45 protein-coding genes, 1 pseudogene and 1 riboswitch (1 of these 47 cut by a window edge) are annotated in these 45,165 nt (G+C 37.4%); of the genes and pseudogenes, 25 read left to right on the plus strand and 21 right to left on the minus strand.

The features are described 5' to 3' along the window. On the plus strand, positions 1-276 hold the 3' end of the coding sequence (hisA, locus tag VB691_RS04325; RefSeq protein WP_323290238.1) for a 1-(5-phosphoribosyl)-5-[(5-phosphoribosylamino)methylideneamino]imidazole-4-carboxamide isomerase. 498 nt of this gene lie to the left of the window's left edge; 276 of the gene's 774 nt are visible here — the last part of the coding sequence; its start codon lies off the left edge, out of view; the stop codon is at positions 274-276. A gap of 12 nt (positions 277-288) precedes the next feature. On the opposite strand, the gene VB691_RS04330 is transcribed toward hisA, so the two are convergent. Next, entirely contained in the window at positions 289-834 is a 546-nt protein-coding gene (locus VB691_RS04330) for a Uma2 family endonuclease (RefSeq protein ID WP_323290239.1), read from the minus strand. Positions 835-1,195: 361 nt separating this feature from the next. Here VB691_RS04330 and VB691_RS04335 point away from each other — a divergent pair, with 361 nt between their 5' ends. Genes VB691_RS04335 through VB691_RS04345 form a run of 3 tightly spaced genes read left to right on the plus strand, consistent with a single transcriptional unit; the run spans position 1,196 to position 2,664 of the window. Then, positions 1,196-1,960 carry a hypothetical protein gene (locus VB691_RS04335; protein ID WP_323290240.1) on the plus strand — a complete coding sequence of 255 codons (765 nt, stop codon included), beginning with the start codon at positions 1,196-1,198 and terminating at the stop codon, positions 1,958-1,960. A 48-nt stretch (positions 1,961-2,008) separates the two neighbouring features. Continuing rightward, a complete protein-coding gene (locus tag VB691_RS04340) occupies positions 2,009-2,287 on the plus strand; it encodes a DUF433 domain-containing protein (RefSeq protein WP_323290241.1) in 279 nt (92 codons plus the stop codon). A gap of 11 nt (positions 2,288-2,298) precedes the next feature. Next, positions 2,299-2,664 (plus strand): DUF5615 family PIN-like protein, encoded by a 366-nt coding sequence (locus tag VB691_RS04345; RefSeq protein ID WP_323290242.1) that lies wholly within the window; start codon positions 2,299-2,301, stop codon positions 2,662-2,664. 23 nt (positions 2,665-2,687) lie between these two features. Here the strand turns inward: VB691_RS04345 and VB691_RS04350 are convergent, their stop codons facing one another. After that, positions 2,688-2,873: a hypothetical protein gene (locus VB691_RS04350; protein ID WP_323290243.1), complete on the minus strand. Its 186-nt coding sequence runs from the start codon at positions 2,871-2,873 to the stop codon at positions 2,688-2,690. A 97-nt stretch (positions 2,874-2,970) separates the two neighbouring features. On the opposite strand from VB691_RS04350, the gene ribBA reads away from it, so the two are divergent. Further along, complete coding sequence (gene ribBA / locus VB691_RS04355) at positions 2,971-4,644, plus strand: bifunctional 3,4-dihydroxy-2-butanone-4-phosphate synthase/GTP cyclohydrolase II (RefSeq protein ID WP_323290244.1); 1,674 nt, start codon at positions 2,971-2,973, stop codon at positions 4,642-4,644. 90 nt (positions 4,645-4,734) lie between these two features. Here the strand turns inward: ribBA and VB691_RS04360 are convergent, their stop codons facing one another. After that, positions 4,735-6,387, minus strand: a complete 1,653-nt coding sequence (locus VB691_RS04360; protein ID WP_323290245.1) for a hypothetical protein — start codon at positions 6,385-6,387, stop codon at positions 4,735-4,737. Between the two features lie 274 nt (positions 6,388-6,661). On the opposite strand from VB691_RS04360, the gene VB691_RS04365 reads away from it, so the two are divergent. Next, positions 6,662-6,859, plus strand: a complete 198-nt coding sequence (locus VB691_RS04365) for a hypothetical protein (protein ID WP_323290246.1) — start codon at positions 6,662-6,664, stop codon at positions 6,857-6,859. Between the two features lie 46 nt (positions 6,860-6,905). On the opposite strand, the gene VB691_RS04370 is transcribed toward VB691_RS04365, so the two are convergent. Both VB691_RS04370 and VB691_RS04375 read right to left on the minus strand, forming a co-directional pair. After that, complete coding sequence (locus VB691_RS04370) at positions 6,906-8,642, minus strand: mechanosensitive ion channel family protein (protein WP_323290247.1); 1,737 nt, start codon at positions 8,640-8,642, stop codon at positions 6,906-6,908. A gap of 159 nt (positions 8,643-8,801) precedes the next feature. Beyond that, positions 8,802-9,305, minus strand: coding sequence for a formylmethanofuran dehydrogenase subunit E family protein (locus tag VB691_RS04375; RefSeq protein WP_323290248.1), 504 nt, complete (start codon positions 9,303-9,305; stop codon positions 8,802-8,804). 205 nt (positions 9,306-9,510) lie between these two features. Here VB691_RS04375 and cbiM point away from each other — a divergent pair, with 205 nt between their 5' ends. The 5 genes from cbiM (at position 9,511) to fabF (ending at position 13,188) form a co-directional block, all read left to right on the plus strand. Continuing rightward, positions 9,511-10,227, plus strand: coding sequence for a cobalt transporter CbiM (gene cbiM, locus VB691_RS04380; protein ID WP_323290249.1), 717 nt, complete (start codon positions 9,511-9,513; stop codon positions 10,225-10,227). Positions 10,228-10,233: 6 nt separating this feature from the next. Next, positions 10,234-10,599 (plus strand): PDGLE domain-containing protein, encoded by a 366-nt coding sequence (locus VB691_RS04385; protein ID WP_323290250.1) that lies wholly within the window; start codon positions 10,234-10,236, stop codon positions 10,597-10,599. A 34-nt stretch (positions 10,600-10,633) separates the two neighbouring features. Then, a complete protein-coding gene (gene cbiQ / locus VB691_RS04390; protein ID WP_323290251.1) occupies positions 10,634-11,407 on the plus strand; it encodes a cobalt ECF transporter T component CbiQ in 774 nt (257 codons plus the stop codon). Between the two features lie 192 nt (positions 11,408-11,599). Next, positions 11,600-11,839 (plus strand): acyl carrier protein, encoded by a 240-nt coding sequence (acpP, locus tag VB691_RS04395; RefSeq protein WP_323290252.1) that lies wholly within the window; start codon positions 11,600-11,602, stop codon positions 11,837-11,839. Positions 11,840-11,937: 98 nt separating this feature from the next. Next, on the plus strand, positions 11,938-13,188 hold the full coding sequence (fabF, locus tag VB691_RS04400; protein ID WP_323290253.1) for a beta-ketoacyl-ACP synthase II: 1,251 nt from the start codon (positions 11,938-11,940) through the stop codon (positions 13,186-13,188). Between the two features lie 66 nt (positions 13,189-13,254). Here fabF and VB691_RS04405 read toward each other — a convergent pair whose 3' ends face one another. Then, positions 13,255-13,623 carry a hypothetical protein gene (locus VB691_RS04405; RefSeq protein ID WP_323290254.1) on the minus strand — a complete coding sequence of 123 codons (369 nt, stop codon included), beginning with the start codon at positions 13,621-13,623 and terminating at the stop codon, positions 13,255-13,257. Between the two features lie 171 nt (positions 13,624-13,794). Between VB691_RS04405 and VB691_RS04410 the strand changes: the two genes are divergently transcribed. Further along, positions 13,795-13,980 carry a hypothetical protein gene (locus tag VB691_RS04410; protein ID WP_323290255.1) on the plus strand — a complete coding sequence of 62 codons (186 nt, stop codon included), beginning with the start codon at positions 13,795-13,797 and terminating at the stop codon, positions 13,978-13,980. A gap of 66 nt (positions 13,981-14,046) precedes the next feature. Here VB691_RS04410 and VB691_RS04415 read toward each other — a convergent pair whose 3' ends face one another. Continuing rightward, positions 14,047-14,997 (minus strand): homogentisate phytyltransferase, encoded by a 951-nt coding sequence (locus tag VB691_RS04415; protein WP_323290256.1) that lies wholly within the window; start codon positions 14,995-14,997, stop codon positions 14,047-14,049. Positions 14,998-15,103: 106 nt separating this feature from the next. Here VB691_RS04415 and fmt point away from each other — a divergent pair, with 106 nt between their 5' ends. Continuing rightward, positions 15,104-16,108, plus strand: a complete 1,005-nt coding sequence (gene fmt / locus VB691_RS04420) for a methionyl-tRNA formyltransferase (protein WP_323290257.1) — start codon at positions 15,104-15,106, stop codon at positions 16,106-16,108. On the opposite strand, the gene VB691_RS04425 is transcribed toward fmt, so the two are convergent. Continuing rightward, complete coding sequence (locus VB691_RS04425) at positions 16,105-16,461, minus strand: DUF6464 family protein (RefSeq protein ID WP_323290258.1); 357 nt, start codon at positions 16,459-16,461, stop codon at positions 16,105-16,107. The two genes, fmt and VB691_RS04425, sit on opposite strands and share 4 nt — an antisense overlap. 111 nt (positions 16,462-16,572) lie before the next feature. Beyond that, positions 16,573-16,723: riboswitch (cobalamin riboswitch) on the plus strand. A gap of 43 nt (positions 16,724-16,766) precedes the next feature. Between VB691_RS04425 and VB691_RS04430 the strand changes: the two genes are divergently transcribed. Continuing rightward, positions 16,767-17,435 carry a HupE/UreJ family protein gene (locus VB691_RS04430; RefSeq protein ID WP_323290259.1) on the plus strand — a complete coding sequence of 223 codons (669 nt, stop codon included), beginning with the start codon at positions 16,767-16,769 and terminating at the stop codon, positions 17,433-17,435. A gap of 54 nt (positions 17,436-17,489) precedes the next feature. Here the strand turns inward: VB691_RS04430 and VB691_RS04435 are convergent, their stop codons facing one another. Continuing rightward, positions 17,490-18,341: a papain-like cysteine protease family protein gene (locus tag VB691_RS04435; RefSeq protein ID WP_323290260.1), complete on the minus strand. Its 852-nt coding sequence runs from the start codon at positions 18,339-18,341 to the stop codon at positions 17,490-17,492. A gap of 145 nt (positions 18,342-18,486) precedes the next feature. Between VB691_RS04435 and VB691_RS04440 the strand changes: the two are divergent. After that, positions 18,487-18,746, plus strand: a pseudogene (locus VB691_RS04440) (redoxin domain-containing protein). Positions 18,747-19,098: 352 nt separating this feature from the next. On the opposite strand, the gene serS reads toward VB691_RS04440, so the two are convergent. The 3 genes from serS to VB691_RS04455 form a co-directional block, all read right to left on the minus strand. Continuing rightward, entirely contained in the window at positions 19,099-20,382 is a 1,284-nt protein-coding gene (gene serS, locus VB691_RS04445) for a serine--tRNA ligase (RefSeq protein WP_323290261.1), read from the minus strand. A 143-nt stretch (positions 20,383-20,525) separates the two neighbouring features. Further along, positions 20,526-21,737, minus strand: coding sequence for a glycosyltransferase (locus tag VB691_RS04450; RefSeq protein ID WP_323290262.1), 1,212 nt, complete (start codon positions 21,735-21,737; stop codon positions 20,526-20,528). A gap of 20 nt (positions 21,738-21,757) precedes the next feature. Beyond that, a complete protein-coding gene (locus VB691_RS04455) occupies positions 21,758-22,510 on the minus strand; it encodes a DUF2993 domain-containing protein (RefSeq protein WP_323290263.1) in 753 nt (250 codons plus the stop codon). A 336-nt stretch (positions 22,511-22,846) separates the two neighbouring features. Between VB691_RS04455 and VB691_RS04460 the strand changes: the two genes are divergently transcribed. After that, positions 22,847-23,296, plus strand: a complete 450-nt coding sequence (locus VB691_RS04460) for a PH domain-containing protein (protein WP_323290264.1) — start codon at positions 22,847-22,849, stop codon at positions 23,294-23,296. Between the two features lie 114 nt (positions 23,297-23,410). Here VB691_RS04460 and VB691_RS04465 read toward each other — a convergent pair whose 3' ends face one another. Continuing rightward, the gene (locus VB691_RS04465; protein ID WP_323290265.1) at positions 23,411-24,757 is read right to left on the minus strand and encodes a Caspase domain-containing protein; all 1,347 of its coding nucleotides are present in this window, start codon (positions 24,755-24,757) and stop codon (positions 23,411-23,413) included. Continuing rightward, complete coding sequence (locus VB691_RS04470; protein WP_323290266.1) at positions 24,754-25,185, minus strand: NUDIX hydrolase; 432 nt, start codon at positions 25,183-25,185, stop codon at positions 24,754-24,756. Before VB691_RS04470 ends, VB691_RS04465 begins: the two co-directional genes overlap by 4 nt. Positions 25,186-25,328: 143 nt before the next feature. Here VB691_RS04470 and VB691_RS04475 point away from each other — a divergent pair, with 143 nt between their 5' ends. Both VB691_RS04475 and VB691_RS04480 read left to right on the plus strand, forming a co-directional pair. Beyond that, positions 25,329-27,755, plus strand: coding sequence for an endonuclease MutS2 (locus VB691_RS04475; RefSeq protein ID WP_323290267.1), 2,427 nt, complete (start codon positions 25,329-25,331; stop codon positions 27,753-27,755). A gap of 13 nt (positions 27,756-27,768) precedes the next feature. Then, entirely contained in the window at positions 27,769-28,755 is a 987-nt protein-coding gene (locus VB691_RS04480) for a hypothetical protein (protein WP_323290268.1), read from the plus strand. Here VB691_RS04480 and VB691_RS04485 read toward each other — a convergent pair. The 3 genes from VB691_RS04485 to VB691_RS04495 form a co-directional block, all read right to left on the minus strand. Further along, positions 28,752-30,836 (minus strand): acylase, encoded by a 2,085-nt coding sequence (locus tag VB691_RS04485; protein WP_323290269.1) that lies wholly within the window; start codon positions 30,834-30,836, stop codon positions 28,752-28,754. The genes VB691_RS04480 and VB691_RS04485 overlap by 4 nt on opposite strands. 85 nt (positions 30,837-30,921) lie before the next feature. Then, positions 30,922-31,722, minus strand: a complete 801-nt coding sequence (locus VB691_RS04490) for a YwqG family protein (RefSeq protein ID WP_323290270.1) — start codon at positions 31,720-31,722, stop codon at positions 30,922-30,924. 80 nt (positions 31,723-31,802) lie between these two features. After that, a complete protein-coding gene (locus VB691_RS04495; RefSeq protein ID WP_323290271.1) occupies positions 31,803-34,037 on the minus strand; it encodes an MASE1 domain-containing protein in 2,235 nt (744 codons plus the stop codon). A gap of 195 nt (positions 34,038-34,232) precedes the next feature. On the opposite strand from VB691_RS04495, the gene VB691_RS04500 reads away from it, so the two are divergent. The 6 genes from VB691_RS04500 (at position 34,233) to VB691_RS04525 (ending at position 40,006) form a co-directional block, all read left to right on the plus strand. Further along, a complete protein-coding gene (locus VB691_RS04500) occupies positions 34,233-34,865 on the plus strand; it encodes a response regulator transcription factor (protein ID WP_323290272.1) in 633 nt (210 codons plus the stop codon). 52 nt (positions 34,866-34,917) lie between these two features. Next, on the plus strand, positions 34,918-36,222 hold the full coding sequence (locus VB691_RS04505) for a hypothetical protein (RefSeq protein ID WP_323290273.1): 1,305 nt from the start codon (positions 34,918-34,920) through the stop codon (positions 36,220-36,222). Positions 36,223-36,271: 49 nt separating this feature from the next. Next, entirely contained in the window at positions 36,272-37,342 is a 1,071-nt protein-coding gene (locus tag VB691_RS04510) for a hypothetical protein (RefSeq protein WP_323290274.1), read from the plus strand. A 22-nt stretch (positions 37,343-37,364) separates the two neighbouring features. Next, positions 37,365-38,189 carry a glycosyltransferase family 2 protein gene (locus tag VB691_RS04515; RefSeq protein ID WP_323290275.1) on the plus strand — a complete coding sequence of 275 codons (825 nt, stop codon included), beginning with the start codon at positions 37,365-37,367 and terminating at the stop codon, positions 38,187-38,189. A 190-nt stretch (positions 38,190-38,379) separates the two neighbouring features. Further along, positions 38,380-39,351 (plus strand): glycosyltransferase, encoded by a 972-nt coding sequence (locus VB691_RS04520; RefSeq protein WP_323290276.1) that lies wholly within the window; start codon positions 38,380-38,382, stop codon positions 39,349-39,351. A 19-nt stretch (positions 39,352-39,370) separates the two neighbouring features. Beyond that, positions 39,371-40,006, plus strand: a complete 636-nt coding sequence (locus VB691_RS04525) for a cyclase family protein (protein WP_323290277.1) — start codon at positions 39,371-39,373, stop codon at positions 40,004-40,006. Positions 40,007-40,017: 11 nt separating this feature from the next. Here the strand turns inward: VB691_RS04525 and VB691_RS04530 are convergent, their stop codons facing one another. Genes VB691_RS04530 through VB691_RS04545 form a run of 4 tightly spaced genes read right to left on the minus strand, consistent with a single transcriptional unit; the run spans position 40,018 to position 43,325 of the window. Next, entirely contained in the window at positions 40,018-40,860 is an 843-nt protein-coding gene (locus VB691_RS04530; RefSeq protein WP_323290278.1) for a 6-hydroxymethylpterin diphosphokinase MptE-like protein, read from the minus strand. 38 nt (positions 40,861-40,898) lie between these two features. Further along, a complete protein-coding gene (locus VB691_RS04535; RefSeq protein ID WP_323290279.1) occupies positions 40,899-41,636 on the minus strand; it encodes an SDR family oxidoreductase in 738 nt (245 codons plus the stop codon). After that, positions 41,633-42,592: a phosphoglycerate dehydrogenase gene (locus VB691_RS04540; protein ID WP_323290280.1), complete on the minus strand. Its 960-nt coding sequence runs from the start codon at positions 42,590-42,592 to the stop codon at positions 41,633-41,635. The genes VB691_RS04535 and VB691_RS04540 overlap by 4 nt, the downstream gene beginning before the upstream one ends. 37 nt (positions 42,593-42,629) lie before the next feature. Beyond that, positions 42,630-43,325 (minus strand): cytidylyltransferase domain-containing protein, encoded by a 696-nt coding sequence (locus VB691_RS04545; RefSeq protein ID WP_323290281.1) that lies wholly within the window; start codon positions 43,323-43,325, stop codon positions 42,630-42,632. Positions 43,326-43,423: 98 nt separating this feature from the next. Here VB691_RS04545 and pap point away from each other — a divergent pair, with 98 nt between their 5' ends. Then, complete coding sequence (gene pap, locus VB691_RS04550; RefSeq protein WP_323290282.1) at positions 43,424-44,917, plus strand: polyphosphate:AMP phosphotransferase; 1,494 nt, start codon at positions 43,424-43,426, stop codon at positions 44,915-44,917. The last annotated feature ends 248 nt before the right edge of the window (positions 44,918-45,165 follow it).

Raw genomic sequence — 45,165 nt, forward strand, 5'->3', positions numbered from 1 at the left:
GATATCCACCGGGACGGGACATTACAAGGGCCTAACCGTGAAGCCTTACGAGAATTAGCGAATCATGTTAACATCCCTATCATTGCATCAGGGGGAGTCAGTTCCCTCACTGATGTTTTAGGATTATTAGCATTAGAACCCATTGGCGTGACTGGGGTAATTATTGGTAAAGCTTTATATACTGGGGATGTCAGCTTAACAGAAGCAGTCCGCGCAGTGGGGGCAGGAAGATGGCAAGATGTACCCCCAGACCTCGGCTCATCGGCTTTTGGCTAGGGTTAGATACTGTTAACGCTGCTGAGTCATGGCGATGATGGCTTCCACTGTCAAATCTGGGATATTGTCCAGAGTCGGGAGTCTGTCAGTTCCAGCATAAACCAGTGGGAGTTCTTGGTTTTCCCAAACCCAGATTTGTTGTCGCTGAATATCGATCAGCCAAGCAAGTTGAGTCCCGTTGCTTAAGCAGTGTAGAATTTTATTCTGTAGGTCTAATGTACTTTGAGCGGGGGAGCGAATGTAAATTAACCAGTCGGGTGAACCTTGCAGTGGGCCATCTTCATCGGAGAGGCGATCATTTTTAACTACGGCAATATCAGGGACGGGAGATAAAGGGGGGACAATACACCGCAATTCTTGGATGGCTTCATAAGCGTTGCTTTGACTGTTAATCTTGTTAACTAGGTTGCGCTGGAGACGGGAATGAAAGAGGGTTGGCATCGGTTTCTGTTTGGCTTGCCCTTGGATGAATTCCCAAGCAGGAGAAGTTTCAATGTTGGGTTGCTGGAGAAAAGCATTTAAACTGTCTAAGAGGTTAGTAATAGTAGGAGATTGCATGGTAAGTACACAGAGGTGACATCCTCCTACACTATACCGAAGGTTAGTCTTTAATTAGTACATATAAATCTAGTGCTAGGGTTTTCAGGTTAATTAGTACATATAACCCTAACGCTAGAGTTTTCAGGTTAATTAGTACATATAACCCTAACGCTAGAGTTTTCAGGTTAAATAGTACATATAACCCTAACGCTAGAGTTTTCAGGTTGCTTAAAACCCTTATAATTGAGCCATATTTTCTAACTGTTCCCTTTCCTATACCAATAAAAAACTATTATTAATCTTTTTGTACCAAACGTTCTGTACAACCAGCAACCTACCATGAAAGCATCGGAAGTTATTAACTTATACAACTAAAATCATGAATACAGTACAGTTATTACTCCGTAATGGAGTTAACCCAGAAGCTTTTAAAGTTGCCTTTCAAAACATCATGAGCGAAAATCCTGAAATTAGTTATAATTCTATTCAAGGGTTTGAAAAAAAAGGCAATGATGTATTAGTTACCCTTGAAGTTCCTGAAAATCCCAATAAAGGAAAGATAGAACATCAATTTAATGATGTGTACGAAATGAAATTAGAAGCAGTTAAACAAGCTGCATTATTAGAAGCAGAAAAAACACATAAAGAAGAAATCAAAGCATTGACCAAAGATATTACAGAAATTGCCAAACTTGCCTTAATGAACAAACCAAACTCAACCACTATTATTGATAATAAAGCCATGAATAACAGTTCAGATAGTAGCCAAAACATTACTAATTCTACTTTAACTAATTCTATTGCTAATTTAAAAGAGATTAGCGGACAAGTTACCAACAGTATTAATCAATTATCTGATAATTCTGAGGATGGAAGTGATAGCATAAAACAGCTATTAAGTCAACTAAAAACTGTCATAGAAACGGAAGAAAATCTTGATAATGAAAACAAAGCAGACGCATTAGAAGAAGTCAAAACTATTGTTGATGCTGCTAATAACATTGAAGATAGTAACCTGAAAAAGTTAGCAAAACGGTCTAAAAATGCCCTGATGGGAATTGTTGCCACCTTACCAACTGCCACCAAATTAGTGCAAGAATGTAATCAATTATTACCTGCGATCGCCAAATTATTAGGGTTATAAAAATGTACAATAGAGTTAACAGGTATTTCTACAAAAATGGAGGTAAATATGTCAACAGTAATTAACATTGGTACATTGATAGAAAGTAAGCCCAAAATACATCAAGGTTCCCCTATTATTGCGGGAACTGGGGTGACTGTGAGACGAATAGTTATCTGGTATAAACAAGGTTATAATCCTGAAGAAATTGCTGATGAAATCAATCATCTTTCCTTAGCCCAAGTTTATGCTGCATTAACCTATTATCATGCCAATAAAGAACAAATAGAAGCAGAAATAATGTTAGAAAAATCCGAAGCAGAGCGCATTGAAGATTTAGATAATTAGAGAAAGTAATTATGAGCAAAATTAGTTTATATATGGATGAAGATTCAACAACAAGATCACTTTTTATTGCCTTAAAAAGTCGTGGAATTGATGTAATTACTGCTTTAGATGCTAATTCTTTAGGATTTACAGATGAAGAACAATTGAGAAAAGCGACTTCATTGAATCGTGTTTTGTATAGTTATAATATAAGAGATTTCTATGCTTTACATACTTATTTTTTAGAGCAAGAAATAACTCACGCAGGAATAATTTTAGTTCAACAGCAAAAATATTCAATTGGTGAATTAATGCGAGGAATTTTAAAATTAATTAACTCTAAATCATCTCAAAACATGATAAATAAGATTGAGTTTTTGAGTTCTTGGATCAATTAAATATGATCAAGATTATAAAGTTATTAATATTTTATTTTGTCTTGTTTAATAACCTTTCTTTCAACTCGCTTAGCTTTTTCAAAAAACGCTTCATCTAATGGTGGAATATCCGAATAGTCAAGCTCTTCATCGGGTATAGCTTCGAGTTCTTTTGCTCGTTCTTCACTCATAGGTGGAATTTCGTCAGAATGTCTACTTACAATAGTCATAGTAAAGCCTCTTTTCTTGATGTTCAGGCCCAACACATTTATAAGAATCCGCTACAATTTAGAATAAGATAAGTTCTACTAATTTAACCAATAACTTGTGAACGCCTCACAAACCTTAATGCCTGAATTTGACCCCATTGATGCAGCCTTAGCCGATATTAAAGCCGGCCGCGCTATTATTGTCGTAGATGACGAAAACCGCGAAAATGAAGGCGATCTCATCTGTGCTGCCCAATTTGCCACCCCTAACATGATAAATTTTATGGCAGTAGAGGCCAGGGGCTTGATCTGTTTAGCCATGCAAGGGGAACGGTTAGACGCGCTAGACCTGCCCTTAATGGTCACAAAAAACACCGATAGCAACCAAACCGCATTTACCGTCAGTATTGATGCCTCACCCCATCTAGGAGTCACTACAGGCATCTCCGCAGAAGACCGGGCCCGCACCATTCAAGTTGCCATTAATCCTAACAGCAAACCCGACGATTTAACCCGTCCTGGTCATATTTTCCCGATTCGTGCGAAAGAAGGAGGAGTTCTCAAACGGGCCGGCCATACAGAGGCCGCAGTCGATTTATCTAGGTTAGCAGGTCTTTATCCCGCCGGGGTCATTTGTGAGATCCAAAACTCTGACGGTTCCATGGCCCGACTGCCTGAACTATTTGATTATGCCAAAAAACACGATCTAAAACTAATTAGTATTGCCGATTTAATTAGTTATCGTTTGAAACATGATCGTTTTGTTTATTTAGAAACAGTGTGTCAGTTTCCTAGTCAGTTTGGAACCTTTAAAATATATGCTTATCGCAATGTTTTAGATGAAACGGAACACGTTGCTATAGTAAAAGGTGATCCTGCTGAGTTTAAAGATCATTCTGTTATGGTAAGAATGCACTCCGAATGTTTAACCGGAGATGCGTTAGGATCTTTACGTTGTGATTGTCGAATGCAGCTACAAACAGCACTTAAAATGATAGAAAAAGCAGGTTTAGGTGTTGTGGTTTATTTACGACAAGAAGGCCGAGGAATAGGGTTAGTTAATAAATTAAAAGCTTATTCTTTGCAAGATATGGGACTAGATACAGTAGAAGCAAATGAACGATTAGGGTTTCCCGCAGATTTACGAGACTATGGAATGGGGGCCCAAATGTTGAATGATTTGGGAGTAAAAAAAATTCGCCTTATTACTAATAATCCTCGAAAAATTGCCGGATTAAAAGGTTATGGTTTGGAAGTAGTAGATCGTCTTCCTTTGTTAATTGAATCCAATAATTATAATTCAAGTTACTTGGCAACCAAAGCAGAAAAATTAGGGCATTTACTCCTACAAACCTATTTGATTACTGTAGCCATAGATTGGGACATAAAAACAGGTTCAGTTACAGAACGTTATGCTAATTTAGAACAGGTTCGCCAATTAAGTCGTTCCGCACAATTATTATTACAAGAAGAAACAAGGCCCGTTGCGATCGCTTTATTTGAACAGCCTTCTTTAATTTTTCATTTAGGGTTTGAACAGGCCCAAATGGTGGCTCATAATTGGTATCATCAAGGGAAACATCCTTATGTTCAGGCAATTCTGAATATTTTAGATAATCTTGTTACTTGGCCTAATATTAAACGCTTAGAATTTTTGATTTCTGCGGGAGATGATCCCATGTTAGGGTTACAAGTTAAATTAGATCGTCATAGCTTTCCCTTAATAAAAAACCCCTCTATTTGTACCCTTCCCTGGGAACTGCAAACCATTTATAGTTTTACTCAAACATAGGATATTCGGGAAGGTCAACGGCCGAGAAAAAAAACAGGCTAAAGCCTAATTCTAGAAAAACTAAGGCTACCTTCGTAGCCTGGATTTTGTTTATTTTTTGGTGTTCTTTTTCAAGATAGTTGACCCTAACCCAACCATTCCTAGACCCAATAATGTAACGATTGAAGATGGTTCAGGAGTAGTTCTTGTGACATAAATACCCGCCCAACTTTCCTCCTCATTGCCCATACTAGCAGCGATCGCTAACCATCCATTCCGTAACCCATCTCGTTCAATGGCCAAGGAGGTAATGGGTAAACCTGCGGCCGCAGAATCAAGCAGACTACCATCCATCCCTGTTTCTACCACCGTCATCAAAGGTAAATCACGGCCTAATTGAATATAAATGCCATCTTTTCCCGTCTCCACATCAGGCCCCGTTGTCCCTTTAAATGCTACCTGAGAACCACTTAAAGCGGCAAAAGCAGAAGAACGCCACCGGGCCGCTTCCCCATCTTCCTCATTTTCTGAACCTGGAACCATCCCCGAAAAGTTCCAAAAGAGGAAGGTAGAAAAGTCAACCCCTGTTTGGGCCACTAAACGAGTCCCCATTGTTGCCAAATCAGTTACAAAAATGCCTTGATTGGCCAATACGTCAAAGGCAAATTGACCCCCACCAATACCATTGGGGTTAGTCTCTGATTCTTCTAAACAAAATTGTAGTCGTTCTTGATTTCCCTCGTCAGGACAAGTCACAATCTGGGTGAAGGTTTCTGTTCCCCAGGCCCCCCAAAAAGCGACGGATTTACCATCAAAGGATAATCCTTCTCCAATGGACTTTAAACCATCAAGATCACCAATTAAATCTGATAATCCCCCAATACTGACTAAAGATTGCAAATTGGTGGGGTCATTCAAGGAAGATAAATAAATCCCCCCTAAAGTCGGACTTTCCTCATTATCCACCCCGACAAACACTGCTTGACCATTGGCCGCACTGGGTGGGGCCGTTGAGCCAAATTCTGTCCCAGTACCAGGAATTAGGGTATTACTATCGGCAATAAGTTGCACGGGAGAAAGACCCCCATTTTCAACCACATTACGGAAATATACCCCTGTTTGGGGATTCAAGCTTTCATCTGTCCAATTTCCTTTAAAAACCAGGATGTCCCCATCTGTTACCCCAGGGGCCCCCGGAAACTGGTCAAATTTCGTTCCTGGTGTGGTTCCAGGCACACTAAAAAAATCAAATCCGGCGATCGCCCCTAATTGATTGACCCCTGTGCTTAACGGCCCTGTATCCTGGGTATAAACCCCAGAAGTCCCTAATCTAGTATCATCGGGTAACTGCCAAACGGGATTAGATTGACCTCGTGAGGCAACGCGATCGCTATTTTGGTCAATACGGGGAAAGGCTGGAAATTCCGTAAAGTTGGCCATGGTGTTATTGGGTTGAGGAACTTCCATCCCACGAGTTGCAACGGGGAGAATATTCGCACCAGGACTATTCATATTACGGGTAAAAATACCTGTGGCCGGTTGACCTCCCCCCCCTTGACTGCGGCCCCGAAATACAACCAACCCATTACTATTAACAGAAGGAGGATTATAACTGTTAAAAAGGCGATCAGTATCAGGAACTAAATCACCATTATTCACTACAGTATTAAAGTTAAAACTCCCTGCCTCGGCTGGATTTCCTAATGCGACAAAACCCGTTAAAGCGAGGATACTTACTGGCAAAACATGGACAAACTTGGACATAATCTTTAGCTAGTTGTAAAAGTTTACGAAAAATGTGTTAATCTCCTTAAAGATTTATATTAAAACTAGATAAAAAGTCAAGAATTTAATCTTTTTTTAGAGTCATTTTTTTGCAACAAAAGATTAAACTCATTTTTAGTGACTCATACTAACATATAACAAAAAACCTGATATTGTTGGCGATCGCGGCGGTGGCCCTCCCCTTGGCCGAGGCTCCTCAACAGCGATCGCCTCTGAGGAAGGTAGCGATATCGGTGGTGGCAATGGGTTTGTCTTGAGTGGTTATGATCCCATTAGTGGTATTGATCGGAACCTAACCTATATCGACATCAGTGTTGTTACCGGAGGTGGGGGCAGCGGTGGAGGTAATGGCCGAAAAAATGATAGTCTTAGTGGAACCTCTCTTGATTTTAATGCGATCGCTGCTGAGATTAGCGGTTTGACAGCAACAAACAATGATGTTTTCCTCTAATTCAATTAACTTTTCCTGATGGGGGCGAACGGCTGTTCGCCCCTAACTAATGGTTGGAATGATTTTGATCTTGATTTTGATTTTGGTTCAAAATGTTAGTAATAGGATCGATCTTAAAGCCTGGGGCTGTATAATCTTCCGGTAAGTAATCAGCCGGAATTGTATTATGATTACCGTCTCGCAAAGCAGCATAATGAGGAGACAGAATTTCAATATCTCCCTCTGCACATTTATCTTGAATATTTTGATGCAGTTCTGAATAAATTTCCGCCATTTTTGTTGATTCATTGGTATAGGCATTAATTTCATAACTGATATAAAAATCATTTAAAGCAGTTTGTAAAACAAATGGGGGTGGGTTCTTTAAAATATAATCAGTAGCCTGGGCAGCAGTAATTAAAGTTTGATGAACGTGCCGCCAAGGAATATCATAGCCCAGGGTAATAGTTGTATGCAAAATTAAGGGACGTTGCAAATCTCTAGCTAAGGCACTAAAATTAATAACATTACTATTCATTATCACAGAGTTGGGAATAGTAATCACCACATTTTTAATCGTGCGAATTCTTGTTACTAACAAAGTTTTGTCTAAAATATCCCCAATGGCATCCCCAATTTTTACCCGATCTGAAACTTGAAAGGCACGGGTATAAATCAACACAAACCCTGATACCGTATTTGATACAACTCCCGTAGATCCTAAAGTAAATAAAAGGGCAAGAAAAGCAGAAACTCCTTGAAACGCCGGAGAATTAAAGCCTGGTAAATAAGGGAAGGCAAATACCGCAGCTAAAGCAATAGTTAACCAGGTTAATATTCGATAAGTGGGTTGGGCCCATTCTGCATAAAACCCGTCAAAAGAAATATTTCCTGTTTCTATTTCCCAAAAAATCCATTTTAAAAAACGAAGAGTATAATAAGTCAAATAGATAATGATTGAAACAATAAAAATGTTAGGCAAATAACCGACAAGTGCAGTCGCAACTATATCAATAGCTCTAAGTAAATAATCAAATAGAATACGACCAACTTGCCTGGTTTGGGGGAAAAACCCTAAAACAACAGGAAGAAACGCATAAAGAATAAAGAAAGTCAGAGAAATGCGAATAACTTTAACGATTTTCTTGAAGATTTTGGTTAATCTTTCTGCTGATAAAAGTTCTAAATTTTGTATTCTAATTGAGGGAATTAATGTACCTTGCCAACTATCTAAAAGACCATAAAAATAAGGGAAGATAACATCAAAAACCTTTAATGTCAATAATAATATCAGAAAAGTTACAATCGTAAAAACAATTCCTAAAACCCAATAAAAAGGCTGTCTCTCTCGGCGATATCTTTGAATAGCCTTTTGAATTATTTTTAAGCGGTCTTCGGCTAATTTTTGACGAGATTCATAGGCTGATTTTGCATCATCATCGGTAATAGTAGTTAAAGTTTTTCCTTTATATAAAAGAACAATAACATTGCCTTTATCGTCTAAATCAAAATCATCCTCATTAATTTCTAAGGAATCATCATTAGCAAGTTTATTAAGTCTTTTATTGATAATATCTGCTCGTTCTTCCGCAGAAATAGAACCAGTTGGATTTTGAATCACAAACAGAGTATCATCATCCAAAACAACAGGAAAGTTTTCTGTTTTTTCAGGACTATCTAGACTGTATATTGGGGAAAAAATGTTAGTTGAGAAAACAATAATGAGGGTTGTCAAAAAAATACAAATTCCTTTGACAAGCTGATTTTTTCTGTTCTTATTTTGTTTGATATTTATTGTCTTCATCTAATTTTAGCCCATTTCCCCTTAACTAAGAAAATAAAAAACAGCCTAAATCAATTGTGACTAAGGTTTCAAGATTTGGGTCATTTTTTTAGATTGTTTTTAGAAGATCGGTGTTAAGCTAGTTAGAAATTTAAGTTATTTAGATAAGATTCAGACAATTTAGTCAATTTTCACAGAAAAAAGGTCATCAGCAGGGGCATTCATTACCGCATCATAGCGTTCTCTTTCTGTTAAATTCTCATTCCAAGTATCTAACTGTGAGCGAGTGGATAAGGGTAAGATATATTGTAGCGATCGCCCAGTCTTTTTGTTTTTAATAATAGCGACCCCAAAGGTCTTAATATTAACCGTAGATGGTACAACTTTTAACGAATTTTGACCAGGGGTTGCTCCTGTAGCAATCATCAAACCATCAGCGACACAGGGACAAGGCGTAAACTGGCCATCTTGATAGATAACAGTCAATTCACCTGGTTTTGCCTCTAATTTTTCCATCGCATCAAGTCCGATACGAATACCCATGGCCACATAGGAACCAAAACCCCCATGAATACGCCTTCCTAATTGTACCCACTCATCAGGGGTTTCAGATTGGACAAGATTGGGAAAACTTACTAAGGAAAAACTGACTAAAATTAGGGTAAGGAATAATCTGAAAAACATTTAAAGATTGCTCAAACTTTAAAGATAATTTTGTCCTTCAATCATAGCAATTTTTAGCAAAATCTCCCTTTACCCACAGATTTTTAAGACCAGGTTAACTCCCCCTAAATCTAAAGATGTTGTAAAAATCCCCCCTAAGAGCATTGAAAGATCTTACAAAGGTAAGGCAAGATTAAAAATAGAGAGACTTCTAACCTTGAATTTTATGCTCAGCTTTATTCAATTTTCTAGATTGCCAACTTATTTGGCCCTGCATATTCCTGATGGGTTTTTAAGTTTACCAGTTAGCTTATTTTGCTGGATAATTGCTCTTGTTTTAATTGCTGTATCCTTAAAACGAGTCCAAAAAGATTATCAAGAACGAACAGTTCCCTTAATGGGGGTATGTGCTGCCTTCATTTTTGCGGCCCAGATGATTAATTTTCCTATTCCTGGGGGAACATCAGGACATCTGTTAGGGGGAACCCTGGCCGGCATTTTGTTGGGGCCTTGGGCCGGAACCCTGGTAATGACTGTGGTGTTCATTGTGCAGGCCGTTTTATTCCAAGATGGGGGTTTAACTGTCTTAGGGGCCAATATTGTCAATATGGGACTCTTAGGCACATTTTGCGGCTATTACCTTTATAAATCTATTCGGGTTACTTTAGGTCGTCAGTCCTGGAATAGTATGGCGATCGCCACTGCGATCGCTTCTTGGTTTAGTGTGGTAATTGCTGCGGTAATGACGGCATTCCAATTGGCCTTATCGGAAACTGTACCCTTAACTCTTGCCCTAATTGCTATGGTATCTTGGCATCTTGTGATCGGTGTCGGAGAAGCCATTATTACTTTAATTGCGATTAGTTTTATCTGGCGATCGCGTCCCGATCTTCTTTATGATCCGCCCCATTCTCTTAAGTTTAACCCTGACGCAAGATCTTAATTCAAAATGACTGATAATCTTCCTAATAAACGCAATCGCCTCTTAATTGTCACCGGATTAGGCATTGCTTTAATAATTGCCATCTTTGTCTCTCCCTTTGCTAGTCAAAATCCTGATGGTTTAGATCGGGTGTCCCAAGATTTAGAATTTGACCATAAAGCAGTTGAAGACGCACCCGCCCAAAAATTGCCTTTTTATCACGTTTTTGAATCCTATGACCTCCGGGGTGTTCCCGAAGGTTTAGCTAGGCCCCTCGCGGGTTTAGTGGGGACTCTGGTAACGTTTGGCATCGCTTGGGGGGCAGGAAAATTGTTGAGCCGACCAACTACTAATCATCCTCCATCAAATCAAGAAGGAACAGATAACGAATAATAGTTAACATAAGACTGTTAATAATTGTCACGGTATGCTGTTGCACATCCATTCCTTTCTCAACTCAGCCCAAAAACAGCCCCCGACATTGTGGCATTCTCTCGCCCCCCAAACACGCTTACTGTGTACCTTAATCAGTGTTTTTGCCATTGCTTTAACTCCCAATGGACAATGGAAGACTTGGGGGGTTTATGGTTTGGGGGTATTAATGACAATCTTCGTGAGTCGTGTTTCTTTGAGGCGTTTATTAGCCAGAGTTGTGATTGAATTTGCCTTTGTGGGGGTTGTTTTATTGGGAACCCTATTCCGTCCAGAAGGCCAAGTGATTTGGTCATGGGGCATCTTAAAAGTTACCACCACAGGGGTAATGGTGTTAGGCAGTGTCACCCTGAAGGTGATTTTATCGTTGTTCGTTGTGAATACCTTAATTTTGACAACTTCGATCCCCGATCTCTTTCAAGCCTTGTTAGCCTTAAAAACACCGCCCTTATTAGTGGCCATAATGGCCTCAATGTACCGTTATATTGATGTCTTAAATCGAGAATTTACCAGCATGAGACGGGCCGCCATTTCTCGTAATTTAATGAGCAATCCTCAAATGATTCGTCATGTCATGGGGAATGCCATCGGTTCCTTATTTATTCGGAGTTATGAGCGAGGAGAGTTAATTTATCAGGCCATGTTATCAAGAGGATATCAAGGAGTGCCATCATCCCCAGAGAAACTGATTTATAAAAAACGGGATATTGCAGCTTTGCTGTGGACGGGAATTATGGTGATTTTAGGACAAATCATCCATCTAATTTAGCCGATCGCCGAATTAAGCGCCCTGAAAAATTCATCTTAAAATCCCTATTCCCTGACTGACCATTTACGGATAAGATAAAGGGTGCTGAACAAAACTCAACAGTAAAACCAACCTAGGAAATGGTATATTCCGCCCCATTTCCCCCCGTTAAGGTTAATCCGATGGGGTATCTAGCGGCAAATTAAAACCTTAATGAACCAAGAACTTTTTGAAAAAGTCAAAGCAATTGTGGCCGAGCAACTCGAAGTTAAGGCCGAAGACATTACCCCAGAGTCTAGTTTTGCCAATGATTTAGGGGCTGATTCCCTAGACACAGTAGAATTGGTCATGGCCCTAGAAGAAGCATTTGAAGTTGAAATTCCCGACGAGGTAGCTGAGCAGATTGATACTGTTGGCAAAGCAGTCAGTTATATTGAAGAACAGTCAGCTTAAACCTGTTGATGACTCAACGTTAATATCCTTATCTTCCTCCCTGACTCACCTTCCTAACTGTGATGCTGGGTGGAATAGGCTCTTATCAAGCAAAAATTATGACGAATTCACAATTAAAGCGAGTAGTGGTAACAGGGTTAGGCGCAATTACCCCCATTGGCAATACCCTAACGGAATATTGGGAAGGTTTGCTAAGCGGACGCAATGGCATCGGTGAGATTACCCATTTTGATGCCGCCCAACACGCTTGTCGCATTGCCGGGGAAGTAAAAGGATTTGACCCTCACGACTACTTAGATCGCAAAGAAGCGAAGCGGATGGATCGTTTTGCTCAATTTGGAGTAATAACAAGTCTACAGGCTTTAAAGGACTCACAGCTAGTCATTAATGACCTGAATGCAGACCAGGTAGGAGTCATTATTGGCACAGGGGTGGGTGGGATCAAAGTCCTGGAAGATCAACAAGAAATTTATTTAACCCGTGGCCCAAGTCGCTGTAGTCCCTTTATGATTCCCATGATGATCGGTAACATGGCGGCCGGGTTAACCGCCATTCAGACGGGAGCAAAAGGGCCTAATACCTGTACTGTGACCGCTTGTGCTGCGGGTTCTAATGCCATTGGTGATGCTTTCCGGCTCATTCAACAAGGTTATGCCAAAGCCATGATTTGTGGTGGCACAGAAGCAGCAGTTACACCCCTCGGTTTAGGGGGATTTGCCGCAGCTAGGGCTTTATCCACCCGTAATGATGATCCAGCAACGGCCAGTCGCCCCTTTGACAAAGATCGAGATGGATTTGTGATGGGAGAAGGATCTGGGATCTTAGTGTTAGAAGAACTCGAACAGGCCTTAAACCGAGGAGCCAAAATTTATGGGGAAATAGTGGGCTATGCCATGACTTGTGATGCTTATCACATGACGGCTCCTGTCCCCGATGGCCGTGGGGCAACCCGTGCCATGGAACTTGCTTTAAAAGACGGAGGCATTTCTCCTGAACAAGTGAGTTACATCAATGCTCATGGTACCAGTACCGCGGCCAATGATGTGACGGAAACCAAGGCGATCAAAAAAGCCCTGGGAAGCCATGCTTATAATATTGCCATTAGTTCCACAAAATCCATGACTGGTCATTTGTTAGGAGGATCAGGCGGCATTGAAGCTGTGGCCACCGTGATGGCGATCGCCAATGACAAAGTTCCCCCAACCATTAATTTAGAGAATCCTGATCCTGAGTGCGATCTTGATTATGTACCCCATACAAGTCGTCCTTTGATTGTTGAAGTTGCCTTATCTAATTCTTTTGGATTTGGTGGTCACAATGTTACGTTAGCGTTTAAGAAATATCCCTGACATAATCCCCAACTAAGCTTCGCTATAGTTGGGGCTTCCTACCTCACAATAGGATATTTCTCTTAATTATTTAAGGCACATACGAATATTAGCTTGGGCAGTGTTTCCTTTAACTGAAATTGTGTATTTTTCCTGCCGTTTAGTGCGATAAAATCGTTCGGAAACCTTGAGAAATTTTGATGAGTTAGTTTGATAGGGGTCGATCATTTTTCCTTTACGGGATACGTCAACCGTTAAGTTATTATTGGCTTCAACGATTAATTGATTTTCTTGTTTAACCGAGAGAACAAATTCATGTTCACTATTAATAATACCTTGATAAACGGCACAAAAACTCTCGCTGGGAAGATAAAAATTAGAGCGTATTACAGCTAGACTTGGCAAAGTTGTCATCCAGAGAGTAGACATTACCAAAGGGGCTAAAAATGATTTCAAAATCTTCAAGACTCCAATAAATAAGAGGTGATGAGTTGCTCAACAGAGTGATTAGTCTATACAGACGAACAAAGCTTTAATATGTTGCTGAAGTTGTTAAAATCTTCTGACAATTGACAATCTTATTCGGTTCTGTTGTAAACTAAAACCAATCATTGAGAGGAAAATTAGATGGAAATTCAACAAATTAAAGCAATGATCGAACGAGCTTTGGCAGATGGCCGGTTGTCTCGTCAAGAAGATGATGATATCAAAGCTGCTATTTTTTCCGATAAAAAAGTGACTGAAGAAGAAATGAAATTATATCGAGAACTTCAAAAACAGGTGTTTGAAGGAGATATAATTCTTGATAATTAATAGGTTGTTAATATGAGTTGATATTTCTAGTAGGGCCCCCATAGTGGCCCTTTTCTGTGGTTATCATTAATGGAAAAAACAAGCGACAGGAAAGAGTAAATATTCTAAAAAGAATAATTTCCAAATAAATTGATAAAAACGAGCAATTGAATCTTTATCTTCTAAATCTACTCGTTGACTACGCCATAAAAGTAACCCCAATAAACTCAAATGAGACAAAATTAAAACCCATTCATTAATATTAGAAATTTTCAAAAATCCTATAGTGATCATACCCAAATAACAAAACAGAATAATACCATAAGTTATCTTGAAAATTGTTGATTTGCCTAGTATTAGGGTGAAGGTTGTAATATTATATTCTTTGTCTCCTTCCAGATCAGGAACATCTTTAAAAATAGCGATCGCCACAGTAAACACAACAACAAAAGCGGTTAAAATCCAAACAGTAGGCACTATAATAGAGGTGTTAATAAAACAATTACTAAAATACAAAAACAGTCCCAAATTAACAATAACACCCCTGACTGTAAAAATACATAAAGCAGCCAAAAAAGGAAACTGTTTTAACCGAATTGGTGGCAAAGAATAAGCAGTTCCAATCATTAAACTAAGGGACACAGTTACCCCTAACCACCAACCAAAAACAAAAGCAATAATTAAGGCAAAAAGACCAGAAAATCCTACAATTAAACGCCCTTGTAATAAAGAAAAATCCCCGGAAGCTAAGGGCAAATAGGGCTTATTAATCTGATCAATTTTGATGTCTTCTAATTGATTTAATCCCACAATATAAATATTGCCACACCAACAAGCAATTAAAGCCCCTAATAATTCTCTAATATGGTTAAAACTAATCTCTGTTTTAAAGGTTGCTAGAGCAATTAAATATAAGGCAAAAACACTTAAACCGGTGCCAATAATTGTATGGGGACGGGAAAACTCCCAGAAACTTGACAACCAAGATAAAGGGTTTTGCAAAAAGTTTTTAGGTTGATTGACAGAAATTTGAGACATAGATTTTTTAAGATTTCTATAATTACTTAAATACTGTAGGATAGATCAAGGATAGAGTCAACTTAGATCAGATAAATAATCTTAAACTTATATGAAAGGAGAATCGATGAAAGTTGTATTTTTTGGAACCCCTCAATTTGCTGTACCTACCTTACAAAAATTATTAGATGATCCTAATTTTGAGGTTATTGGGGTGGTAACACAACCAGATAAACGACGGGGACGAGGCAAACAATTAATTCCCTCAGCCGTCAAAAAAGTGGCATTAAACCATCCTATTCCTATCTGGCAACCTAAACGCATCAAAAAAGATTTAGATACCCTTTCACAGCTAAAAAATGCCCAAGCAGATGCTTTTGTTGTGGTTGCTTATGGACAAATTTTGTCTAAGGAAATTTTAGAAATGCCCAAACTAGGATCTATTAATGTTCATGGTTCTATTTTACCTCAATATAGAGGAGCCGCACCCATTCAATGGAGTATTTATAACGGCGATCGCCAAACAGGAATTACCACAATGTTAATGGATGAAGGTATGGATACAGGGGCGATGTTATTAACAGCTTATACTAACATTAATTTATTTGATAATGCCCACCAAATTGCTGAGAAATTGGCTAATCAAGGAGCAGAATTATTGATAGAAACATTACAAAAATTACAAAATAGAGAGATTAAAGCCATTGCCCAAGATTCAGAAAAAGCAAATTATGCCCCTTTAATTAATAAAGAAGATTATATCATCAATTGGTCAAAATCTGCCATTGAGATCCATAATCAAATTAGAGGATTTTACCCTAATTGTTTGACGAATTTTCGGGGTGATACCCTCAAAATAATAGTAACAATTCCTTTGAACTCTACTTATTTGGCTGAATTAGGGGAAGGGTTTGAAATCCTAGAAAAACAGCAAAATTCTCTTACTTCTTTAACGGGAAAACCTGGGGAAGTGATGAGTCTAATTAAAAATGTTGGCCCTGTCATTCAAACTGGAGAAGGATTATTATTATTAAAAGAAATTCAAAGATCTGGCAAAAAAGTTCAATCAGGGTGGGATTTAGTGAATGGGACACATTTAGCTTTAGGAGAAATTTTAGGTAGTGATGCTTAATTTTTGATGTCAAAAAAACGACAATTTTGACAAGGGCCTTCCGGGTTTACTGCACATCGTAAAATTTCTGAATTAGCATTAAAACGACAGTTAATATCTCCCACTATCCAACAGCCATCAAGTAAACTTTTTTCCGTGGGAGGTTGGGCAATTTGTACATAAAGGGAGATTTTATTGAGACAGTAACCACCAATTTGATAGCGATAATGATGATGACTTTCTAACACTGCATAAGTTTGTCCTGCTAATTCAATATAGTTCCCTGGTTGTGGCCTCCAGTCTAATTGAATTTTGCCTAAAAATTGATGAGGGTGCGTTAAAATTACTTCTGTCATTAAAGAATCAGCTTTCATTCTTTTATGGGTTCAGGAAATTATTCTGTATCATGATAAAGCGATCGCCTGATTTGGGTAGCTAAAAATCATCTCATTTGCCCTTTTCTGGTTTAGCCTACAAAAAACTGCTATGATACGCAAGCAATCGGTTCTAGTGGGGAACAGTCACTAGGGGTAAGGGGGAAAGTTCGGTGTAAGTCCAACACTGTCCCGCAACTGTAATGAAGCTTAAATAATAAGTTTCTAAGTCAGAATACCTGCCGATTATTCCGCTATCGTTATCAATTAAACGATATTCTTTTAACTCTATCTGCGAGGTACGGATGAGATACGCCTTCACTAAATATCAACAACGCTTCAATCTTAGCATTATTCTAACTCTTTTTACCCTATTAATCTTAACACAATCTGCCTCGGCTCATCATCCTTTCGGGGGAAAAACGCCATCAAATCTTTTTGAAGGATTTTTTTCAGGATTAGGTCATCCTATCATTGGATTAGATCATTTTGCTTTTATCATTGCCAGTGGATTATTAGGTACCAGATTTAAACAAGGATTCTTAATTCCTATTGCTTTTGTTGTCGCTACGATGGAAGGAACAGGAATTCATTTACAGGAGATTAATTTACCTTTAGCAGAAGGCATAATTGCCGCTTCTGTGATTATTTTTGGGGGGTTATTAGCCCTAAAAAATAATCCGTTATTCTCTTCCTATATTTCTATGATAATTGTAGCAACTGTGGCCATGATTGCCGGAGTTTTTCACGGTTATGCCTATGGAGAAGCGATTATTGGGGCAGAAATGAACCCCTTAGTTGCCTATTTAGCTGGCTTTGCTACAATTCAATTATTGGTTGCTTTTGCTGCTTTTGGAATCGGTAAAGTTATCATGGAAAAATTAAGTAGTAAATCTATTTCTATTTTCCGCATTGTTGGTTTAGGAATTACGGCAGTTGGCTTAGTCTTTTTAGGGGTTTCTTTTAGTAGTTGATTATTGGTATTTAGCAATAGAGACGTTATACATAACGTCTCTAACAGGTTCAATTTAATTAACAAAAATTACTTCACCAAACCAATATCCTTCTAATTCATTGATTTTTTTTGATTCAACCCCGAATAAGGGATTTCCGAGAATTAACTCCTGATTTTCTTGATCTATACCTAGTAATGCAACCGCGTGGGGAAACTGTTGACTTAACCATCTTTGCTTAACATGAAGTAAGGCTAATTGATGACGTTCTAGTAATTTATTTAAGGGGAAATCATGGTGATATTCAGGGTTTAATCCTAATTGTTTCATTGCCCTAATTTCTGAAATTGTATTAGTTCCTAATCGGTTGGTTTGTGTTAGTTTGACCACATCTTTTTCTTGAATATTAGGATATTGTCCGCTAATTCTTGCTAGGGTTGCAATACTTGCAGGCGCACAAGTAACAGTAGTTGATTGTAACACAACTCCGTCACTGGTTCTAAACTCTCCTAAATCATTAACAATAGGAGAAAACCAATACAATAGTAAACATAAACAGAAGGTGATTCCTGACAGTCCAACTAATAACTGATTTCGCCGTTTACTAGATGACCATCCAGATAATTCTAACAATAATAATAGACCACAAATAAAGAAACCAAACCCCAGTAAAACTTTATCAAAACTCGATTGAAGATACAATAAAAAAAGATGAGGAACTAGCCGAGGAAACTTATAATATATATTAGAGCGATCAAGGACAATTAATAAGGTTAAAATACCTACTAATCCCAGAAAAATGCCCCTAGCTGTTTTTTGATGCTTTTCTAGGGCATTTTCAGCAGTAATCCCTTTTTGGGATAAAGAATGACCACAAAATCCACCAAATCCGAAACCAATCATGCTAGAAATAATTAGATTGAACATATTGCAAATCTCCCTATTTATATCTATAATAACGATAATAATCAGTTAGTGTCACTGGGAAAATCACGGAAAGTTTAATCTTTTTATTCTCGTGATCTCTATCACTTTATCCACAATCAAACTATTATCACTCTCCTAATATAAAATGAGTAAATTATTAGAAATTGGACAACTGGCCCCCAACTTTACGATTAATAATCAAGATGGTAAAGGGGTTAATTTAAACGAGTTTTTAGGACAATGGTTGGTCTTATATTTCTATCCTAAAGATAAGAATATATGGGTATTATTCGTTCTACTTTTATCATTAATTCAGAGGGAAAAATTGCTTATATTTGGTCGAATATCAGGGTTAAAAATCATGCAGAAACAGTGTTAAATAAGTTACGAGAATTACAAAGTTAAGTAAAACATTAAATCATTTCGTAGGGTGGGCTTCCGTGAGCGTCAGCGTTCGACTGAGCCGCTCACGCCGAAGTCCGAACGGTTAGGTGGTGATATATTATAAAGCTAATTGGTTAATTAATCATCCACCGTAACCCACCCTACAAAAAATGACTTTGTAGGGGCAAGGCATCAAAAATCTATCTCTACTAACCAGAAATATTCATACTTTCGCCTTGCCTAATCTTAACGTGAAAATATTGTTTTTTCATCCTATTTAATTCAATAAATTAATCAAAAAATAGGGCATGGCATTTTGAAGGTTATTGATTAATATCACACTTTATTAATGCCATGCCCCTACAGGTAATTGTTATAAGATATCACGCTTTAAATAGGGTTGCAAAACATCAGGAACTTTAACGGTCCCATTTGCTTGTTGATAGTTCTCTAAAATAGCAGCCATTGTCCTACCAACTGCTAACCCTGAACCGTTCAAAGTATGAACATATTGAGTTCCTTTTTTTCCCTTTTCTTTAAAGCGAATATTCGCCCGTCTTGCTTGAAAATCCCAACAATTAGAACAACTAGAAATCTCTCGATAGTTATTAGAAGAAGGCAACCAAACCTCTAAATCATAACATTTTGCTGCCCCAAATCCTAAGTCTCCTGTACACAATTCTAACACCCGATAAGGCAATTTTAAAGCCTGTAAAATCGCTTCTGCATTGGCAACTAATTGTTGATGTTCTGCTTCTGAAGTGTCAGGATGAACAATTTTGACTAATTCTACCTTATTAAATTGATGAAGTCGAATAAGTCCTCTGGTATCCTTGCCATAACTCCCCGCTTCCCGACGAAAACATGGGGTAAATGCACAATGTTTGATGGGTAATTTTTCTGCTTCTAAAACTTCGCCACTATATAGATTTGTAACAGGAACTTCTGCGGTAGGGGCCAACCATAAATCATCATCAGGACATTTAAAACTTTCCTCAGCAAATTTTGGTAATTGTCCCGTTCCTTGTAGGGCAGCACTATTAATTAAAACTGGGGGCATTACTTCTATATATCCCGCAGCAATTTGTTGATCTAACATAAAATTAATCAATGCTCTTTCTAAAGCAGCACCTGCACCAATTAAAGCAATAAAGCGACTTTGAGCAATTTTAACTGCTCTTTCAACTTCTAAAATACCTAATCTTTCGGCAATTTCCCAATGAGGTAATACTTCAATTTTTGGTAAATATTCATCCCCCCATTTACGAATTTCTACGTTTTCAGTTTCATTTTTACCGATTGGGGTAGACTCACTCGGAAGGTTAGGTAATTGTAATAATAAAGCTTCTATTTCCCCTTTTAATTCTTTTTCTTTGGGTTCTAATTCACTGAGTTGAGTTTTGATGTTACTCCCTTCTTCTTTAAGAGTTTTTATCTCCTCTCCCTTGGGGTTAGTTCCGCTTTTGATTTTTTGGGGGATTAATTTACTAATTTCGTTGCTACGCGCTTGTAATTCGCTACGAGTCGCTTCTAGTTGTCTGGTGGTGCGATCGCGTTCTAAAATGGGAGTGAGATCGTATTCCATAGAAGGACTGCGACGGTTGAGTAATGCTTGTATGGTTTCTGGATTTTCTCGTATCTGTTTAAGGTCTAACACGGACAATATCACCCTGTTTTAAAGATTCCCTATGCTAGAATAGCGGATTTTGTGAGCAATAGCAGAAGTCGTAGGGGCATAATATATTATCTTTATAGGGTCAATTCATGAATTGACCCTAAATCCTAATTATAGGGCAATAATCAAATGTTAACTTCCCCTTCCCATAACCCTAATTCTATTAACCCATTCCGCAGATTTTCTGCTTCTTCTGGACTATTTTGTGCTTCATAAAGACTGACAGCTTTTATGAAAGCTTGGGAACTTTCTGGTAATTTATTTAACTTAAATAATACTACCCCAAGATTCTGATAAGCTGCCGCATAATTAGGACTCAACAAAAGTAATTTTTCATACACTGCTGCTGAATCTTCTAATTTACCCATGGCACTCAAAACCATAGCAAAGTTATAATATCCGTTGACAAAATTGGGGTCAATTTGTAGGGTTGTTTTGTAAGCTTGGGCAGCATTTCCTAAGTCTCCTACCTGCTGTAACACAACACCAATGTTATTATAAGCACCTAATTTTAACGGCGGCATTATTTCTTGTTCAATGGCTTTTTGATAATGTTTAATTGCTTTTTCATGATCTTCTTGTTTGGCGTGAATATTGCCTAAATGGTAATGCAGTTCATATAAAACATGGCTGTCCGCTTTGTTAGATTTTAAGCCTTGTTTGAGTAATTTTATGCCTTCTTTTTCTTTGCCAATTTGAAAATATAAAGCCCCTAACTTACTACAAGTATAGGGGTCATTAGGATGTTTTTCTAAAAAGCTTTCCATCGCTTTTTGGGCGCGATTATATTTGTCTAAACTTGCGATTGCTCCCGGTGTATAACCATAATGAAACACCGTGATCGCAGGTAAATCTACAATCTTCCAGTAGATTTCTGTCTTTAATAATTCCATTACACTATCATCAATTATCGCATGATAGGGACGGGCAAATTTTAGCTCCGGGTGTTTACGAAATAACCGAGAAACTAAAGAATAAGGTGACTGAGATGCCCCAATTTCATGCCGTACTAAATTAATGACTAAATTCTCATCTGTAGCAATTGCTTCTTTAATTTGTGGGGCCACTTTTCGGTTTAAAACCTCATCAGCATCAAGAATTAATACCCAATCTCCTGTGACATATTTTAAGGCCTCATTACGAGCTTCTGCAAAATCGTTACCCCATTCAAATGTTGGAATAATTGCCCCAAATTTTTGAGCAATTTCTATCGTTTTATCCGTTGATCCGGTGTCCATGACCACCATTTCATCAACGATACCTTTAACACTTTCTAAACATTTGGGTAGGTTTTCTTGTTCATTTTTAACGATCATGCAGAGGCTTAGTTTTGTCATGGTTACTCTCAATAATTCTCTTACTTGCGTTGTGGAAAGCGATCAATTTTCGCAATTCCGTAAAAAATTAATTCTTTATTACGGATACGAATGCGATCAACCCTTAGTTGTGTTCCATCTAAGGCGAATTTATCTAAGTCTAGCAAGTCATTCACATGATCAATCAAAGCTTTTCCTAAAGTTTTTGCCTTCTCATCTCCTTGATAAGTAACATCGACAAATTGTATTCTACGTCGCTCCTGTACATCAATTTGCGCTGTTATATCTAAGGCGACGGTTTCCCCGCCTTTTCCTAGCTGAATTTGACTCTTAATGGTCAGAGACTTATCCTCATTAACCAGCATTTGGGTATTCTGGAAATATAAAGATTGTCCCTCATGCTCTAACCTTTGCAATTTTTCCACCACAAAGGGAGTATTAAAAGATTTGGTTAAGTCGTCTTCGGTGAGGACAACCCGCATACTGGCTTGAGTTGGCTGTCTGAGCTTCACTTGCCCTTTAAAAATGGCACTGAAGTCAATGGAAACTGCTTGGACATATAATTCCATGTCTTCAATCCGCAGACCATTGTACATCAGCATTCCGTTGCCAATGAAGTCAAAACCGTCCACGCTGCCTTGTAATAACTTGGCGACAGGTTCGGCCCGCACCGTTGCTTCTACTTTTCCGGTTCGCTTGAATAGTGCTGCGATCGCCGCACTAACGGCTTTGCTGACGATTTGATCGCCACTTTGATTGGGGAAGGGGAGTGTACCAAACACGGCTGCTGTCATTTTCCATTACTGGGTTGTATGCTCTTTGATCTTAACATTAAGAATTATTAAGTGCTGTAACATTTGTTAACAATTCCTCCCAGTTTTGATTAACCATAGACAAACAATTATGACAATGATTGGTTTTTTAGAATGCTTCTGCCCCTAATTTACCCAGGGTTTTAGGGGTCAAACCCATGCCTAGTCTAAGGCAAATCGATTTTACCCTGATTTGATGGGTTTTCTCGATTCATAGATAAGCATTAACGATGAATTCAGATCTACTGATTAATCTAAGCTCATTTTTGCTTCGGCTGCTATGATAATTTTATGATTTCTTGTTTTTAACGAATAATTATGAGCCAAATTTTTCCGATCATACCACCACCTGCCAAAACTTTTTGGTCTTTAGGTATTTTTATTTTATTAATGGTTGGAATACTCTGTCTTTTCCTCTATATTGCTTATAGTTCTTCTCATCTTCAAGTTGAATTAAATGCTCAAGAACTTCGCATTCGTGGCGATTTATATGGACGCAATATTCCTGTAAGTTCTTTAGTGGTTAATGATGCTTCAGTCATCGAATTAGATAAGCAATCGCCTTATTCTCCCCGTTGGCGAACGAATGGAATTGGACTGCCTGGGTATCTTTCTGGATGGTTTAAGCTAAAGAATGGAGAAAAAGCACTTTTATTTGTTACTGATAAAAAACAAGTAATTTATCTGCCAACTAATGAAGATTATTCTCTTTTAATGAGTATTAAAGAACCGGAAAATTTTTTAAAATCTTTGCAAAAATTGCCTTAATATTTTTCAAAAAAAGATTGTAATTCGTTTAAAATAGGACTAATTTGTGTTTTTTGTAAGGGCAATTTATGAATTAAACCTACGTTTAGCGTCTGTGGTTAAGTTCTGAAAAAGTTATTTCCAGGAACTTAGTTCACATTTAATTAACCCGTCTAAAATATTAATGTCTTGTTGATTATTATTTTGACGCACTTTAGCTTCCATTTTAACATTGAGAAGTTCCATTAAAAGGCGAATTTTATAAGCTTTTTGTTCCTGAGTTACTACTTGATCAGGGGTTAAACTTTCTAAATTTTCTAGAGATGATTTTTGGGGATTAAATTGTAATAATTTAACCAAAGAAGCAATCACATATTTTTGTTCAGGACGAGCATTTTTTTGTAATTCAATAATAGGAATATCAACCAACTCATCAACATCTTTTTTAGATGCTTTTTGTTGTAACCAAGTTTCCGAGGTAGAAACAGGTAAATCTGATGTTTCTTCATCAACTTTAGCAAAGGCATGAGCTTCTGAATAACTCACCCGTCCATCTTTATTATAATCCGCAGAAGCAACTTTTTGACCAATACGATTAACCCCACTTAATCCAGCAAAGAAACTTGAGCTATAATCTTCATAGTCTGCTTCATTAACTTCAGGGGTACATCCCACAGATGGCAAGGTTTTAATGGTAGCAAAAAAGCCACATCGAGTTTGTTTTGCTAGGGGTTTATTCGGATCACCATTTTGATAGATAAAGTTGGCAAAAGAACCAGAAAAACATTGGGCCATCATCGCAACAATATGACTATCCTGGGGTAATTGATCTAAAGTTCTCGAAAAATTACTAACAGTTACAGGGGTATTATTCCAAAGCATAAAAGCATTATTATCAGCGTTTTCATGATTTAAAATTCCATGACCAGTAAAATAGAAAAAGATTGGTTTATTAGCAGATTGATTGTTTTTATTTTTATCAATCCAATTGATGAGATTATCAACTGTTGCAGAACCGTTTAAATTAGGAATATTAGGGATTTTAAACTTTTGTTGTCCTTGAGGATTTATGTAACGAATGCTAGGGTTGCCCTCATTTCCATTAGCAAAAAATATGCTAGTAGAAGGAGTATTAAATCCCATGTTTTTCAGGGTTCTTTGAAAATACAAAATATTTTTTTCTAGAGCAATTTCATTAGATTCAGGACTACCACCACCCCCAATTATTAAAAAATTAGGTTCCGTTGATTTTGGTTCACAAGGTTCCGTTGATTTTGGCGAAGCAGTTTGAAACAAATTACTGATTAAAGAAGTTTTAATTAAAGGTTTTTGCGGTTCTTCTGTTTCTCCTTGTATGAGGTTTAAAAACCATCCTTTAAAAGATTGTTTAAAGGTATATTCACCAGAAGAAGACTTTTCTAATAAGCCGATTAAGCTTAATGATAAAAGACAAATAATGATGTTTTGATATCGTTTAATCATGATATTTCTTGATTTAAAATCAAAGGTAATTTTTCTAAAACAATCTTAATCTCTGTTTCTTTGATTCGGTTAATTGCTTCTTCTAAACTAACCCATTCTCGTTGTCTAAAAGACGCTTCTAACCAATCAATATACAAGCTTTCAACCGACAACAGAAAAATTTGAACTCGGCAAACTCCTCCCCATTTTTCATAAGTATAAATCCCCCGTAAAGTTTGATCTACTTTGCCTTTAACTCCTGCTTCTTCGAGAGCTTCTTTCGCTGCTGATGCCTGTGGAGTCATCTTTGGTTCTATAATTCCTTTAGGGATAATCCACCGCTTTTTATTACTAGAAGTAATCAGCAAAATTTCGATCTCTCCCTGATACCAACGATAGGGAATAACGGCAGACTGTTCAATATAACTGTTCAAAGGTTGGTTTGCCATATCAAAAGCCTATCGACTATAGCGGTTAATCATTATTTTATCTATTAATATACTCAGTAGTCTGAAAATTGTTGTCATAAAATTGAGTTTTTGCCCTAAGATATAAGAAGTTAATAAAAATCTTTTCATCCAAGAATACCGCCTTGATTCACCAAGAAACCTTAAACCTTTTAGAATGGCCCCGTCTCTGCCAACATTTGGCCACCTTTGCCGCGACAAAAATGGGAGCAGTTGCAGCAAGAAACTTGCCCATACCCACAACTTTAGCAGAAAGTCAGGAGCTTTTAGCCCAAACTCAAGAAATTTACCTTCTTGAACAAACTTTAGACGCAGGATGGACTTTTGAAGGCATTACTGATGTCGGGGACTCCTTAGATAGAGCTAAAATAGGGGGTATGCTTTCAGGGCAGGAATTATTAAATATTGCCACAACTTTGGCGGGAATGAGACGGTTACGACGGGTTATTGATAATTATGAAGATTTACCTGTTTTAACCGAATTAATTACGGATATTCGCACTTATCCTGAACTAGAACAAGCCATACACCATTGTATTGATGAAGGGGGCAAAGTTGCCGAGCGAGCTAGTCCCAAATTGGGCGAAATTCGTCATCGTTTACGGGAAGTAAGAGATAGAATTTATCAGAAACTGCAAAATATTATACAGCAGAAAAGCGGCGCGATCCAAGAGACAGTAATTACTCAACGGGGCGATCGCTTTGTCATTCCCGTTAAAGCCCCCCAAAAAGAGCAAATTCCTGGCATTATTCATGATACTTCTAGCACGGGAGTAACCTTATATATTGAACCCAATTCTATTGTAGAAATGGGCAACAAACGCCGTCAATATTTACGACAAGAACAAGCAGAAGAAGAAGCGGTTTTGCGACAGTTGACGGAACAAGTGGCCGCAGTGGAAGAAGACTTAGAATATTTACTGGCGATCGCCACCCTCCTCGACTTAGCCACTGCGAGGGCCCGTTATAGTTTTTGGTTGGGAGGAAACGCCCCTCGCTTTATTGAGGAAGGGGAAACCGTCACCCTCAGACAGTTACAGCATCCCTTGTTAGTTTGGCAAGAAAAACATGAGCAGGGTTTTCCGGTAGTTCCCATTAATGTCCAGATTAATCCAAATATTCGTGTTATTGCCATTACGGGGCCGAATACAGGGGGGAAAACCGTCACCTTGAAAACTTTGGGGTTAGCGGCCTTAATGGCTAAAGTCGGCTTATTTGTGCCAGCCAAGGAACCAGTAGAACTGCCTTGGTTTGAGCAAATTTTAGCGGATATTGGGGATGAACAGTCAATAGAACAGAGCTTATCTACTTTTTCCGGTCATATTCGCCGTATTGTTCGCATTATTGAAGCTTTAGAACAGGCAGAAGTTGACAACTCTCCTCACCCCCTCATCCCCTCACCCCCTCACCCCACCCTCGTGCTTCTAGACGAAGTTGGGGCCGGAACAGATCCCGCAGAAGGCAGTGCATTGGCGATCGCCTTACTCCATTATTTAGCGGATCATGCCTTATTAACCATGGCCACGACCCATTATGGGGAACTCAAAGCCCTAAAATACCAAGATGCGCGGTTTGAGAACGCCTCAGTGGAATTTGACGATCGCACCCTTTCCCCTACTTATCGCCTGTTGTGGGGCATTCCAGGGCGGTCTAATGCCCTAAGTATTGCCCAACGGTTAGGGTTAAGTACGGACATTATTGAGGAAGCTAAGACCCGTATTGGGGGACTTTCTCAAGAAATTAATGAGGTTATTGCTGGTTTAGAAGAACAACGTAGACAACAGGAACAAAAAGCTTTAGAAGCAAAGAAATTACTACAACAAACGGAGAAATTTTATACAGAAGTGTCAGAAAAAGCTGCTTCTTTGCAGGAAAGAGAACGGGAATTAAAACGTTATCAAGACCAAGAAGTACAAAAAGCAATTGCACAAGCAAAAGAAGAAATTGCCCAGGTAATTCGTCAATTACAACAAGGAGAAAAGACGGGACAAAAAGCCCAACAAGCAACGGAAGGACTTGCTAAAATTACGCAAAAACAGTTAGCTAAAACTCCTAAACGTTCTCTGAATTATCAACCTAAAGTTGGGGAAAAGATCAGACTTCCCAATTTAGGACAAACCGCAGAAGTATTAGAAGTTTCAGAGGAAAATGAAGCGGTAATTGTGCGCTTTGGACTGATGAAAATGACCGTCCCTTTTACGGAAATTGAGTCATTAGATGGCAAAAAAGTAGAAACCAAAGTTAAGGAAAAAACCCCATCTGTTACCCCTTCACCTCAACCGTCAAAACCCCAATCTCTGCCCACTATTCGCACCTCTCAAAATACTGTTGATATTCGTGGGAGTCGAGTAGATGAAGCTGAGTCAGACTTAGAAAATGCCATTGCAAAAGCAACCGCATCGGGGGTTTTATGGATTATTCATGGCAAAGGAACAGGAAAATTAAGGGCAGGAGTTCATGAATTTTTGAAACGTCATCCCCAGATTGACAAGTTTGAATTAGCTACCCAAAATGAAGGTGGATCAGGGGTTACATTAGCTTATTTTAAATAAGAATGGGTAATCAATGAACGAGCAAACAGCTAACTATGATGAACCTTGGAAAGAAGCTTTAAATGAGTATTTTGAAGCATTTTTAAGCTTCTTTTTTCCCCATATTTATCAATTAATTGATTGGACTCAAACTCCTCAATCTCTTGATAAAGAATTGCAACAAATTATTGCATCATCGGAAACACCAACCCGCATTGCCGATAAATTGTATCAAGTTTGGTTATTAGATCAACAAGAAATCTGGATTTTAATTCATGTTGAAGTACAAAGTCAATATGAATCAAAATTTGCCCAGAGGATGTATATTTACAATTATCGAGCTTTTGATTTGTATCATAAACCTGTGGTTAGTCTCGCCATTTTAGGAGATGAACGAACCAATTGGCGACCTAATGTGTATAATTATAGTATTGGGGATTGTCGAATTAGTTTTGAATTTCCTGTTGCTAAATTACTTGATTACGAAGCAGAATGGAACGCACTAGAATTAAATAATAATCCCTTTGCTGTCATCGTAATGGCACATTTGAAAACTAAAACAACTACCACTAACCCCCAACAACGGGAACAATGGAAATGGTCATTAATTCGAGGATTATATGATAGAGGAAAGACGAAAGAAGAAATCATCAAACTCTTTCAAATCATTGATAAAATGATGACCTTACCCAAACAATTACAGCAAAGTTTAAACGAAAAAATTCAGCGTTTTGAGGAGGAAAGGACTATGCCTTTGCTTAGTAATATGGAAGAAATGGCAATAGAAAGAGGTAAAGAAATTGGCAAAGAAATTGGTAAAGAAATTGGCAAAGAAATTGGTGCATTACAAAAGAGTCATGATGCCATAATAACTGTCTTAAACGCTCGATTTAGTCAAATTACTCCAGAAATACAGGCTCAAATTCTTCAAATTCTTGATTTATCTGTATTAGAAGAAATCTTAAAATTAGCAGCAACCGTCAACTCTTTAGATGAATTTTTAGCCCGAATTACAGGTTAATTAACCAATTCTTTCAGTTCTAAATGCTGTTCAATTTCGTTTCGATCGCGGAAAACTGGACGCATTTTTCCTTCTGAATATAACGATAATTGATCCCCAATATGGGAGGAATTTGGTTGAGTTGCATTACCATAAACCATTAAAACTTTAGCCTGAATAGGATCAGAAAATTCAACGGCCATGATAAAACTATCTCCAAAAACAACCTGAAATTTTTCATCTTTGGTTGCTTGTAAATTCAACACCCGAAAACTCCCAAACATACCGGGGCCACCACTTGCGGGTAAATCTTTTTCACCTACCCGCATTCTCACCACCTCTCCCCAAGAAACATCTAATGACCCATATAACAGTTTAACTTGGGCGGCAATGCCTTCAATCACCGCAACGGCAGTATTAACATCAGCTAACCCTGATGGGGTTTCTAATGGGTTTTCAGGGTTCCAAGGTTTAGAAAAAATGCCTTTTGCTTCTAAAGTTGAGGCCCATAAGGTAAATAATACGGCCCCACGACTGTCAGCATTGGTTTGACGATCCCATTTTTTTAATACTTCTGCTGCTTCAATACCGATGGGATTTGCTAATGCTTTTGTAGTAGAAATTAGAATATCTAAAATACGATCCGCCATCACTAATTCTGAGGAGAATTTTTTCTCAATTACCTCATCTAAACTGAGTTTTTCTGACTCACTTAATAGTTGAATTGAACGCTGCGATCGCAAAATATTAGGGGCATCTCCTAGAGAAGCAGGGGTTAAATATTCGGGAAAATCTTTCGGGTTTAAAATAGGGGGATAGGTACTTGTCCAGGGGGGATCATTAGTATTTTGTAACCATCCTGTTGCGGGGTTAGCAAGACGGGGTAAATCTTGATATGAATGATAATCTGTCCATAAAAATTTTGATGTATCTCCGGGTATAATTCCCTGCCAATCTTGCCAATTTCCTTGAGAACGAATGGGGACTAATCCATTAAAAACATACAATATTTTTCCTTGTTTATCCCCATACAAAAAGTTAAATAAAGGCAGTTGTAATTGTTTTAATCCTGCTTCAAATTCTTCTAAATTCTTGGCGTTTCCTATCCGCCATAATTGTTCTAAACTGTGGGGACGATCTAACCCCGTCACTCGCAAAGCGTAACCATAATCTTTTTGTTGATTAATAATTACCCCATGAATTGACTTTTTTACTCCGAATTCTAATTCCGTATAACTGCCATTTTTTTGCCTAATTTTTAACCTTTCAGTTTCTTGTTCTAAGGGTTGTAGTTTACCATCCCAAACATAATTTTCCTCTTGTAATTTTAATTTATAAATATCAGCCCCATCAATAGGATTAACCGTAACTGTCCAACCTAAATTATCATTAAAAGCAATGGCTAAGACTGGCATTCCCACTAAGGTTGCGCCATAAAGATTTAGCCCAGGGGCCGTTAACTGTGCCTCATACCAAAGAAAAAAATCTGACCAAGGTAAATGGGGATTAGCTAATAATAATGTATGATTATTAAGAGATTTTTCAGGTGCAATTACCCAACCATTTGATCCCGCTTCTGAAGCAATAGTCTTTAAGGATTTTACGCTTTGAGGGTTAGTAAGAAAATGAAAGTGTATCACCCGTTGAAAATGGGCTAAAATATCCGTTCCTGTGATGGGTAAAACTACTTTTAATGCTTCATCAATTTCCTGGGGATGTTGAGTAATATACTCGTTAATTCCTTGAGCAAAACTATCTAAATATTGCTGCATTTCAGGACTTTGTTCTTGATACCATTGTTTGGCTCTTTTTGGAATTCCCATTGTCCTGACATATTGATCAGACTCAAGATAATTAATACCCCAATATTCTGCCCCTTTCCCTCTCGCTTGTCCATATAATTTTAAAATTAAATTGCCATGACTTTTGGTTTGGGCCCAACCAAAAGCTTTAAATAAACTGTTGTTATCCTTTCCATAAATATGAGGAACCCCCCAACTATCCCACAAAATTTCTGTTGAATTTTTACTCATGACAGGAACATTAAAAATCAATAAAACTCCCAACAGTGTACTTAATAAAATTGCGAGAAATTGCTTCATTATACCATTAATATATTTTTGGCTGTTTGTGTCTTAGTTTAAAAGCTGATCAGGAATATTTTTCGGACTTCTGCTGTTACCTTTTTTAACAACAATCATAATAATAAATGACTCGGCTAAAATCTAACTTTTCTAAAGCAGAGGGTTGAATAAAAAAGTTGCCAACCCCTGCATCTCCCCACATAATATCTGCCCCATCATCAGACACCATTTGAAATAATAACTCATAAGGTTCTATTGTTTCGTCTAAGTCCATTCTAGGATCATCTTGGGTAAAAAAGGGATAACCACCTAATTTATGTTCTTCCCCCTCATAAAACTCCAAATACTCATCTGCTAAGTCACAAAAATCTAAGTCTTCTTCTGACTCATCAGCAAAGTCTTCAATTAAATTTTCCAAGCGATAATCACAGCCACTTATTGGTTCATGTTTGTGTTCAAATGTCAAGGAAAAGCTGCCAATAAATGGCAAAAAAGTCTCCAGATCATCGATATTTGGTAAAAAACTGAAGTCAGTAATCAAATTACTTTCATCAAAATCCAGTTTATCAAAATAGAGTACCCGAAAATGAGCTTGATTGGTCATATCTTCATCATCAAACCCATACAAATCATGGTGACTATCAATATAAAATTGTAGTATTCCTTCTTTTGGAAATCCTTCTAATAGTAAGATATCAGAAAAATTGATTTGAGCTAATAAAACTAAGGGTTGTCCTTCAGGATTTTTCGGATAATCTAACGCTTTGGGAAAATAGGGATATCCCCCAAATTTACTTTCCCATAGAGTCAAACTATTGCTAAAAGTAGGGGTAATTTTAAGATAAGGCTTAATGGTAGATTCAAGCTCTTTTTTGATGGGTTCGAGTTGCTTAGGAATTTTCATAATCAATCAGGTACATAGGGAAAAAAACCAGAACTTTGGGACGGTTAATATTAACAGGATTAGGTTTTTACTTTTTACTTTCAGCCAACAGCTGAGGGTTGACTTCTAGCAATGGGTAATGTAAACCAAAACTGACAACCCTTTCCTGGGGTACTATCAACCCCAATATTGCCCCCATGAGCTTCAATAATCTGGCGACATTGATAAGATCCTAACCCAATTCCTGTCCTACGTCTATCATGTAAACTACGAAGATACAATTTAAACAATTGCTCACATTGTTGTTGTCCCATACCAATACCATTATCACTTAACCGACAGCAGATCATTCCTTCCTCAACCGTTGCTTCAATGGTTAACTGAATACCAGGAGGATTATGTTTCAAAGAATTAGCTAAAATATGATCAAATAATTGATGTAATTGTTCAGCATCGCCATAAATAGGTGGTAAATCATCGAAAATTATCGGAGTTAAAGTTGCTTGATTTTCTTCTAATAACGGCTGCCAATCTTGAGCCAGTTGCTCAATAAAATCTTTTAAAGATAGGGGTTGAAAATGTACAACTAATTGTCTTTGTTCTGAAAAATGATCTTCTGACAGAGCATTAATTAAAGCCAATTGTCGATCGCTACTATTAATCATCCGTTCCAAAATAGAACGGGAGAGCATTAAACTCTCCCCAGGGCGATGTTGCAAATTTTTCAATAACATTAACAGTCCCATAATAGAGGTGCGTAAATCATGGGAAACCGCTTGTAAAAAAACGGCTTTCATATCATGTAATTCCTGAACTTCTTGCATCTTTTCTTGTAATTGACTGGTGCGATCTTCTACTTGTTTTTCTAAATTACAATTGAGTTGTTGTACTTGTTGATAAAGTTTTGCTTGACTCATAGCAATCATCACTTGACCCGCCAATTGTTCTAATAATCTTACTTCTTGTTTTTGCCAATGACGCACCCCTGAACATTGATGAGCAACTAATAAGCCTAATGGTTTACCATCTAGATGTAAAGGAACCACTAAAGCCGCTTTAATCTGATAAAGTTGAGTATATTGTTCCACCCCTGACGATAAATTTAAGAGAGCAATATCATCAGCAATAAATGTTTGGGCCTGAGTAAATAAAGAGGGTAAATCTGTTAATAAATCATCTCTAGCACTGCCCCCCAATAAACTAGGGTAATGAGAAGAAACCGATTCCGCCACCACTTCAATGCGTCCCCCATCTTGCCAAGAAGCAATAAACACCCGATCCCCGTGCATTAATTGACGAATTTCCTCGACTGTTGTTTGAAAAATCTGGTCTAAATCCAAAGATTGACGAATTCGCAAAGCCACTTCAGCCAAAAGGCGATCGCGCTCTAAAGTCACTCTTAACTGTTTTTCCACCAGTTGCCTTTCTGCTACTGCTGCTGATAATAGTAGAGCAGTCGCGGTGACAATAATAATAAACATTTGTAATAACAGCGTGGCTTGGGGCAAATTATTCGTTTGCATCACAAAGGAGCCAACCCCTTGACGGGTTCCGGTGATCGCCAATAAGGACACAAATAGACTGCCTAAAACCGCCCCCCAAGTTTGGAAACGAATAGCAGCCCAAACCACAATAGGAAAGGGTAAATATTCCAAGTATTGAGCATTACTTAAGCCCCCGTCTAAGAGATTAGAGGCTTTCCCATGGTAGTCAAACACCAGCCAACCTAACCCTAGTAAAAGGCTGCTACAAATGGCTACTTCGATGATGCGCTCTCGCTTGTGTTGACGAAATAACGCCCCCCTGTCTAGTTGTAAACGCAATAAAAAAGGGGTAATCACTAAAATTCCGCTACAGTCTCCGAGCCATAACATCCACCATTGTTGGCCAAAATTTTCCCAAGTCAAATACCCCATCAACAACCGAGAAACAGTATCTACGGTTCCATTGAACAAAGACGCAGCCATGCCCGCCAAGAGGATCAAAGCGGTTACATCTTGAATTCTAGCGAGGCGGGGAGAAAACTTGCACCAGCGCAGCAACTTCAGCCCCATTAAGCCAGCAAGGGTACTCCCAGCGGCGGAACTGAGGGCTAGTCCGAAACTGGCTCCCAAGCTTAACATTAAAAGGGCATCACCGAGAAAAATACCGAGCCAAATCTCCTCTCCATAGATTAATAGGGCGGTTAAGGCAATTCCGGCCGGAAGCCATAACGGAGACACTTCTGCTCCGATTTCCATTCCCCACTGAGCTAAACCACCCCCACCCCAATAAGCGAGAGTGACGAGAGCGAGTTTGACCAACTTGGACGAAAATTGATGACGATCTAAGGTCATAATATTTAAACATCTCACTCTAACTAAAGAGTGCCTAACTTCAGAATTGTTTTACCTCCCCTAGATGGGTGAATTTAAGCATAACTTACAGATTTTGTGAAGATCTCTCCTCAAAAATTACTGATTTTTTTAGGTTTTTGGGACAGGATGACAGGAACAGGCTACAGTAATAACATTAATACTCGTTCAAGAACAATGCGTATCTTAATTGTAGAAGACGATCCCTTGATGCAGTTAGGCTTAGAGCAAGCTCTTAGCGAATATCCTAACTTTGAAATCGTGGGACAAGCTGAAGATGGCTATACCGGGGTACAGAAGGCGTTGGAACTGAAACCGGATTTAGTCGTCATGGATATTGGTTTACCGCGCTTAGATGGCATTGCGGCCACGAAACAAATTAAGGAAAAATTGCCCAATACTCATGTGGTAATGTTAACCTCTCATACGTTACAAACTGAGGTAGTGGCAGCTTTATCCAGTGGGGCCGATGCTTATTGTATTAAAGGGGCCAGTTTAGAGCGGTTATTAGCGGCGATCGAAGCGGCACAAGATGGAGCGACTTATCTTGATCCCCAAATTGCTAGATTAGTATTAGATAATCTTAAACCACCGGCCCCTGAACCTAATCAGAATATTAGTTTATTATCGGAGCGTGAGTTAGAAGTTTTAAAGTTAATTGTGGAAGGAAAAAGTAACAATGAAATTGCAGAAGATTTGTATTTAAGTACCAATACGATTAAAACCCATGTTCGAGGTATTATGAATAAATTGGCCGTTGATGATCGGGTACAAGCTGCGGTTGTGGCTTTGCGTTCTGGTTTGGTATGATAATTCTTCAATTAAAAGCTTGTGTCTCTATCACTCAAATTCAATTTTTTCTATGACAATAAAAAGTAAATTTGAACAATATCAAACTCTAAAAAAGAAGCTAAATATCAGATACAAAGGATATAATTTGGCTGAAATTATTGCGTTGGATATTATTGTTCATGTATATGGAAGAGTAGATATTAGTAAAATATCTTATCAACAACTGAAATCTAATTTTCAAAAAGTTCCTAATCTTAAAAAAATTAAAAAAATTTTGTCATCAGAGAAAGAAGTCTTATTCACTTTACCTCATTATCAATCCCATAGAAAGGATTATCTGGAATTAATTGAGATAATTATGTCTAAGATTTCTGGGAGTAAATTGGAGATCATAAACATTCCGAATCAATCGAAAAGCATAGAGCGATTAGAAACCCTTTCTATGATAATAAACGTTATGAGAAGCACCATAGGGTTTCTTAATCTTAAAGAAATTATTTACTTTAGTGCTAAGCTCCTTTTTTATAAAAGAGCAATTGAGATATTGGAGGAAATTGATCCCAATGATATTAAAATCAAAAAATATATTGCTTTTAACGCTGCTCTAAACTATGAAAATCTTATAGTTGCTTTTTTAAAACGAAAGGAAATACCGACGTACTCTTTACAACACGCTATTGTAGATAGATATTTTTGTGATCAAGACTCACCCCCTTATGATTTAATTAACATTGAGAATATGACCGCTAATTATTTATTATGTTGGAGTCAGGCAACGGTTGATCAGATTAAAAATCACGGAATTCAGAATACCAAGTTGCTATTAGCAGGAAGTCCTAAATATAATCAAATACAAATATCATCAATCAAACAATCATTTCGGAGTGGTCTAATTTTTTTTGGAGGATTAGGAGATGAATCAATTAATCTAGAAGTTTTGAATGTGATTCGAGAATTATTAAAAGAACAAGATATCAAGTGGGCGATTAAATTACATCCTCAACACTTCAAGTCTCTAGATTACAGAAAAATTATAGAACAATCTGGAATACCTTTAGTTTCTTGCGATCAAACTCTATCTACACTTCTTACCGAAGATAAATTTGATTTCACTATTTCCTACAATCTAACCACAACGGTTTATTATGAATCGATGTGCTATGGTGTTTTATCATTTAGATATTCGCCAGATAAGAAAGCAAGTGAATACGGTCTTGAAGATGATGTTTTTTCTAGTGCAAAAGAACTAGATCAAAGGATAATTGATTTTAAGCAGATGAACCAAAAATTATTGATCACTAGAGTTCAAGAAATGCTAGAATACACCATAGGTCTTAAGATTAATTCCTACCACAAATATTTATCGTTAGAATAACAGTTTAACTAGCAAACTAATCAAGTTAATCCCTAAAATAAATTGTATTATGATTACCATCTTAACTCTTTGTTCAGCCAACTATTTAGCACAAGCTAAAACCCTAGGTGATTCACTATTACTTCATAATCCTAGCTATAAATTTGTGATTGGATTAGTAGATAGAATTGATGATAAGCTAGATGCTTCTTATTGGGAACCTTATGAGATAATCGAGTTAGAGCAGATAGGAATTCCCGAACTTGATAAGATGATTGATAGGTATAATATTGTAGAACTTAATACGGCTGTGAAACCGTTCTATATGGAATATCTCTATCAGCGTGATCCTAATATTGAATCGGTTATTTATTTAGATCCTGATATTTTTATTTACAATGATTTCAAAAATTTAGAAAATAAATTAAAGTTATACAATATCATCATAACACCCCATAGCTTTACGATGGATAATACTGATATTAATATTTACTATGAGAAAATAATGCTCAGAACAGGGTTATATAACTTGGGATTTATAGCAACAGCAAGAAGCGAAAAAACATTTGAATTTTTAAACTGGTGGAAAAAAAGACTTGAAAAATATTGCTTTTATCAACCTGGTTCTGGATTATTTGTTGATCAAATTTGGGGAAACTTTATTCCCTTATATTTTGAGAAAGTTTACATTGAAAAAAACCCTGGTTATAATGTATGTTACTGGAATTTCTTTGAAAGAAGTCTTAGTTATTCAGACAATCAATATTGGGTCAATAGTGAAACAAAATTAACCTTTTTTCACTTTAGTGGATATAATCCATTAAAATCGGATAAAGTAGCAAGTAGAGGTTACTTAATACCAGAAAATTTTCAAGAAAAAGTTAAGCCTATCTATGAGAATTATAGACAAAAATTATTAGATAATAATTATGAAAACTTAATTAAACTAGAATGTTATTTCATCACAGAACAAAAAAGGAGAAAACTAGAGAAAGCTAGACAAAAAGAAAACAGATTAACTCAGGGAGAAAAATTAAATAAAAATCTCAAGGAAAACTTTAAACAACTTGTTTCTGGTCTTCCCAATCCCATGAAAAAAGTGTTAAAAAAAGTCAATACCCTAATTTTAGATAGCCTATAATTGTCACTAAAACTTAATTATCATGAATAAAAAACCATTAATTTCTGTGATCCTTTGTAACTATAATTATGGTCAGTTTATTGGCCAAGCTATTGATAGCGTGATTAACCAAACCTACTCAAACTTTGAGCTAATTATCGTTGATGATGGTTCAACAGATGATTCTAAAAAAGTCATTAACTCCTATAAAGATCATCGTATTCAGACAGTTTTTAAAGAAAATGGTGGACAAGCTTCTGCATTTAATGAGGGGTTTACTGTAGCGAAAGGAGAGATTATCTCTTTTCTAGATAGTGATGATTGGTGGAAACCAGAAAAACTAGAAATAATTGTTAAATGGCACAACTTTCTAGAAGGAAGTTATGCAATACTTCAACATGGACTTGAGATCTGGTCAGATGGAAAAACAAAGCCCTATAAGTTAGTTTTGCCAACAGGGGACTGCTTTGAAGAAATGAAAAAAACCAAAAATATTGACTTCTTTGTTCCGACATCGGGACTTTCTTTTCCTAAAAGTATCCTTGAAAAAATTTTTCCTCTACCAACAGAATTTCGGATTTGTGCAGACGCTTATATAATGAGAACAGCCTTTGTATTTGGTCTAGTTTACTCAATTCCTGATTACTTAAGTTTCTATCGAAAACATAACAACACAACTTTCAAAAATAAAAATTTTGACCATCAAGAATTCTTTAAAACCATTCTTTTTCCTAAACTTTATGAATTTTATAAGAATCAAGAACTTAATTATCCCCCTAATTTATTTGAGAAAAAATTTAAACATCAGAAAAAAACCAGAAAAGTTGACCAATTACTTCATAGAATAAAATTAATTTTGAAAGTTTAAATTAGCTATTATTCAAAAAAGCTAGAAAAAATCTAGATAAATTTATGTTTTAATTGTAAAGTAAGATCAAAACAATGGAGGTTATCATGAAATTTTCAGAAGAAACATTATTAGCGACCTATCCCTTTAAAAGTTCTAACCCTCTTTTAGTGGATGTAGGGCGTTAACTATTCTATTAAGGATTAAGAAAATGTCTAAAGTATCTATCGTCATTCGCTGTTACAATGAAGAACAACATATTGGTCGATTACTTAGCGGTTTAATTCAGCAAACGGCCAAGGATTTAGAGATTATTGTGGTTGACTCTGGTTCCACAGATAGCACAGTTTCGATCGCCTCTCGTTATCCCATCAAACTATTATCGATTAAACCGGAAGAATTTTCTTTTGGACGGGCCCTTAATTTAGGCTGTGAAGCAGCAACAGGGGAATTTATTGTCATTGTCAGCGCACACGTTTATCCTGAATATCAAGACTGGTTAGAAAAATTAATTGCCCCCTTTGATGATCCCGATATTGCCTTAACTTATGGCAAACAAAGAGGAAATGAAACCACAAAATATGCCGAACAACAAATTTTTATGACTTGGTTTCCCGATCATAAAACTATTGTTGATCAAACTCATCCGTTCTGTAATAATGCTAATGCCGCTATTCGGCGATCGCTTTGGAAACAAATTCCCTATGATGAAAGTTTAACAGGATTAGAAGATTTAGATTGGGCCAAAAAAGCCATTGCTTTAGGATATCGCATTACCTATGTTCCCGAAGCGGAAATTATTCATGTTCATGATGAAACCCCTAAACGGATTTATAATCGTTACCGTCGGGAAGCGATCGCCCTCAAACATATCTATCCCCAAGAATATTTTTATTTTCGGGATTTCTTGCGTTTATTTATCACAAATTTAATTAGTGATTATTTTCATGCTTGGCATGATCGGGTATTAATTAGCAATTTTTTCTCCATTCCGATCTTCCGTTTGATGCAATTTTGGGGAACCTATCAAGGGTTTACACAGCAAGGAATGATTAACATTCAACTTAAGCAAACCTTTTATTATCCTCGTCGTTTATCCCGCCAAAATCAGTCATCTCAATTGGATCAAAACCGTCCAACTATTGACTATTCTAATCACTCAAAACCCCTAGAAAAAATTTAGTAATCTAAGGAGAATAACTTTGCCTAACTATATTGATGTTTCGGTGTCTGTTTCCCCTGAATTACCCTGTTGGCCCGGTAGTCCCCCTGTTAAGTTTAACCGTGATTTAGAGTTAGAAAAAGGGGATATTGCTAACGATACCAGTATTCAGTTTAGTGTCCATACAGGAACCCATATTGATGCGCCTTTACATTTTGTTAAAGGGGGAAATAGTGTTGATCTAGTGTCTTTAGATGTATTAATTGGTAAAGTCTATGTTGCTGATTTATCCACCGTTGATGTGATCACAATGGAAACCCTTGAAGGCTTATCCTTACCCACCGGAATTGAACGGTTATTATTGAAGACAAAAAACTCCCAATTATGGGAGAATAAAGTGAGGGAATTTAACCGTGATTTTGTGGCAATTACCGCCGATGCAGCCCAATGGTTAGTGAATCAAGGTATTAAATTAGTTGGCATTGATTATCTGTCCATTCAACGCTTTTATGATGGGCCAGAAACTCACCAAATTTTATTACAATCATCTGTGGTTATTATCGAAGGACTAAACTTAACTAATGTGTCTGCGGGAGTCTATGAATTAATCTGTTTACCGATTAAATTGGAAGGAGTTGAAGGTGCGCCAGCTAGAGTGATTTTACAAGAAATTTGAAGTCATTGTCATTATTTTTTATTACACAGACTTAATGCTTCTTCATAGGAAATCTTCGGAAAAATCTCTAATTTTCCGTCAACTGTGGCATCATAAATAATGCGGCCAGAACGTTCATAATTAAATTTAGCGATTCGATAGGACAATTCTGAGCCTTCTAAATCAGGTAATTGCCATTCCTTATTGGCAAAATAATTAGGACTAAAATGATTCATATCATCCCCTTTTAATGTTTGCTTTTCATTGGGTTTTCCAACAGCTTTAAAATTATGATCTACCCCAATTAAAAAAACTTGCTTAAAGCCCATATAAAAAGCAATTTGCATTGCGACATAAGTCACTGTATAGCCTTCGTTAATTTTCTGGGCAATATTAGATGAAAAATGACAAGTTGATGAGGTGAGAACAAAATAAAGATTGTCGGGAATGTTTAAGGGATTTTCTTGCTTTTTGCGATATTCACAAAAGGATTTAAAAGAGAGAAATGAAGGACAAGAAAGAGCAGTAAAATTGTTAACACTTTGTTCAATCACTAAAGGATTAACAGACACATGATAACTTAAGTTTAAATTGACTTTTTCAAAGATTAAATAAATCTTATTAAGTCCAAAAGTATGAACCTCTTTTAAAGGATTAAGATCCATTTGATTGAGGGATGGGCCATTACCAATAATAAAACAACTTTCTCCTCGATGACAATTTTTAAATTGTTGTAACCGTTTAGAATGTTTTAGGTACCATTCATAATACTCTGCTCTTTCAATTCCATAATCGTGAACATCATGGCTATAATTAAGGGCTAATCTTACTCTCTCTTTGAGGGGTTCAAGGCTTTTGCTTAATATGGTATTCATGGGTTAATCTTTGCTTGGTTGGTTAATAATAATAAACTTTATTCCGTACTTAATCTAATGGTTGCCCCCCCATCTACAACTAAAGTTTGACCTGTCATAAATGAAGACATTTCATGACTAATTAAAAAGAAGATTCCCTGAGCAATTTCTGAGGGTTTTCCCACTCTACCAATCACCGTTTTAGCCGCTAATTGATTCATTAACTCATCCACATTATTGCCTGAAAGATGACCCCTTTCTAACCCAGATTTTAACATAGGGGTATCCACAGCACCTGGTAAAATGGCATTGACGCGGATGTGATCTTTGGCCCATTCAATGGCTAAGGCACGGGTAAACGCCACTAACCCCCCTTTACTCGCTGCATAGGCCGCAATATTGGCCGAGGTGGCGATCGCATGAACAGAACTCACATTGACCAAACTCCCCTGACTGGCTTTTAATAAGGGATAGGCCGCTTTAGCGAATAAAAATGCTGACCGTAAATTCACCGTCATCACTTGCTCCCATTCTGTCACATCCATCTCAACCAGAGGTTTACAAATTTGCACGGCCGCATTATTAATTAACCCGTCTAGTCTATCAAGTTTCTGCACCACTGACGCAATTTGAGTCTCATCAGAGACATCCGTTATTATATAATCATCAATATCGGTCAATTGGACATTTTTTTGACGATCTACCCCAATTACTGACCATCCTTGATGGGTAAAATGTTGGGCTGTTGCTTGGCCAATACCTCCCGCGACTCCGGTAATTAAAACAACAGGTTTCATGAGTTTTCCTCGGCAGCGCGTTTTAAATCTCGGACTAAATTATCAATGGCAATTTGATTAACTCGTAGCACAGCTTCTCTGGTATTAGAACTATTATGACTGCCCATAATTACCTGTTCATAGTTTACCAAAGGATTATCGGTTGTCATGGGTTCCGACTCAAAAACATCGAGGGCAACTCTCCCTATTTTACCACTTTCTAAGGCAGCAATAAGGGCTTTTTCATCCACAATAGGGCCGCGAGCAACATTAACTAACCAGGTGCCATCTTTCATCAGATTAAATGCTTTTTCATCCAACAAATGATGGTTTTCTGGGGTTAAATTACAGGCTAAAACAATACAGTCTGCTTGTTGAAATAATTCACCTAAATTAACTTGTTTTAAGTTAATTTCTTGGCATAATTGAGCATCAATGGGGCGCACATCATAGCCCAATAAATTCATACCCATGACCTGAAATCGACGAGCGATCGCAATACCAATACTTCCTACCCCAATAATACCAGCAACCTTACCCCGTAAAGAAGTACCTTGAATTTTTAACCAATTTCCTTGACGCACTGCTGCATCAATTTTGTGTAATTGTCGGGCTAGTAATAGGGTATAACCAAGGGCAACATCTGCTACTTCATCCCCAAAAACATTGGGAGTATTCGAGGTATAAATCCCTAATTTTTTGGCGGCTTCTAAATCAATCGCATCTACCCCAATTCCCCATTTAGCTAAGACTTTTAATCTACCTTTTTTACCAATTTCTAACACTTTCGCACTAAAGGGATCATCACCAGCAATCACTCCATCAAAATCAGCAATGATTTGACAAAGTTCATCTTCACTAAGTTGTTGAACAATGTTGGGGGTGACAACTTCAAGATTTTCCAGTTTAAAGCGTTCTTGACAGCTATCAATGGAGGCCAACATGGGGGGACAAGTAATCAGAATTTTCCAAGTCATCTGAGTTATAATTGTTTAATTGGATTATTTTTAATTGTTAATCATTAGTGGCTTTTTGTCTAGTCTGATAGAGTAATTCCGCAATCCGAAAATCTACTTCTTCATCAATATCCCAAGCTTCATCTCGTTCAATTTCAATCATGAGAGGTTTATAACCAATCCGATTTTTTCTCTCCTCTAAGATAGTTTTAGTAAAGATATAGAGATTAGAATTCTCTTCATAGACTGGGGGTAGATCTTGGGTTCTTAGTAAAATATTTGGATCATGATTCATTGCTTTACCCTCTGCATCATACAAGCGGGTTTGTAAACGAGTGACCCCAAATAAACTATCATAGTCAGGACTGTTAAAAAATAAATCAATTGCCTTAGAAATTGTTGTCGATTTTAATAAAGGGTTAGTGCTGTGGGTTTGTAAATAATAATCTGCGGGAACTTGCGCCACAGAATTCAGTAAAACATCATTCATTGGTGTCATTCCAGATCTCAAATGTTCGGGACGTAAAAGAACTTTTACTGAAGGAAAATTTTGCTGTGCATCTTCAATTATATTTGGACTGTCTGTATCAATACAAACTTGAGTAATCTGAGGACAGTTAAGTAAACTTTCAACAACATAATGATAAAGCGGTTTGCCAGCAAACAAACGGTAATTTTTGCCAATGACTCGCTCACTAGAGTGACGCATGGGAACAAAAGCGACAATCGTTGGTTGTGGTGAATTAGCAGCCATAAGGAATGTTTAATGCTTATAATTAATTCTTTTAGCATACACCTTATCTGTTCACTTTTAATTGTTATACTAAAGAATACTGCTAATTTTGGGAAACAATGTTAGACACCCTTGATCTTAAATTAACCCTTGATAAAGAAACCTATCAGTCTCAAATAGAAGCATTGATGCGACAGTTGCGATCGCTAGAAAAAGACTGTTGGGATAATAACCTTCCTGTCGTCATTGTCTTAGAAGGTTGGGCTGCTGCGGGGAAAGGTAAGTTATTACAGAAAATTATTGCTTATATGGACCCCCGTGGGTTTGCGGTTCATCCCATTTTAGCAGCAACGGAACGTGAAACAAAATATCCCTTTCTCTGGAGATTTTGGCATAAATTACCCCCTAAAGGTAGCATTGGCATTTTTTATCATAGTTGGTATACCCATGTTTTAGAAGATCGCTTATTTAAACGGGTAGCAGATGAAAGGGTTTCCTTATTAATGCGCGATATTAATGCCTTTGAACGTCAGTTAGTAGATGATGGCGTTGCGATCGCTAAATTTTGGATTCATTTGAGTCGTAAGGAGATGAAAAAACGACTGAAAAAATATGAGTCTGATGAGTTAGAATCTTGGCGGGTGCGTCCTGAAGATTGGCAACAGGCTAAGCATTATGATGAATATGCAGCTTTGGCTGAGGAAATGTTAACCTATACCAGTACGGGTCATGCTCCTTGGACATTGGTAGAAGGGGACTGTCAATACTGGGCGAGAGTTAAGGTATTATCCCAGATAGTTGCTACCATTACCCAGGCTTTAGACCGTCTAAAACTGCCGAAAACTGATATTCCGGCCCTACCCCCGCAAACAGAATTACAACCCACAGAACCGGATTTTTTAGAGAAGGTAGACTTAAGTTTGCATCTCCCTAAAGATGATTACAAACAACGGTTAGGAGAAGCGCAAATTAAACTGCGACAGTTGCAATTAAAGATTTTTAAGAAAAAGGTTCCGGTTTTAGTCTTATTTGAAGGTTGGGACGCAGCAGGTAAGGGAGGGGCAATTAAACGTCTTACTGATACTTTAGATCCTAGAAGTTATAAAGTCAATGCGTTTGCTGCCCCAACTTTTGAGGAGCAAAAACATCATTATTTATGGCGATTTTGGCGACATATTCCTGGAGGGGGAACCATTGGAATTCTTGATCGTAGTTGGTATGGACGGGTATTAGTAGAAAGAATTGAAGGGTTTGCCTCTGAGTTAGACTGGAGACAATCTTATAAGGAAATTAATGAGTTTGAAATACAATTAACTACCGCAGGATATGTGTTAGTTAAGTTTTGGCTACATATTAGTTATGAGGAACAATTAAGACGGTTTGAGGAGAGAAAAGATAGCTCTTTTAAAAGTTATAAATTAACGGATGAAGATTGGCGAAATCGGGAAAAATGGCCCTTATATTATGTGGCAGTTAATCAAATGGTTGCTCGTACCAGTATACCCTCTGCACCTTGGTCTATTGTACCAGGAAATGATAAATATTATGCTCGTGTTCATGTGCTAGAAACCGTAATTAATGCCATTGAAGCAGAGTTAAAACGACGTTCATAAGAAAGCCCACCACCTACCAAACTTACTGTAGGGTGGGCATGATCTAAAAATTTAATTGATGTACATAAATGAGAATAAGAATGCCCACCACCTAGCCATTATTAATCACATTGTACAAGAATGGTGGGCAAGGGCTTATTTTTCATCTCAATTTTCTCTGACTGTTAATCTTGCCCACCCTACGGGGAATACTGAGTTAAAACGACGTTCATAAGAAAGCCCACCACCTACCAAACTTACTGTAGGGT

The sequence above is a fragment of the Crocosphaera sp. XPORK-15E genome (assembly GCF_034931425.1).
Taxonomy (GTDB): Bacteria; Cyanobacteriota; Cyanobacteriia; order Cyanobacteriales; family Microcystaceae; genus UHCC-0190.

Coding starts and splice junctions, on each gene's coding strand:
- VB691_RS04330 (WP_323290239.1), bottom strand. CDS start 834: ATGCAATCTCCTACTATTACTAACCTCTTAGACAGTTTAAATGCTTTT.
- VB691_RS04335 (WP_323290240.1), top strand. CDS start 1,196: ATGAATACAGTACAGTTATTACTCCGTAATGGAGTTAACCCAGAAGCT.
- VB691_RS04340 (WP_323290241.1), top strand. CDS start 2,009: ATGTCAACAGTAATTAACATTGGTACATTGATAGAAAGTAAGCCCAAA.
- VB691_RS04345 (WP_323290242.1), top strand. CDS start 2,299: ATGAGCAAAATTAGTTTATATATGGATGAAGATTCAACAACAAGATCA.
- VB691_RS04350 (WP_323290243.1), bottom strand. CDS start 2,873: ATGACTATTGTAAGTAGACATTCTGACGAAATTCCACCTATGAGTGAA.
- VB691_RS04360 (WP_323290245.1), bottom strand. CDS start 6,387: ATGTCCAAGTTTGTCCATGTTTTGCCAGTAAGTATCCTCGCTTTAACG.
- VB691_RS04370 (WP_323290247.1), bottom strand. CDS start 8,642: ATGAAGACAATAAATATCAAACAAAATAAGAACAGAAAAAATCAGCTT.
- VB691_RS04375 (WP_323290248.1), bottom strand. CDS start 9,305: ATGTTTTTCAGATTATTCCTTACCCTAATTTTAGTCAGTTTTTCCTTA.
- cbiM (WP_323290249.1), top strand. CDS start 9,511: ATGCTCAGCTTTATTCAATTTTCTAGATTGCCAACTTATTTGGCCCTG.
- VB691_RS04385 (WP_323290250.1), top strand. CDS start 10,234: ATGACTGATAATCTTCCTAATAAACGCAATCGCCTCTTAATTGTCACC.
- cbiQ (WP_323290251.1), top strand. CDS start 10,634: ATGCTGTTGCACATCCATTCCTTTCTCAACTCAGCCCAAAAACAGCCC.
- acpP (WP_323290252.1), top strand. CDS start 11,600: ATGAACCAAGAACTTTTTGAAAAAGTCAAAGCAATTGTGGCCGAGCAA.
- fabF (WP_323290253.1), top strand. CDS start 11,938: ATGACGAATTCACAATTAAAGCGAGTAGTGGTAACAGGGTTAGGCGCA.
- VB691_RS04410 (WP_323290255.1), top strand. CDS start 13,795: ATGGAAATTCAACAAATTAAAGCAATGATCGAACGAGCTTTGGCAGAT.
- VB691_RS04415 (WP_323290256.1), bottom strand. CDS start 14,997: ATGTCTCAAATTTCTGTCAATCAACCTAAAAACTTTTTGCAAAACCCT.
- fmt (WP_323290257.1), top strand. CDS start 15,104: ATGAAAGTTGTATTTTTTGGAACCCCTCAATTTGCTGTACCTACCTTA.
- VB691_RS04425 (WP_323290258.1), bottom strand. CDS start 16,461: ATGAAAGCTGATTCTTTAATGACAGAAGTAATTTTAACGCACCCTCAT.
- VB691_RS04430 (WP_323290259.1), top strand. CDS start 16,767: ATGAGATACGCCTTCACTAAATATCAACAACGCTTCAATCTTAGCATT.
- VB691_RS04435 (WP_323290260.1), bottom strand. CDS start 18,341: ATGTTCAATCTAATTATTTCTAGCATGATTGGTTTCGGATTTGGTGGA.
- VB691_RS04450 (WP_323290262.1), bottom strand. CDS start 21,737: ATGACAAAACTAAGCCTCTGCATGATCGTTAAAAATGAACAAGAAAAC.
- VB691_RS04455 (WP_323290263.1), bottom strand. CDS start 22,510: ATGACAGCAGCCGTGTTTGGTACACTCCCCTTCCCCAATCAAAGTGGC.
- VB691_RS04460 (WP_323290264.1), top strand. CDS start 22,847: ATGAGCCAAATTTTTCCGATCATACCACCACCTGCCAAAACTTTTTGG.
- VB691_RS04465 (WP_323290265.1), bottom strand. CDS start 24,757: ATGATTAAACGATATCAAAACATCATTATTTGTCTTTTATCATTAAGC.
- VB691_RS04470 (WP_323290266.1), bottom strand. CDS start 25,185: ATGGCAAACCAACCTTTGAACAGTTATATTGAACAGTCTGCCGTTATT.
- VB691_RS04480 (WP_323290268.1), top strand. CDS start 27,769: ATGAACGAGCAAACAGCTAACTATGATGAACCTTGGAAAGAAGCTTTA.
- VB691_RS04485 (WP_323290269.1), bottom strand. CDS start 30,836: ATGAAGCAATTTCTCGCAATTTTATTAAGTACACTGTTGGGAGTTTTA.
- VB691_RS04490 (WP_323290270.1), bottom strand. CDS start 31,722: ATGAAAATTCCTAAGCAACTCGAACCCATCAAAAAAGAGCTTGAATCT.
- VB691_RS04495 (WP_323290271.1), bottom strand. CDS start 34,037: ATGACCTTAGATCGTCATCAATTTTCGTCCAAGTTGGTCAAACTCGCT.
- VB691_RS04500 (WP_323290272.1), top strand. CDS start 34,233: ATGCGTATCTTAATTGTAGAAGACGATCCCTTGATGCAGTTAGGCTTA.
- VB691_RS04505 (WP_323290273.1), top strand. CDS start 34,918: ATGACAATAAAAAGTAAATTTGAACAATATCAAACTCTAAAAAAGAAG.
- VB691_RS04510 (WP_323290274.1), top strand. CDS start 36,272: ATGATTACCATCTTAACTCTTTGTTCAGCCAACTATTTAGCACAAGCT.
- VB691_RS04515 (WP_323290275.1), top strand. CDS start 37,365: ATGAATAAAAAACCATTAATTTCTGTGATCCTTTGTAACTATAATTAT.
- VB691_RS04520 (WP_323290276.1), top strand. CDS start 38,380: ATGTCTAAAGTATCTATCGTCATTCGCTGTTACAATGAAGAACAACAT.
- VB691_RS04530 (WP_323290278.1), bottom strand. CDS start 40,860: ATGAATACCATATTAAGCAAAAGCCTTGAACCCCTCAAAGAGAGAGTA.
- VB691_RS04535 (WP_323290279.1), bottom strand. CDS start 41,636: ATGAAACCTGTTGTTTTAATTACCGGAGTCGCGGGAGGTATTGGCCAA.
- VB691_RS04540 (WP_323290280.1), bottom strand. CDS start 42,592: ATGACTTGGAAAATTCTGATTACTTGTCCCCCCATGTTGGCCTCCATT.
- VB691_RS04545 (WP_323290281.1), bottom strand. CDS start 43,325: ATGGCTGCTAATTCACCACAACCAACGATTGTCGCTTTTGTTCCCATG.
- pap (WP_323290282.1), top strand. CDS start 43,424: ATGTTAGACACCCTTGATCTTAAATTAACCCTTGATAAAGAAACCTAT.